53 protein-coding genes and 1 pseudogene (2 of these 54 running past the window's edge) are annotated in these 56,556 nt (G+C 71.2%); 34 read left to right on the top strand and 20 right to left on the bottom strand.

The window, feature by feature from the left end:
• From OQ02_RS17965 to OQ02_RS17950, 4 genes are all read left to right on the top strand, one after another.
• A protein-coding gene (locus tag OQ02_RS17965; RefSeq protein ID WP_033439640.1) for a hypothetical protein crosses the window boundary here: on the top strand, positions 1–877 show its 3' portion. The gene continues 506 nt to the left of window position 1, outside the view; the window shows 877 of its 1,383 coding nt (coding positions 507–1,383); its start codon lies off the left edge, out of view; it ends in the stop codon at positions 875–877.
• A gap of 67 nt (positions 878–944) precedes the next feature.
• Entirely contained in the window at positions 945–2,180 is a 1,236-nt protein-coding gene (locus OQ02_RS17960; RefSeq protein WP_033439591.1) for an AAA family ATPase, read from the top strand.
• On the top strand, positions 2,177–3,400 hold the full coding sequence (locus OQ02_RS17955) for a vWA domain-containing protein (protein WP_033439590.1): 1,224 nt from the start codon (positions 2,177–2,179) through the stop codon (positions 3,398–3,400). Before OQ02_RS17960 ends, OQ02_RS17955 begins: the two co-directional genes overlap by 4 nt.
• A gap of 44 nt (positions 3,401–3,444) precedes the next feature.
• On the top strand, positions 3,445–4,455 hold the full coding sequence (locus OQ02_RS17950) for a hypothetical protein (protein WP_033439589.1): 1,011 nt from the start codon (positions 3,445–3,447) through the stop codon (positions 4,453–4,455).
• Between the two features lie 89 nt (positions 4,456–4,544).
• Here the strand turns inward: OQ02_RS17950 and OQ02_RS43850 are convergent, their stop codons facing one another.
• The gene (locus tag OQ02_RS43850; protein ID WP_156077117.1) at positions 4,545–4,688 is read right to left on the bottom strand and encodes a hypothetical protein; all 144 of its coding nucleotides are present in this window, start codon (positions 4,686–4,688) and stop codon (positions 4,545–4,547) included.
• A gap of 207 nt (positions 4,689–4,895) precedes the next feature.
• Here OQ02_RS43850 and OQ02_RS17945 point away from each other — a divergent pair, with 207 nt between their 5' ends.
• Positions 4,896–5,567 (top strand): AIM24 family protein, encoded by a 672-nt coding sequence (locus tag OQ02_RS17945; RefSeq protein WP_033439588.1) that lies wholly within the window; start codon positions 4,896–4,898, stop codon positions 5,565–5,567.
• Between the two features lie 185 nt (positions 5,568–5,752).
• Here the strand turns inward: OQ02_RS17945 and OQ02_RS17940 are convergent, their stop codons facing one another.
• From OQ02_RS17940 to OQ02_RS17930, 3 genes are all read right to left on the bottom strand, one after another.
• Positions 5,753–6,514 (bottom strand): tRNA(His) guanylyltransferase Thg1 family protein, encoded by a 762-nt coding sequence (locus tag OQ02_RS17940; protein WP_033439587.1) that lies wholly within the window; start codon positions 6,512–6,514, stop codon positions 5,753–5,755.
• A 2-nt stretch (positions 6,515–6,516) separates the two neighbouring features.
• Positions 6,517–6,975 (bottom strand): AAA family ATPase, encoded by a 459-nt coding sequence (locus tag OQ02_RS17935; protein ID WP_051772468.1) that lies wholly within the window; start codon positions 6,973–6,975, stop codon positions 6,517–6,519.
• A 220-nt stretch (positions 6,976–7,195) separates the two neighbouring features.
• Positions 7,196–8,188: a hypothetical protein gene (locus tag OQ02_RS17930; RefSeq protein WP_033439586.1), complete on the bottom strand. Its 993-nt coding sequence runs from the start codon at positions 8,186–8,188 to the stop codon at positions 7,196–7,198.
• A gap of 241 nt (positions 8,189–8,429) precedes the next feature.
• Here OQ02_RS17930 and OQ02_RS45835 point away from each other — a divergent pair.
• Positions 8,430–8,588, top strand: a pseudogene (locus OQ02_RS45835) (helix-turn-helix domain-containing protein); the annotation flags it as partial.
• 150 nt (positions 8,589–8,738) lie between these two features.
• Positions 8,739–9,152: a winged helix-turn-helix domain-containing protein gene (locus OQ02_RS45830; RefSeq protein ID WP_269321625.1), complete on the top strand. Its 414-nt coding sequence runs from the start codon at positions 8,739–8,741 to the stop codon at positions 9,150–9,152.
• Between the two features lie 104 nt (positions 9,153–9,256).
• Here the strand turns inward: OQ02_RS45830 and OQ02_RS17920 are convergent, their stop codons facing one another.
• Genes OQ02_RS17920 through OQ02_RS17910 form a run of 3 tightly spaced genes read right to left on the bottom strand, consistent with a single transcriptional unit; the run spans position 9,257 to position 11,756 of the window.
• Positions 9,257–10,009 carry an ABC transporter permease gene (locus tag OQ02_RS17920; RefSeq protein ID WP_033439584.1) on the bottom strand — a complete coding sequence of 251 codons (753 nt, stop codon included), beginning with the start codon at positions 10,007–10,009 and terminating at the stop codon, positions 9,257–9,259.
• On the bottom strand, positions 10,006–10,752 hold the full coding sequence (locus OQ02_RS17915; RefSeq protein WP_033439583.1) for an ABC transporter ATP-binding protein: 747 nt from the start codon (positions 10,750–10,752) through the stop codon (positions 10,006–10,008). Before OQ02_RS17915 ends, OQ02_RS17920 begins: the two co-directional genes overlap by 4 nt.
• Entirely contained in the window at positions 10,749–11,756 is a 1,008-nt protein-coding gene (locus OQ02_RS17910; protein WP_033439582.1) for an ABC transporter substrate-binding protein, read from the bottom strand. The genes OQ02_RS17915 and OQ02_RS17910 overlap by 4 nt, the downstream gene beginning before the upstream one ends.
• A gap of 65 nt (positions 11,757–11,821) precedes the next feature.
• Here OQ02_RS17910 and OQ02_RS17905 point away from each other — a divergent pair, with 65 nt between their 5' ends.
• Entirely contained in the window at positions 11,822–13,393 is a 1,572-nt protein-coding gene (locus tag OQ02_RS17905; protein ID WP_033439581.1) for an FAD-dependent monooxygenase, read from the top strand.
• On the top strand, positions 13,383–13,982 hold the full coding sequence (locus tag OQ02_RS44820) for a hypothetical protein (RefSeq protein WP_063747093.1): 600 nt from the start codon (positions 13,383–13,385) through the stop codon (positions 13,980–13,982). The genes OQ02_RS17905 and OQ02_RS44820 overlap by 11 nt, the downstream gene beginning before the upstream one ends.
• A 13-nt stretch (positions 13,983–13,995) precedes the next feature.
• Here OQ02_RS44820 and OQ02_RS17895 read toward each other — a convergent pair whose 3' ends face one another.
• Positions 13,996–15,528 (bottom strand): MFS transporter, encoded by a 1,533-nt coding sequence (locus OQ02_RS17895; RefSeq protein WP_033439637.1) that lies wholly within the window; start codon positions 15,526–15,528, stop codon positions 13,996–13,998.
• Between the two features lie 311 nt (positions 15,529–15,839).
• Here OQ02_RS17895 and OQ02_RS17890 point away from each other — a divergent pair, with 311 nt between their 5' ends.
• From OQ02_RS17890 to OQ02_RS41045, 5 genes are all read left to right on the top strand, one after another.
• Positions 15,840–16,745 (top strand): glycosyltransferase, encoded by a 906-nt coding sequence (locus OQ02_RS17890; RefSeq protein ID WP_033439580.1) that lies wholly within the window; start codon positions 15,840–15,842, stop codon positions 16,743–16,745.
• A 9-nt stretch (positions 16,746–16,754) separates the two neighbouring features.
• Positions 16,755–17,879 carry a hypothetical protein gene (locus tag OQ02_RS45825; RefSeq protein WP_231500092.1) on the top strand — a complete coding sequence of 375 codons (1,125 nt, stop codon included), beginning with the start codon at positions 16,755–16,757 and terminating at the stop codon, positions 17,877–17,879.
• A gap of 6 nt (positions 17,880–17,885) precedes the next feature.
• A complete protein-coding gene (locus OQ02_RS45820) occupies positions 17,886–18,644 on the top strand; it encodes an ATP-binding cassette domain-containing protein (RefSeq protein WP_231500091.1) in 759 nt (252 codons plus the stop codon).
• Entirely contained in the window at positions 18,641–20,425 is a 1,785-nt protein-coding gene (locus tag OQ02_RS17880; RefSeq protein ID WP_033439579.1) for an ABC transporter ATP-binding protein, read from the top strand. The genes OQ02_RS45820 and OQ02_RS17880 overlap by 4 nt, the downstream gene beginning before the upstream one ends.
• 169 nt (positions 20,426–20,594) lie before the next feature.
• Positions 20,595–21,128 carry a peptidoglycan-binding domain-containing protein gene (locus tag OQ02_RS41045; RefSeq protein WP_063747092.1) on the top strand — a complete coding sequence of 178 codons (534 nt, stop codon included), beginning with the start codon at positions 20,595–20,597 and terminating at the stop codon, positions 21,126–21,128.
• 200 nt (positions 21,129–21,328) lie between these two features.
• On the opposite strand, the gene OQ02_RS17870 is transcribed toward OQ02_RS41045, so the two are convergent.
• Positions 21,329–21,799 (bottom strand): MarR family winged helix-turn-helix transcriptional regulator, encoded by a 471-nt coding sequence (locus tag OQ02_RS17870; RefSeq protein ID WP_033439578.1) that lies wholly within the window; start codon positions 21,797–21,799, stop codon positions 21,329–21,331.
• A gap of 163 nt (positions 21,800–21,962) precedes the next feature.
• Here OQ02_RS17870 and OQ02_RS17865 point away from each other — a divergent pair, with 163 nt between their 5' ends.
• On the top strand, positions 21,963–23,168 hold the full coding sequence (locus OQ02_RS17865; RefSeq protein ID WP_033439577.1) for an MFS transporter: 1,206 nt from the start codon (positions 21,963–21,965) through the stop codon (positions 23,166–23,168).
• Positions 23,169–23,225: 57 nt separating this feature from the next.
• On the opposite strand, the gene OQ02_RS46705 is transcribed toward OQ02_RS17865, so the two are convergent.
• Positions 23,226–26,651 carry a BTAD domain-containing putative transcriptional regulator gene (locus OQ02_RS46705; protein ID WP_033439576.1) on the bottom strand — a complete coding sequence of 1,142 codons (3,426 nt, stop codon included), beginning with the start codon at positions 26,649–26,651 and terminating at the stop codon, positions 23,226–23,228.
• Between the two features lie 259 nt (positions 26,652–26,910).
• Between OQ02_RS46705 and OQ02_RS17855 the strand changes: the two genes are divergently transcribed.
• Positions 26,911–28,584: a S8 family serine peptidase gene (locus OQ02_RS17855; protein WP_081915736.1), complete on the top strand. Its 1,674-nt coding sequence runs from the start codon at positions 26,911–26,913 to the stop codon at positions 28,582–28,584.
• A gap of 55 nt (positions 28,585–28,639) precedes the next feature.
• On the opposite strand, the gene OQ02_RS43845 is transcribed toward OQ02_RS17855, so the two are convergent.
• Positions 28,640–29,239, bottom strand: coding sequence for a carboxymuconolactone decarboxylase family protein (locus tag OQ02_RS43845; RefSeq protein ID WP_051772466.1), 600 nt, complete (start codon positions 29,237–29,239; stop codon positions 28,640–28,642).
• Positions 29,236–29,670, bottom strand: a complete 435-nt coding sequence (locus tag OQ02_RS43840; protein ID WP_156077116.1) for a hypothetical protein — start codon at positions 29,668–29,670, stop codon at positions 29,236–29,238. The genes OQ02_RS43845 and OQ02_RS43840 overlap by 4 nt, the downstream gene beginning before the upstream one ends.
• 616 nt (positions 29,671–30,286) lie before the next feature.
• Here OQ02_RS43840 and OQ02_RS17840 point away from each other — a divergent pair.
• The 3 genes from OQ02_RS17840 to OQ02_RS17830 all read left to right on the top strand — a co-directional run bounded on the left by OQ02_RS17840 (position 30,287) and on the right by OQ02_RS17830 (position 33,296).
• On the top strand, positions 30,287–31,480 hold the full coding sequence (locus OQ02_RS17840; protein ID WP_051772465.1) for an FAD-dependent monooxygenase: 1,194 nt from the start codon (positions 30,287–30,289) through the stop codon (positions 31,478–31,480).
• A gap of 46 nt (positions 31,481–31,526) precedes the next feature.
• Positions 31,527–32,441, top strand: coding sequence for an LLM class flavin-dependent oxidoreductase (locus OQ02_RS17835; protein WP_197043383.1), 915 nt, complete (start codon positions 31,527–31,529; stop codon positions 32,439–32,441).
• Between the two features lie 258 nt (positions 32,442–32,699).
• On the top strand, positions 32,700–33,296 hold the full coding sequence (locus tag OQ02_RS17830; protein WP_033439572.1) for a DUF2867 domain-containing protein: 597 nt from the start codon (positions 32,700–32,702) through the stop codon (positions 33,294–33,296).
• Positions 33,297–33,445: 149 nt separating this feature from the next.
• Here OQ02_RS17830 and OQ02_RS43835 read toward each other — a convergent pair whose 3' ends face one another.
• Positions 33,446–33,787: a putative quinol monooxygenase gene (locus OQ02_RS43835; protein ID WP_051772464.1), complete on the bottom strand. Its 342-nt coding sequence runs from the start codon at positions 33,785–33,787 to the stop codon at positions 33,446–33,448.
• 424 nt (positions 33,788–34,211) lie between these two features.
• Here OQ02_RS43835 and OQ02_RS17820 point away from each other — a divergent pair, with 424 nt between their 5' ends.
• From OQ02_RS17820 to OQ02_RS17790, 7 genes are all read left to right on the top strand, one after another.
• Positions 34,212–35,744 (top strand): ATP-binding protein, encoded by a 1,533-nt coding sequence (locus tag OQ02_RS17820; protein WP_033439571.1) that lies wholly within the window; start codon positions 34,212–34,214, stop codon positions 35,742–35,744.
• On the top strand, positions 35,741–36,166 hold the full coding sequence (locus OQ02_RS17815) for a roadblock/LC7 domain-containing protein (RefSeq protein WP_033439570.1): 426 nt from the start codon (positions 35,741–35,743) through the stop codon (positions 36,164–36,166). The genes OQ02_RS17820 and OQ02_RS17815 overlap by 4 nt, the downstream gene beginning before the upstream one ends.
• Before the next feature lie 17 nt (positions 36,167–36,183).
• Entirely contained in the window at positions 36,184–36,525 is a 342-nt protein-coding gene (locus OQ02_RS17810) for a DUF742 domain-containing protein (protein WP_033439569.1), read from the top strand.
• Positions 36,503–37,099: a GTP-binding protein gene (locus OQ02_RS17805; RefSeq protein ID WP_033439568.1), complete on the top strand. Its 597-nt coding sequence runs from the start codon at positions 36,503–36,505 to the stop codon at positions 37,097–37,099. Before OQ02_RS17810 ends, OQ02_RS17805 begins: the two co-directional genes overlap by 23 nt.
• Positions 37,100–37,146: 47 nt before the next feature.
• The gene (locus OQ02_RS45810; RefSeq protein ID WP_231500090.1) at positions 37,147–38,472 is read left to right on the top strand and encodes a cytochrome P450; all 1,326 of its coding nucleotides are present in this window, start codon (positions 37,147–37,149) and stop codon (positions 38,470–38,472) included.
• Positions 38,409–39,560, top strand: a complete 1,152-nt coding sequence (locus tag OQ02_RS17795) for a cytochrome P450 family protein (RefSeq protein ID WP_063747097.1) — start codon at positions 38,409–38,411, stop codon at positions 39,558–39,560. Before OQ02_RS45810 ends, OQ02_RS17795 begins: the two co-directional genes overlap by 64 nt.
• 96 nt (positions 39,561–39,656) lie before the next feature.
• A complete protein-coding gene (locus tag OQ02_RS17790; RefSeq protein ID WP_033439632.1) occupies positions 39,657–41,573 on the top strand; it encodes an FAD-dependent oxidoreductase in 1,917 nt (638 codons plus the stop codon).
• 19 nt (positions 41,574–41,592) lie between these two features.
• Here OQ02_RS17790 and OQ02_RS17785 read toward each other — a convergent pair whose 3' ends face one another.
• The 3 genes from OQ02_RS17785 to OQ02_RS17770 all read right to left on the bottom strand — a co-directional run bounded on the left by OQ02_RS17785 (position 41,593) and on the right by OQ02_RS17770 (position 44,769).
• Positions 41,593–42,459, bottom strand: a complete 867-nt coding sequence (locus OQ02_RS17785; RefSeq protein WP_033439565.1) for a hypothetical protein — start codon at positions 42,457–42,459, stop codon at positions 41,593–41,595.
• A gap of 751 nt (positions 42,460–43,210) precedes the next feature.
• Positions 43,211–44,356 (bottom strand): RNA polymerase sigma factor, encoded by a 1,146-nt coding sequence (locus OQ02_RS17775; RefSeq protein ID WP_033439563.1) that lies wholly within the window; start codon positions 44,354–44,356, stop codon positions 43,211–43,213.
• Positions 44,357–44,361: 5 nt separating this feature from the next.
• Positions 44,362–44,769, bottom strand: a complete 408-nt coding sequence (locus OQ02_RS17770; RefSeq protein ID WP_033439631.1) for a YciI family protein — start codon at positions 44,767–44,769, stop codon at positions 44,362–44,364.
• 249 nt (positions 44,770–45,018) lie between these two features.
• Between OQ02_RS17770 and OQ02_RS17765 the strand changes: the two genes are divergently transcribed.
• A complete protein-coding gene (locus tag OQ02_RS17765; protein WP_033439562.1) occupies positions 45,019–45,879 on the top strand; it encodes an SDR family NAD(P)-dependent oxidoreductase in 861 nt (286 codons plus the stop codon).
• Positions 45,876–47,087 carry a cytochrome P450 gene (locus OQ02_RS17760; protein ID WP_033439561.1) on the top strand — a complete coding sequence of 404 codons (1,212 nt, stop codon included), beginning with the start codon at positions 45,876–45,878 and terminating at the stop codon, positions 47,085–47,087. Before OQ02_RS17765 ends, OQ02_RS17760 begins: the two co-directional genes overlap by 4 nt.
• 50 nt (positions 47,088–47,137) lie before the next feature.
• On the opposite strand, the gene OQ02_RS17755 is transcribed toward OQ02_RS17760, so the two are convergent.
• A complete protein-coding gene (locus tag OQ02_RS17755) occupies positions 47,138–47,977 on the bottom strand; it encodes a spermidine synthase (protein ID WP_033439560.1) in 840 nt (279 codons plus the stop codon).
• 671 nt (positions 47,978–48,648) lie between these two features.
• Here OQ02_RS17755 and OQ02_RS17750 point away from each other — a divergent pair.
• The 4 genes from OQ02_RS17750 (at position 48,649) to OQ02_RS17735 (ending at position 52,565) form a co-directional block, all read left to right on the top strand.
• The gene (locus tag OQ02_RS17750) at positions 48,649–49,617 is read left to right on the top strand and encodes a methyltransferase (protein ID WP_051772477.1); all 969 of its coding nucleotides are present in this window, start codon (positions 48,649–48,651) and stop codon (positions 49,615–49,617) included.
• A gap of 27 nt (positions 49,618–49,644) precedes the next feature.
• Positions 49,645–50,574 carry a phosphotransferase gene (locus OQ02_RS17745; RefSeq protein ID WP_033439558.1) on the top strand — a complete coding sequence of 310 codons (930 nt, stop codon included), beginning with the start codon at positions 49,645–49,647 and terminating at the stop codon, positions 50,572–50,574.
• Between the two features lie 186 nt (positions 50,575–50,760).
• Positions 50,761–51,279: a hypothetical protein gene (locus tag OQ02_RS17740; RefSeq protein ID WP_033439557.1), complete on the top strand. Its 519-nt coding sequence runs from the start codon at positions 50,761–50,763 to the stop codon at positions 51,277–51,279.
• Between the two features lie 89 nt (positions 51,280–51,368).
• Complete coding sequence (locus tag OQ02_RS17735) at positions 51,369–52,565, top strand: S8 family peptidase (RefSeq protein ID WP_033439556.1); 1,197 nt, start codon at positions 51,369–51,371, stop codon at positions 52,563–52,565.
• Between the two features lie 75 nt (positions 52,566–52,640).
• Here the strand turns inward: OQ02_RS17735 and OQ02_RS17730 are convergent, their stop codons facing one another.
• Together OQ02_RS17730 and OQ02_RS46700 are read right to left on the bottom strand one after the other, a co-directional pair.
• Complete coding sequence (locus OQ02_RS17730) at positions 52,641–54,665, bottom strand: carboxypeptidase-like regulatory domain-containing protein (protein WP_033439555.1); 2,025 nt, start codon at positions 54,663–54,665, stop codon at positions 52,641–52,643.
• 78 nt (positions 54,666–54,743) lie between these two features.
• The gene (locus OQ02_RS46700) at positions 54,744–54,866 is read right to left on the bottom strand and encodes a hypothetical protein (protein WP_269321623.1); all 123 of its coding nucleotides are present in this window, start codon (positions 54,864–54,866) and stop codon (positions 54,744–54,746) included.
• Positions 54,867–55,125: 259 nt separating this feature from the next.
• On the opposite strand from OQ02_RS46700, the gene OQ02_RS17725 reads away from it, so the two are divergent.
• Positions 55,126–55,539, top strand: a complete 414-nt coding sequence (locus OQ02_RS17725) for a hypothetical protein (protein WP_033439554.1) — start codon at positions 55,126–55,128, stop codon at positions 55,537–55,539.
• Between the two features lie 38 nt (positions 55,540–55,577).
• Positions 55,578–56,438 (top strand): alpha/beta fold hydrolase, encoded by an 861-nt coding sequence (locus OQ02_RS17720; RefSeq protein ID WP_051772462.1) that lies wholly within the window; start codon positions 55,578–55,580, stop codon positions 56,436–56,438.
• A gap of 12 nt (positions 56,439–56,450) precedes the next feature.
• On the opposite strand, the gene OQ02_RS17715 is transcribed toward OQ02_RS17720, so the two are convergent.
• Positions 56,451–56,556: the 3' end of a tetratricopeptide repeat protein gene (locus OQ02_RS17715; protein WP_081915726.1), read on the bottom strand. It continues 1,121 nt past the right edge of the window; only the last 106 of its 1,227 coding nucleotides appear in the window; its start codon lies off the right edge, out of view; its stop codon occupies positions 56,451–56,453.

Raw genomic sequence — 56,556 nt, 5'->3', positions numbered from 1 at the left:
CGTGCGCAGGGTCGGTGAGCTGCGGGAGCGGTCCGGGTCCGGACAACCGCCCACGGTCGGTGATCCGGCGGTGGAGGACATCCGTGCCGAAGTGGCGCAGCTGAGCGGCTTCGCCGTGGACCGGTGGGCGGCGGAGGCGGCGCTGCTGCTGCGCGCGGACGGGTGTGGGGACGGCGCGGTCACCGTGCGGCTCGGCACCCGGCGGCGGGTGGTGCTGGACCTGGGCACACCGGACGCTCCCGGTCCGACGATCACGGCCGCTCCGCCGAGGGGCAGGAATCGGGTGTTGCCGGTCCTGCCTGAAGCCGCGACCCGGTCGCTCCCCGACCTGGAGCTGCTCCGCGCCGGGTTGATCGACGCTGACGGGCTGCACCCGCTGGTCGCGTCGGCGCTCGTGCCGGATCACCGACCGGTCGGTCGATCACGAAGTCCGGACAGCCCGGGGAACGCGCGCCTGGTCGAGTGCCGTGGCGACGCGCACCGGATCGGCGTGGTGGACGGGGTGCTCGTCCCACTGGACCACACCCCCGACGAGATCCGCCGCGAGGAGCTGCTGGTCGCGTTGGGCGGCACCGCGCTGCCGTGCCTGGAGATGATCGACCGGGCACACCGGCGTCCGGAGTCCTTCGTGGACGTTCGCGCCCGCCTGGACCACGGCGACTCCGCCGGTGCCCTCGCTGTCGTCGAAGGCCTGCTCGGACCGGACGTGGTGCTCCGCAACGGGCTGTTGCGCGACGAACTGGAGACGGCGATCCGTCGCCGGGTGGCGCAGGGGCTGTTCCGGGCCGGACTCGCCGGATTCGCTCCGGGACCGACCGCCTGGGACACCCGCCGCCGTGACGTCCGGACCCACCCGCGCCACGCGATCCGTCCCTGATCCCCGTACCTCGCTCCGCACCTGGCCGACGCACGGCCGCCCCTACTCGACCCACAGGTGATCGAACATGCCCACTGCCCTGCCCGCCCCTGCCGAAACGGCCTGCGTTCGACCGATGGACGCCGCCGCCGATCTGCTTGCCCTGCTCAACCTCACCACCACCGAGCCGCGTCCCGACACCCAGTTGGAAGCCTTGACGCTGGCCGTGTCCGCCGACTTGCCGGTGCTGTTGTGGGGCGAGCCGGGGATCGGCAAGACCGCGGCCCTGAACCAGCTCGCCGACGCGCTCGAACTGCCGCTGACCACGGTGATCGCCAGCGTGCACGAGCCCTCCGACTTCTCCGGCCTGCCGGTGGTCGGTGACGACCCCGCCGTGCAGGGCATTCCGATGGCCCCACCGGACTGGGCCGTGCGCCTGGTCCGGGCCGGCCAAGGGCTGCTGTTCCTCGACGAGCTGTCCACCGCGCCGCCGGCCGTCCAGGCCGCGCTGCTGCGCGTCGTGTTGGAACGCCGGATCGGCGCCCTCCGCCTGCCGCCCGGTGTCCGGATCGTGGCCGCCGCCAACCCGCGCGCTTCCGCCGCCGACGGCTGGGAGCTGAGCCCGCCGCTGGCCAACCGGTTCGTCCACCTCCAGTGGACTTATGACCACGACGTCGTGGTGCGCGGGCTGGGCGGGACGTGGCCGAGAGCGGCCCTGCCGCGGTTGGACTCGGGGCGGCTGCCCGACGCGGTGGCGTTCGCCCGCCGGGCGGTGTGCGGATTCCTGACCACCCGTTCCGCTCTCGTGCACCAACTGCCGAAGAACGAAGCGCGTCGTGGCGGCCCTTGGCCCTCACCGCGCAGTTGGGAGATGACGCTGCGCCTGGTCGCTTTCGCCACCGCGGCGGGCGGTTCCCGGGAAGTGCTGTCGATGCTGGTGCGGGGCACGGTGGGAGACGGGCCGGGCCTGGAACTGCTGGCCAGTCTGGACCGGATGGATCTGCCGGATCCGGAGACCCTGCTCGCTGATCCGGGGTCGGCCGTCCTGCCGGAGCGTGGCGACCTGCGCCAGGCCGTGCTCGACGGGGTGGTGGAGGCGGTGCGCAAGCGGCCGGAGCAGTCCCGCTGGAACGCCGCGTGGTCACTGCTGGTCCTGGCTCTGGAAACCGGTGCCCCGGACCTCGTGGTCGTGCCGGCGGCCACGCTCGCCGCGCTGCGCCGCGACGACTGGCAGGTTCCGGCGGCGATCGAGCGGCTGGCGGGTGCGGTCTCGCTGTCGCAGCGGGCGGACCGGGCGGCGGTCGGCACCGGGGCCCGCCGATGACGTCGGGGAGCTTGGACGAGGAGAAGCTCTTCGCCGCCCGGTTGCACGCGGTCCGGTGCCGGCCCTACCTGGCGACGGCGTTGTTCGCACTGCACACCGTGGCATCGCGGCGAGTGCCGACGATGGCCGTGGACCGGCACTGGCGCTGCTACGTCTCGCCGTCGTTCGTGGATCACACCCCGTTCGAGGAACTGGCCGGCGCCTGGGTGCACGAGGTGTCCCACCTGTTGCGCGACCACCACGGGCGCAGCGACCGGTTCGCGGCGAAGCACGAGCTGACCGGGCCGGGTGAGCGGTTGCGGATGAACATCGCGGCGGACTGCGAGATCAACGACGACGTGTTCGGCGAGGGGTTGACCGCGCCCGAGGACATCGTCCGACCAGCCCTGCTCACGTTGCCCGACGGGCAGTTGATGGAGGACTACCTGCGCCAGTTCCGGCTCGGGCCGCACACCGACGGAGTCACCTGGCTGGACTGCGGCAGCGGCGCGGACGGGCTGGAGCGGGACTGGGACCTGGGGCCGGACGGCGCGCACGGGCTCAGCGCGCAGGAACGGGATGCCGTCCGGTTCCGGGTGGCCCGAGGTCTCACCGCCCACCCCGGCAACGCACCGCAGGGCTGGAAGCGGTGGGCGGAGGAAGTGTTCCACCCGCCCCAGCCGTGGCGTGAACTCCTGGGAGCGGCGATCCGTTCGGCGGTGTCCGGCCCCGGCGTGGGTGAGGACTACACCTACGGTCGGCCCTCGCGCAGGTCGGCCGGTCTGCCCGGTGTCGTCCTGCCGAGCCTGCGGCGCCGCCCGCCCCGTGTCTGCGTGATCGTGGACACCTCCGGGTCGGTGAGCGACACCGAGTTGGGCAGCGCGATCCTGGAGATCGCCACGATCGTGCGCGCGGTCGGCGGTCGACGGGATCTCGTTTCGGTGCTGTCGTGCGACGCCGCCGCCCACGTGACGCAGCCGCTGTGCCGCGCCGAGGGGATCCCGCTGGTGGGCGGTGGGGGCACGGACCTGCGCGCCGGTTTCGCCAAGGCCCTGCGCCGCAGCCCCGGGCCCGACGTCATCGTCGTCCTGACGGACGGGCAGACACCCTGGCCCGACGCACGTCCGCCCTGCCGGACCGTCGTGGGCCTGTTCCCCCGCCACGGTCGGTACGACGAGGACGATCCCGACTACGTGCCGGACGCGCCACCTGACTGGGCACGGGTGGTCGCCCTCGGCTGATCTCCCGACGACGGGGTCGGTGGACGGTGTCGTAGGGTTCGGCCGTGCATTTCGTGTACCGGTCGCACTACGAGGGTCCGTTGGGCAAGTGGGTGCGCCGGTTGCCGGACGAGACGGCGTTGGCCTGGTTCCGGCGCGGATGGGCTTGTGGGGAACCAAGTCGCTGGGTCGAGGACGAGTTGGGTGTGGACGTCTACGGCCTGGACTCGATCTTCCACCGGGCGCGGGAGCTGAACCTGCCCCGGCCGGAGAACGACGCGCAGCTGCGCGAACTGCTGCACGAGCACCTGTACGTCGAAGGCGGCAGCGACTACGTCCGGCTCGACGGGCGTGGCCTTCGGGTGCGAACCGACGACGACGAAGTGGGACTGGCCTACTTCTTCCTCCACGACGACGTCGTCCAAGCCGCACCCGACCGCTTGGCGTACCTGGTGCACGACACCTGGCCGCTGCCGGACCTGGCCGGTCCGCCGCTGCCGTTCACCCCGGACGTGCCGACGACACCCACCGGTCTGTCCGGGGAGGGCCAAGCCACCACCTACGCGGTGTTCCTCACCTTCTACGACGGCGAAAGCCTGGCCTGTTCCACACCGCAGGCCTTCCCCGGCGTCGAACTGCCCGCGCTCGCCCGGCACCTGCGCACCACCAGGTGCGACCGCGACGACTGGCCACCCGAGCTCCAGGTCCTGCGAGCGCTCATCGCGCCCGAAGAGGACACCCTCGGCCCCGCCCTCGACCGCTGCAACCGGTGGCCGGGCTTCAACCTCAACGCCGACCCCTGGCCCGGTCTGCCCACCGAGCACGACGCCGAGCACGACGCCGCCCACCGCCGGGCGCTGGAGGTCGTCGACGCGGGCGAGCACACCGACAACCGCCGCCCCCAGGACTCCCTGCTCCAGGTCGGGGACCACCTCGCCCAACTCGCCATGCACTGCGGCGAGTCGTTCGGGTTCCAGCAGTGGTACCTGTTCGACACCACCTGGGCGGCGGCCCACCCCGACCTGGCCCGGTCGCTGCTGCGCTACGCCAACCACTGGGACCCGCTCGGCGACTGACCGCGATCTGGTGCAGCGGTAGGGCAACGGCGCCGGGACCGACGTCGTGCGCCGGATGTCGGGTGTGCGCGGTGATCACTCCGCGGTGATCACTCAGCGGTGAGGACCGGAGCGGGAGCGGCGGTCTGACCGGTGGCGCCCGCTTCGCGCCGGCGTGCGTCGTGCCGGGCGACCTGGGCCAGCTCCCGCAGGCTCCGGGCGATCGAGCTCAACGTGACGATGAACCAGATCACGAAGGCGAGCCCGCTGAGCGGGACGACCAGCCACGGGTGCGTTGGCCAGGAAGGACGCGACGGCCACCAACCCCGGAAATACCAACGAACACCGCCGTCGCCGTCGTGTCGGCTATCGGCAGCGATACAACCCGCACCTCTGCGCTTTCCCCACATCGGCGAGACCCCGGCGGTGCGCCATCAGGTGATCACCTGCACTATCGGTGCATGCGCAGCTCACTCTTCAACCACGCCGAGCGGGCCGTCGAGCCCGGTAGCTTCCAACTGCAGAACGACCGCATGCTCAAGGTCGACCTCACCGGCAGCGGCGGGTTCTTCTTCGCCAAGCAGGGGTCGATGGTGGCCTACCAGGGCGATGTCGACTTCGCCTACGAGGGCAGCGGTGGCCTCGGCAAGCTGTTCAAGAAGGCCCTCACCGGCGAGGGCATGTCGCTGATGAAGGTGTCGGGCAGCGGGGACGTGTTCCTCGCCCAGGACGCCGACGAGGTGTTCGTGCTGTACTTGGAGAACGAGGGCGTGACCGTCAACGGCAAGAACGTGCTCGCGTTCGAGAGCACGCTCACGTGGGACATCAACCGCGTCGAGGGTGCGTCGATGCTCAGCGGCGGCCTGTTCAACACGACGTTCACGGGCACCGGGGCGCTCGCCGTCACCGCCTTCGGGACGCCGGTCGTGCTGAACGTGGACGTGCCGACGTTCGTCGACATGCAGGCCGCCGTCCTGTGGTCCACCTCGCTCCAGTCCTCGATCCGCCGGACCGCGAAGCTCGGCGCCGCCATCGGGCGAGGGTCGGGTGAGGCGTACCAGCTCGCGCTGTCGGGTCAGGGCATCGTGGTCGTCCAGGCATCGGAAGGCCACCCCGCACCACCCAAGCAGTAACCACCAGCGACGGAAGTGCTGCCGATGCGCCCAACCCTGTACGCGGTCGACTCCGACGGCCTCGGACGGCTGAGCACATGTCCAAGCTCACCCCCGAGCGAGCTCGACGAGCTGGATCTCGCGGACGAGCCCCGGGCAGCTCGGGACGCGGGCTTGCGGTTCACGGCCGTGGCCGGCCGGACTGCTCAAGCCGTCGAGCCTGCGGTGATCAGCCGGTTGACGAGGGCGCGGTAGTCGTCCTTCATCGGCAGGTCGCGTTCGATGTGGACGCGGCGTCGCGTGGTGGAGACGGCGACGTCGCGGACGGGGTCGTGGCCGGGTCGGTTGTGGTTCTCCCACCAGAGACCGATGCCGCGGCGCTGCCAGCCGGGCAGCTCGTTGAAGTTGATGCCGTGCTCGAACAGCAGCTCGTTCTTGTCCGCCGTGGACGTCCCGCTCAGCCGCCTCGTCGCCTCCTGGCGGGACGCACCGGCCTTGCGGAGGGTCCAGTAGCACCAGCCGTTCAACGCGCACCGGGTGGCGTCGGCCTGCCGCCAGGAGACGTAGTCGAGCACGTCACCCGCGCCGGCGCCGATCCAGATCCGGCTGTCGAAGTGCGCGGGCTCACCGGCGGCGTGCGTGAACGCGGAGGACGCGATGCCCGCCGAGATCGACACGACCTTCTCCACGCTCCGCCCGAACAGGTCATGGCGGGGGTCGAGCACGACGGAGATCTCGTCGCTCTCGGTGTAGGCGTAGCGGGCGTCGAACTCGGTCAGCAGGGCCTGCGCGGTCTCCACCATGAACCCCGAGAACCGCGCGTCGAACGGCTTGTCGAAGCGCTCCTCGGTGAACCGGGAGAACCCGCGCCCGTCCACCCGCACCACCATCCACACACCGGCCGGCACCGTCAGCGTGTGGAACCACTCCCTGGCACGTTGCCCGGCCTCGAACTCGGTCGCGCGCATCGTCACTCCTCCAGGCGTTGGACGTCGAACCCGCCCCGGCCGTCGAACCGCACGGTGGCCAACTCGTCGAACCCGTCGGCGAGCCGCGGACGTCGAAGGCGCTTCACTGTGGCATACAGCCCCACGTCGGGCACCCTCGTTTTGTCGTCCCTGGCGGCGTTGCGCGCCACCGATCCGGGGAGGTCCGGCGGGAACCAGTACCCGACGATCCGCGCTCCGCGCTCCCGACCGGCCGCGATGAGCGGACCCCATTCCTCGGCCGAGGGGTTGGTGTTGTCGACCGCCACGTCGTGCCCGGCGTCCAGCGCCTCACCCACCAGCCGCAACTGCCGCGCCTGCCGCCGCCGCGCGTTCGGGAAGGCGTCCTTGCTGACCTGCACGTGCGTCACGGCCAGGACGTCGCGGTAGAAGCTCGTCTTTCCCGACGCCTGTAGCCCGATGAGGATCGCAATTTCCGCCACCGGTCGACCCTATGCCGACGCCCTGCTGCTGCGCCCCGCCCGATCCCGCTCGGGGTTCGCCCCGTGGACCCTTCTCCGTCCTCCGGTGGACGAGGACTTCACCGGCTTCTTCGAGAAGGACGTGAAGCCGGTGATGACAGCGACCGGCGCCCCACCGCTCGCGTACTTCGCCACCGAGACGGCAGCCCCCACCTACCCCGCCCTGCCCGTGCGGACGGCCCTACCGCTCGCTCCCTGCTGCGCTGACACCACCGAAGGCTCTTGCCATCGCGTGGAAGGATCGCTTCGGGGCGAGGCTGCCGTCGGGCATCACCTTGCACACCCCGTAGGAAGCCAGGTCGAGGTCCAAGCGCGGGTCCGGGTGGTGCGGGAACTCGTAGCCGGCGAAGGTGAACCAGAAGGCCGTGTCCACGCCTTCCTCGTCGAAGACCGCCAGCATCTCGCGCAGGTAGCGGGCCTGTTCCTCCTCGTCACGGACGTAGTCGCCGTCGAGGCGCGGCGGGTCGGCTTCGTAGTCGACGATGTCCCAGCCGAGGCCGCCGCGTTTTGCCGCGCCCCGGTACGTGCAGGAACCGAACTCGGTCGCCGCGAGCGGCTTGCCGTGCCGGCGGTAGTCCCGCACGCCCTGGCGGAAGGCCTCTCCCGCGTCGCCGTAGGCGTCGACGCTCACGATGTCGAAGGGCGTCCAGTCGATCTGCTCCCACGTCCCGGACGCGTAGGTGAGTTCGCCGCGGAACCGTTCACGCACCGTCGCCGCGATGTCGGCCAGCGCGGCATCGAGCCGGGCGGGGAGCTCGGCGAGCCGGGCCACCGCCTCGGGCGCGCCGTCCACCAGGGTCTTGATCCTGGTGAGGCTGTCGTCTCCGGGGAGGAAACCCGTGCAGAAGAGGCTCAGCTCGCAACCGGCGACGAAGACGTCCGCTCCCACGTCCCGAGCGCGGTCAGCGCAGTCTGCGAAGTAGGGCGACAAGTCCGTTGTGGACAGTTCACAGGGGAACGGGGAGAACCAGACCTCCAGACCGGCGGCGACGGCGTGCTCGGCGGCGACCGCCAGCCGCTCGGGGTCGCCACCGGTGATCCGCACGGCGTCGCAGTGCAGATCGTCGGCGATGACGCGGATCTCCCGACGCACCGCCTCGACGTCGAAGACGGGCCGCGAGCTCCGCCCTGCCGGGGTGAAGCCGGTGTCGTACGTGATGCCTCTGGCACGCATGTCATCGCTCCTCGTCAGGCCACCGATCCGTCCGGTCGCCGAGGCCGAACGTTAGGCAGAGCACGAAATTCCGGTCAACGGGAGCACTTCCGAACTCGCGCCGTTCTCGCAGTTCACCGCCGTGATCGGTGATTGCAATGACCATGCCGGCTAATGCACGCCGAGCACCCGACCGTTGCAACGGTTGACGACTGGCTCGCATACTGGCGTCGACACCGCCAAAGCGGAGGGAGCCGCCCGGATGCCAGGACGCAGGCTGACCGCAGCCGACCGGCGGCGGATCGCGGCGGGCCTCGCGCAGGGCTCGGACTACGCCGGGATTGCCCGGCTGCTGGGCCGTCCCACCTCGACGGTGAGCCGCGAGGTCGCGCGCAACGGCGGACCGGGCCGCTACCGCGCGGACCTGGCCCACTTCGCCACCGCCCACCGCGCCCGGCGCAATCCCCGTCCACCGGCAGCCGCGTGGCGGGCGGGCGAGCACAGCGGCCCCGACGTCGGTGCGGCAGCCGCGTTCACCACCGACCTCACCGCGGCCCTCGTCGACACCGGCATGCCGCGCACCGCCGCCGGGGTGATGGCCTGCCTATTCACCTCCGAGACCGGCCGCACCGCCGCCGAACTGGCGCGGCACCTGCAAGTCAGCGCGGCGACCATCTCCCACGCGGTCGGCCTGCTGCAACAGCACGGGCTGATCCGCCGTGGGCGCGACGGCCAGAGCCGGCGCCACCGGTACTCCCTCGACGAGAACGCCGGTGTCCGCTCCGCGGTGGTCGGCGTCCGCGCCAACCAGCGGCTCGCCACCACCGCCCTGCGCGGCGCCGACGTCTTCGGCACCGACACCGCGGTCGGAACCCGGCTCGCCGCCGCGGGCCGGTTCCTCGAGGGGTTCGGCGACGAAGTCCTCCGTGCCGCCGAGAAGCACTGGCGCAAGCACACGCAGAACACCCGATCAACCACGCGATGAACGGCCGCGCGGACATGGCCTCCCAGCGGTTTGAGCGACTGGGTGTGTGCCGTACGTCGAGTTCGAAACCTCAGCAGGGCTCGCCGAATGGGCTGGACCTCGGGTTAGGTCATACCCCTGTGCTCCTCGGCCCAAGGCAGTGCCCTCCGCTCGATGTAGGCGAGCCCGTAGAAGAGCATGATGCTCATGACCGCCAGCAGGGACATCGCCGCGAAGGCCAGCGAGGTGTCGGCGCTCGCGCCCGACTGCGAGATGACGTAGCCGAGGCCGGCGCGGGCGCCGATGAACTCCGCGATCACCGCTCCGATGACCGCCAGGGAGATCGCCACCTTCAGCCCGACGAAGACCTGCGGCAGGGCGTACAGGAAGCGCAGCTTGAAGAACTCCTGACGGCGCGTGGCGTCCAGCGAGCGGAGGAGTTCGACCAGTTCGTGCGGCGTGGACTTCATGCCGGACGCGGTCGAGATGACCACGGGGAAGACGCACACCAGCACGATCAGCAGCACCTTCGACTCGATGCCGAACCCGAACCACACCACGAAGACCGGTGCGATGGCCACCTTGGGCACGGCGTTCAGCGCGACCAGCAACGGGTAGAACATCCGCTCCAACACCTTCGAGCCGACGATCATCAATGCGAGCGGCACACCGACCACAATGGACAGGAGAAAGCCCAGAACGGTCTCCCACAGCGTCACCAGGCTCTGTTCCAGCAGGTAGCCCGGCAGCTCCACGAACGACGACACCACGTCGACCGGCGACGGCACCAGGAACGACTCGATCCCGAAGACGATCGTGGCCAGCCACCAGAGGCCGATGATCGCGAGCAACCCCACCACCGGCAGCACGACGGTCACCCCGTCACCTCGCTCAGCAGTACACGCAGATCACGGCTCACCTGGTCCAGGTCGGCACGCCCGAGCGCCCGCGGCCGGGGCGCGGTGACGTCGACGACCCGGTGGACCCGGCCGGGCCGCGGGCTGAGCACCACGATCCGGTCGGCGAGCACGACGGCCTCCTCGATCGAGTGCGTCACGAACACGACCGTCCGCGGCAGCTCCATCTGAACCCGTTGCAGCTCCTCGGAAAGCTCCGTGCGGGTCATGGCGTCCAACGCCGAGAACGGCTCGTCCATGAGCATCACCTCCGGGCTCTGGATCAACGACCGGCACAGCGACACCCGCTGCTGCATCCCCCCGGACAGCTCGTGCGGCAGCCGTTCCTCGAACCCGCCGAGCCCGACGAGGTCGAGCAGCAGGCGAGCCCGGTCCCGACCCTCCCGCCGGTCCAGGCCGAAGATCTCGACCGGCAGCAGCACGTTGGACAGCACCGACCGCCACGGCAGCAACGCCGGGCGCTGGAACATGAACGACACGTCACGGCGCGGCTTGGTCACCGGCTCCCCCGCCACGGTGATCCGCCCCTCCGTCGGAGCGAGCAGGCCCGCGATGAGTCGCAACAACGTCGACTTGCCGCAGCCGGACCGCCCGATCACGGCGACGAACTCGTGCGCCCCCACCTCCAGGTCGACACCGGCCAGCGAATGGACCGCACCGGCGCCGCCGTCGAAGACCTTGGTGACCTGACGCAGGCTGATCACGGCTTCGGCACCAACCCGAAGGAGACGATGTCACCGGGCGTCACCGCTCCACCGGGGATCGCGCCGGCGTCCACGAGGGTGCTGATGATCTTCTCGACCCGCGCCTCGGTGAGGTCGCCCAGCGGGCCGCTGAACCCGGACGGCCTGACGTAGGGCCCCATCAGCGTGACCTCGGCGCCGGCCACCCCGGCGTCCTGGGTCGGCTGGTGCTCCTTGAGGATCCGGCCGAGCTCGTCTGGGTGCTCGATCGAGTACGCGAGGCCCTTGAGCAGCGCGTCCGTGAACCGCCGCACCCGCTCGGGATCGCGGGTGGCCAGGTCCTTCGACGTGACGAGCGCGTTGCCGTACAGGTCGGGCACCAGGTCGCCGTACGGCAGAACGACCACCTTCCTGCCCTTCACCGCCGCCTCGATCAGCGGTTTGCCGACGACGAACTGCCCGATCCCGTCCACCTGACCGGCCGCCAGCAGCTGGGGCAGCGCCGGCGGTGGCGACGGCACGAACTCGACCTTCGCGGGGTCGATGCCGGCGGCTTCGGCGTACACCGGGAACATCACCTGATTGGTCGAACCGGGTTGGTCGCCGATCTTCTTCCCGACCAGGTCGGCCGGCTTCGAGATGCCGTTGCCCTCCAACGAGACGATCGCGGCGAGGGACCGTTGGTGGATCGCCGCGACCGCCGTCACCGGCAACCCCTCCTTCGCCACGGTGATCGCCGTGGCGGTGAAGTCGGCGGTGCCGAAGTCCGCACGACCACTGGAGACCAGCTTGAGCACGTCGACGCTGCCGGTGCCCGGAGTGATCGTGACGTCGAGACCCGCTTCGGCGAAATATCCCTTCTCCAAGGCTACGTAGGCGTAGGCGTCGCGGCCGAAGGTGCTGAACGACGTCAGGTAGGCGACCTTGTCCGGACTCGCCGAACCGCCGTCCGAACCGCCGTCCGATCCGGCACAGCCGGTGGCGGCCAACGCGATCACGAGCGAGACTGCTGAAAGAGACTTCATGACGCCTCCCCTGACACCACCCATGTCATCCCCGAATACCCGAACATAGAGCCTGGGAGGGGTCGATGGACACGACCGGCCTGCCGGTGGCGGTCATCGGTGGCGGCCCGATCGGGCTGATCACGGCACTCGGTCTGGTGTCTTATGGCGTGCCCGTAGTCGTTTTCGAGGCCGGCGCCGACCTGTCCGCCGACACCAAAGCCGGGACGATCCTCACCCGAACGCTTGAAGTGCTGGACCGGTACGACGCGCTGGGCCCCGTGCTCGGGGCGAGCCTGCGCATCGACGAGATCGGCGAGGTGGACCGCGCCACCGGCGTGTCCACGGGGAGCGTCCTGACCTCGGCGCTGGCCGGTGAGACGCGGTTCCCGTTCGTCGTCAACATCCCCCAGCACGAACTGGAACCGGTGCTCGCCGACGTGCTGGAACGCCGTGCGCCGGGGTCGTTGCGGATGCGGCACCGGCTGGACCACTTCGAGCAGCACGCGGACGCCGTGACGCTGCACCTGTCGACGCCGGACGGCCCTGCCACCGCGACGGCCAGTCACGTCCTCGCGTGTGACGGCGGCCGATCGACCGTGCGCGAACGGCTCGGCATCCGGGTCGGCGGGCACACGCTGGAGCAGCGCTACGCGCTGGTCGACCTCGTGTGCGACCTCGACATCGGCAATCCGCGCGACTACCCGTACCTGGCCTACTTCGGCGACCGCGAGGAGTGGATGGTCCTCGTGCGGCAGCCGCACTGCTGGCGGTTCGTCTTCCCGCTCGCGCCGGGCCGACCGGAGCCGACGTCCGACGACCTGCGGGACAAGGCGCGCCACTTCATCGGAGACGTGGACGAGATCAAGGTGCTCGGCAGCAACGTCTACACCGTCCACCACCGCGTGGCGACGTCGTGGCAACGGGGCCGCGTGTTCCTGATGGGCGACGCCGCGCACCTGATCACCCCGATGTGGGCGCTGGGCCTGAACACCGGGGTCCTCGACGCGTCCAACCTCCCGTGGCGGATCGCGTGGGTGCGCCGCGGGTGGGCGGGCGAGGCCCTGCTCCGCGGCTACGAGACCGAGCAGGCACCCGTGGCCGTCCGCGGTTCGGGCGAGATGGCGGAGGCGGCCCGCGCGGTCATGGACCGACGCCTCGACTCGACCGCGGGAATGGGCGTGGGCGGCTGGGGCGACGCGATGACCCGCACGCTGCTCGGCGTCCGGCTGAACGTCGACGGCGAGTGGTCGATGGTGCGCGACACGGCCGCCCCCACCCCGGTCCGGGTGGGCGAGCGGGTCCCGGACCTGCGGGTGTTCGGCAGGCGCGGACCGGTGCACCTCCACGAGCTGTGCCGGGACTCGTTCGTCGCCCTGCACCTCACCGACGCGCGCCGCCGGCCGCCTGTTCCCGCGCACAACCCCGCCGGCCTGCGGCAGGTGGTGGTGAGCCGCTGGGACGCCCCGCACGACTCGGGTCTGCGGGACCGCGCGTACTTCGACCCCGGCGAGACGGTGCGCACCCGTTTCGGGCTCGGCGATGTCGTGGTCCTGCTGCGTCCTGACGCGCACATCACCTACGTCGAGCCGTGGAGCGCCGAATCCTGGCTGCACATCGAGGACCGGTATCGGCAGGAGGTGTGGTGTGAGGGGTGATGTCGTGGTCTCGCCCTCCGGCGCTGAGATCGTGCTGGTCGACGTCGGGCAGGTCGTGCTGTACGACGACCCGCTGGTCCGGGTGTGGGACGTCGCGCTCGAACCGGGCGAGACTCATCCGTGGCACCTGCACCACAACCCGTACGTGGTGCTGAGCATCGCCGGTTCGGACGGCCGGATGGACTGGCTCGACGGCAGCGAACCCCGGTTCATCTCCGAGTACCGGGGAGGCGCGGTGTACCGGCCGGTGTCGCCCGTGCACCGGCTGACAAACATCGGGAAGTCCTTCTACCGCAACCGTCTTGTCGAGCTCAAGGACCTCGGTGAGCACCGCGCCGAGCCGATGGACATCGGGCCGGGCGCTCGCAGCGCCGAGGGCGAGCCGCTGCCCGACGGGCGGGTGCCGGTGCTGCTGCACGACCATGTCGGCGTGTGGACCCTCTCCGGGGACGGTCTTGAGGTGGACCTGGTGGGGCCGCACGTCCTCGCCGCGCTCGACTCGGGCGAAGTACGGCTCCACACGGGCGGGCCGAGCGTGCTCACCGGTGACTGGTTCGCCGTCGAACTCCGTTACCTGGAAGGGCATTGAGCACGTTCCGGGATCAGCGGTTCTCCAGCACGGGAACCGGCTCTTCGGCGGTGGCCGCCGGACCGGTCCTGCGCAGCGCGATCATCCCGACCACCGCGAACACCACGACGATCGCGGCGCCGATGAGGGCCACGGTGTGCAGTCCGGACGAGAACGCGTCCCGTGCGGTGGCGACCAGACCGTCCGCCAGCGGACCGGGCAGGGTGCCCGCCGCCTGAAGGGCGCCGGCCATGCTGTCCGTCGCCAGCGCGGCGGCCTCGGCCGGGACCTCGGCGGGAACGGCGACCTGCTCGCGGTAGACGGCGGTGCCGACGCTCCCGAACACCGCGATCCCCATGGCGATGCCGAATTCCGCGCTGGTCTCCGACATCGCCGACGCGGCGCCGGCCTTCTGCGGCGGGACCGAGCTGACCACCATCTCGGTGCACAGCACGCCCTGCGGCCCCATCCCGAAGCTCGCGATCGACATGCCCACCACCACGAACGCCACGCCACCGGCACCGCCGGCCTGCGTGAACAGCACGATCCCGCCGGCCGCGACCAGCATCCCGAAACCGAGCACGAACTCCGGCCGGAACCGCCGCGCCAGCCGCGGCGCGATCAGCGACCCGACCACCACCGCACCGGCCTGCGGCACCAACAACAGCCCGGCTTCCACGGCGGTCAGCCCGGCGACCATCTGGAGGTACTGGCTGACCAGCAGGAAGACGCCGCCCATGGTGAGCGCGCCGACCAGCATGATGCTCACCGCCGCGCTGAACGCCCGCACCCGGAACAGCTTCAGGTCCAGCATCGGGTCGGCCAACCCGCGCTGACGGCGGACGAACACCACGCCGATCGCCGCGCCGGCGGCGAGCACGAGCACGTTGACCAACGACACGCCGTCCTTGGCGGTCTCCTTGAGGGCGTAGACGATCGGCAGGATCGCGCCGAGCGACAGCGCCACGCTCGCCAGGTCGAGCCGCCCCGCGGCGGTGTCGCGGTACTCCGGCAGCAGCTTCGGCGCGGTGGCCAGCAGCAGCACCATGACCGGCACGGCCATCAGGAACACCGAGCCCCACCAGAAGTGCTCCAGCAGCACGCCGCCGACCACCGGTCCGATCACCATGCCGCCCATGAAGCAGCTCATCCACACCGCGATCGCGGTGCCGCGCTGCTTGGGGTCCTGGAACATGTTGCTGATCAGCGCCAGCGTGGACGGCATCAGCGTCGCGCCGGCGATCCCGAGCACGGCACGCGCCGCGATCAGCATCTCCGGGCTGGTGGTGAAGGCCGCCACGATCGACGCCAAGCCGAAGGCGGCGCCGCCGACCATCAGGAGCTTCCGCCGACCGATCCGGTCACCGAGGGTGCCCATCGTGACCAGGAAGCCGGCGATCATGAAGCCGTAGACGTCGATGATCCACAGCAGTTGGGAGCTGCTCGGCCGCAGGTCGGCGGCCAGGTGCGGGACCGCCAGGTGCAGCACGCTCATGTCCAGCGACAGCAGCAGCGTCGGTAGCGCCAGCACCGCCAGCCCCCACCACTCGCGTCGTCCTGCCCTCATCGTCGTCTCCCCGAGGTGTTGATGGTTCCCTGTCATCTTCCAGTCGAACGGCACCGGCCCGGATCGACAGGTGCGCCGGAAATAGTCCAAAGAATTTCCGTCCGTCACACACAGTCGTTAGTCAACTACAGTAAGTACCTGATTCACGGGTGCGGGTGACTCCGTTCGCGTGTTGACCAACGCTCTCGAACCTCGGCAGACTTGCGCGGTGGTCGGTGGGGACTACCCGGGCCACGACCTGACCGCGTCCTGACCGCGTCCGCGGACCGGCCGTCGACGGCCTTGGCGGGACCTCCGAAGGAGAGCCTCTCGTGGGTAGCTCTTTGCGCTGCACGGTTGTCGTTCCGACCTACAACCGGAGGCGATTACTCGAGCTGACGCTCGACTCGCTCGACCGGCAGACCCTGCCCCGCGACCGGTTCGAGGTGCTGGTCGTCGACGACGGCTCCAGTGACGACACGGCGGCCGTGGTGCGCGGGTACGAGGACCGGTTCGACCTGCGGTACTTCTACCAGCCCGACGAGGGCTACCGGGTCGCCAAGGCGCGGAACGTCGGCATCCGGCACGCGTCCGGCGAGGTCTGCGTGTTCGTCGACTCCGGCGTGCTGCTGCACTCCGCGAGCCTGAGCGCGCACGTCACCGCGCACGAGGCGACCGAGGAACCGTTGGCGCTCAACGGGTACGTGTACTGCTTCAACCTGGACAACGAGGACGCCCAGCTCATCCGCAAGGTGGTCGACGTCGACGACATCGACGCGTCCATCGCGTCCATGGCGCGGACGAAGGCGTGGCCGGACGTGCGTGAACCGTTCTACGCCCGGTACTCCGACGACTTCGGCCACCTGCCCGCACCGTGGCTGATGTACTGGACGTGCCACTCGTCGGCCCGGACGGAGCAGGTGCGCTCGATCGGCATGTACGACGAGGAGTTCCGCCAGTGGGGCGGGGAGGACCTCGACCTCGCCTACCGGCTGCACCGCGACGGCGCCCGGTTCGGCGTGAGCCGGGACGCCTGCGCCATCCACTACCCGCACGAGAAGGACCAGGACGACAACACCAGGTCCGCGCGCGAGAACTACCGCTACATCGCGGAGAAGTACGGGACGCCGATCACCCGGATGCTGGTCGAGCAGCCCGCGATCCGCTTCGCGATGTTCAACCAGGTCATCGAGGAGCGCGGTCTGCCCCGCTGCGCCGACTACCCGTCTGCCGGGTAGGTGGCGGGCGTGGGGAACCGGGTCGGCGCGGCGCGGGAGCAGTTCGCCGCACGGCGGGACATCGTCCGGCTGCTCCCCCGCGCCGGCGGCCGGCTGGTCGCCGGGATGGTCGCGGTCAACGTGGTGCTGGGCTGCCTCCCGGTCGTGTTCACCGTGGCGACCGCGATGGTGCTCGGACGGGTGCCGGCGGCCGTCGACGCGGGCTTGGACTCCGGCGCGTGGGACTCGCTGGTCACGCTGTTCGGTGTCGCGGCCGGTGCGTTCGTCGCCCGGCAGCTGCTCTCACCGGCGGAACAGGCCATGGCCGAGCTGATGACGCGCCGGATCGACGGCCGGGTGTTCGACGAGCTGATGGCCGCGTCGCTGCGGAGCCCCGGCCTCGGCCCGCTGGAGGACCAGCAGGCACTCGACGCGCTCCGGGCCGCCGCGAGGGAGGTCGAGTTCGGTGTGCGCAGCCCCGGCCGGGCGGCCACCGGCCTGCTCGCGCTGATCGCGCGGTACACCGAGCTCACCGGCAGCGCGGTCGCGATCGGGGTGGTGTTCTCGTGGCCCGCGGCGGCGGCGCTGGTCGTCACCGTGCTGCTGTTCCGCCACGGCCAGCGCGGCGGGCTGCGCCGGTACGCCGAGGCGCGGTCCCTGCTCGCCGCCGACCAGCGCGAGATCGACTACCTGCGCGAGCTGGCCGCCGGAGCCCCCGCCGGCAAGGAGATCCGGGTCTTCGGCCTGGCCGGCTGGCTGCGGCAACGCCTGCGCGTCACCCTCCTCCGCTTCCTCGAACCCCTCTGGGCCGAACGCCGCCGCATCTACCTGTGGCCGTTCGTCTGGTTCTCCGTCGCGGGTCTCGCGGTCACGGGCGTCGTCTTCGCGGTGGTCGGGGCGACGGCGCACGAGATGACGCTGACCGGGTTCGTGCTCGTCGCGACGGCGACCTTGAGCCTGCTGCGGCTGGCCGAGCACTACCCGGAGGCGGACCTGCCGACCGCGATCGGCATGAGGGCCTACGACGCGGTGCGGCGGTTCGCCGAGCACGTCGACGCCCACGACGAGCGACCCGACCCGGTGCGGCGGCGGACGGTGCCCGAGCCGGTCGGCGCCATCCGGTTCGAGCAGGTCGGCTTCCACTACCCCGGTTAGCGGCGGATGGTCTTCGACGGGCTGGACCTGACGATCCCCGTCGGGCGCTGCACCGCCATCGTCGGCGTGAACGGCGCCGGCAAGACGACGCTGGTCAAGCTCCTCGCCCGGCTCTACGAGCCGACTTCCGGCCGGATCACGCTGGACGGCGTCGACATCCGCGCCTACCCGGTCGATTTGTGGCGCACCCGGCTCAGCGTCATCTTCCAGGACTTCGTGCGGTACGAGTCGTCGGTCGCGGACAACGTCGGGCTCGGCGCGGTCGGCTCCTTGGACGACCGTGCGACGATCCGCGAGGTGGTCGACTCGGTCGGCCTCTCGGACGTCGTGGCCCGTCTCCCCCTCGGGCTGGACACGCCGCTGGCGCGGCACCTCACCGGCGGAGCGGAGCTGTCCGGCGGGCAGTGGCAGCGAGTGGCGCTGGCGAGGGCGTTGTTCGCGCTGCGCCACGGTTCACGGGTCGTGGTGCTGGACGAACCGACGGCCAGCCTGGACGTGCGTGCGGAGACCGGGTTCTTCGAGGAGTTCGCCGGCCTCGCCGACGGCGCGACCACCCTGCTGATCTCCCACCGGTTCTCGACCGTGCGGCACGCGGACCTCATCGTCGTCCTGGAACACGGCCGGGTCACCGAACAGGGCAGCCACGCGGACCTGGTGGCCCGCGACGGGCGTTACGCGGAGCTGTTCCGGCTGCAAGCGGACCGGTTCGTCGACGCAGGTGACGCGGGCGACCCGGTCGACGCCGTCGAGAGGCCGGTCGGATGAGGGTCCTCCTGACCGGCGCGTGGACCATGATCGCCACGGTGTGGCGGTTGAACCCGCGCAAGACCGCGCTGGCGGTGGTCCTGATGACGGTCGGCGCCGTCGCCGCCCCGCTGTTGGCCGCCGCGCTCGGGTGGCTGACCCGCGAGGTCGTCACCGGCGACGCGGGGCACGCCGTGCTCGCCGGTGTGACCGTCGCCGTGCTGGCGATGATGGCGCTGGCCCTCGCGCACTTCGGCCACCTGGCCTACTTCGAGCTCTCCGAGCTGGCCGAGCTGGACTTCGACGAGCGCGTGATCGAGGCGTCGAACGGTTCGGCGGGCATCGAGCACCACGAGCGGGCGGAGCACGCCGACACGTGGACCGTGCTGCGGCAGGAGGGCAGGCAGTTCCGGACCGGCCTCGAAGCGCTGCTCAACGGTTTCGGCCTCGTCCTCGCCGTGGTGCTCACGGCGGTCCTGCTCGCCGTGCAGAACCCGTTGCTGTTGCTGCTCCCCGTCGCCGCCGTGCCGCCCCTGATCGCCGGTCGCGTGGCCGAGCGGGTCCTCGACCGCGCCAGGACGGCGACCGCCGAGCCGACCAGGACCGCGCTCAACCTGTTCCACCTGGCGACCTCCGCCCGGCCGGCCGGCGAGCTCCGGGTGTCCGGGGTCCAGGACGAACTGCGCGCACGGCACAACCGGCTGTGGGAGAAGGCGACGCACGGCCTGTGGCGCGCGCACCTGACCGCGACGTGGACACGTGCCGCGGGGCAGGTCGTCTTCGCGCTCGCGTACACCGCGGGCGTGCTGCTCGTGGTGCGCGACGCTATCGCCGGGAGGCGCGGTGTCGGCGACGTCGTGCTGGTGATCGTGCTCGCCGCCCAGGTCAACCAGCAGGTCGCCACGGCCGTCACGCTCCTCCAGGACCTGCAACGGATGGCCGGCGCGTACCGGCGCCTCACCGAGGCCGCCGCGTCGGTGGCCGACGCCGATCCGGCTCCACGCCGTTCTTCGCCGCCGCAACGGCTGCACGACGGCATCTCCCTCGCCGGGGTCGCCTTCACCTACCCGGGCACCGAAGTCCCGGTGCTGCACAAGGTCGACCTCCACCTCACGGCCGGTACCACCGTTGCGATCGTGGGCGAGAACGGCGCCGGGAAGTCGACGCTGGTCAAGTTGCTGTGCGGGTTCTACCGGCCGTCCGAGGGTCGGGTCCTGGTCGACGGGGTGGATCTGCACGACATCCCGGTCGACGAGTGGCGCAGCCGGATCGCGGCCGGGTTCCAGGACTTCGTCCGGTACGAGTTCCCGGCACAGCACGTGGTCGGCATCGGTGACCTGCCCGCCCTGTCGTCGGAGCCGGCCGTCCGGGCGGCTCTGGACCGCGCCAACGCCACCACCGTGCTGGACGACCTGCCCGACGGCCTGCGCACCCACCTCGGCAAGAGCTACGCCGACGGCGTGGAGCTGTCCGGTGGCCAGTGGCAGAAGTTGGCGCTCGGCCGGGCCATGATGCGGGAGGCTCCCCTGCTCCTCGTCCTCGACGAGCCGACGTCGGCGCTGGACCCGGAGGCGGAGCACGTCCTGTTCCAGCGGTACGCCGAGCACGCGAAACGCGTGGCCCGCAAGACCGGGGGCATCACCGTCTTCGTGTCCCACCGGTTCTCCACGGTGCGCATGGCCGACCTGATCATCGTGGTCAAGGACGGCCGGGTGGTGGAGACCGGTGACCACGCGACGCTCACCGCCGCCGCCGGCCTTTACGCGGAGTTGTTCGCCTTGCAGGCGAAGGCGTACAGCTGAGCGTCCCACGACGACGTCGCGGCTGTCGGGCGTTCGCCGGACACCTGGCAGCGGTCGAGTTGCCTACCGTTCAACTCGAAGCACAGGCACGCCATCCGCATGAGGGGGGAACGTCGTGAACACCAAGAGCGCTCCCGCTGGTGGCATCAACCGGGAGAGAAGAGCGTTCATGAGATACGCGAACACAGCCAAGCGCGTCGCCGTGGGGATCGTCGCCCTGGCGGCTGCCCTGTCCCTGGGCACGGCCCCCGCGTCGGCGAACACGAACGACGGCTACGTCAGCGGAGCCGACAACCCGCACGACGACTGGAACGACGAGGGCACGGTCTCGGCCAACTCGCACGCCTCCTCCAACGCCACCTGCTTGTGGCAGAAGGTGTTGGTCGCGGAAGGGCTCATGCCGTACGCCAACGTCGACGGCATCTTCGGGGACGAAACGAAGAAGCTCACGGTAGTCCTCCAGCAGCGGTGGGGCATGCAAGACGTGGACGGCATCGTCGGTGACGCCACCTGGACGCGTGCGGGCAGGAACCTCACCAGGGGCGAGGTCGTCAACTTGGACCCGCAGCGCGTGGTCCGCATGTACTACGCGGGCCGCAACCTCGAATTCGCGGTGTACCGCGCCGGCACCAACGGCAGGCACGGCTTCTACCAGGACGGCAGCTTCCACCAGGCCAGTTACACCAACCGCACCTGTCGCTGACATGTAGCTCGCCCGGACAGGACGGCACGGCGGTGACCGGAATGGACGGTGACCGGGTCGCCCTCCGCCACCTCGGTTGACCGTGCGCCGGATACGACGCCGACCGTGCAGCGGGTGTGTCGCCGCCCCCGAGCGGCGACACACCTCGCCACCCGCCCGACGACGACGGCAGGACCGGAGAACACCTGTCGCCGCCCGGATCAGGCCGACGTGCCCAGTGCCTTGAGGGCGTCGACCAGCGGGCGCAGCCTGGGATCGCGGCTTGCCTCTTCGAGCGCTTCGCCCAACGCCGCGAGATAGGTGGGCCGTGCGTCCTCCAACAGGGCGAGCCCGGTGTCCGTGACGTCGGTGTAGATACCGCGCCGGTCGGTCGGGCACAGGTAGCGCGACAGCAGACCCCGGTCTTCGAGCCGGGTGACGAGGCGGGTGGTCGCGCTCTGGCTCAGCACGACGGCCTCCGTGACCTGCTTCATCTGGAGGTGACCGCCCTCGCCGTCGTGCTGTCGGCTCAGCACGTCGAGCAGCGAGAACTCACGAGAGCTCAACCCGTGCGCGGCCAGCGCACCCTCGACGCGCGCCTCGATCCGCCCGTGCAGCGAGGAAAGGGTGCACCAGTTGTCGGCCAGCGCCGTGGGCGTCGGTGCGGTGGGCGTCGGTGCCGTCGCGATCATCAAGAGCCTCCTTGCGAGCGGGCCGTCAGGTGCTGCCCACCGCAGATGATACTACTCACAATACCCGCCTCCAGTGATATCCCGCGCTTGTAGATACCCCGCGCGTGCAACTAACGTCGCACGCCTGTAGTGCTCATGCGCTTATCACTGGAAGGCTGCTCACATGCCTCTCGCGCTCGTGGCCCTCGCCATCGGGGCCTTCGGGATCGGCACCACCGAATTCGTGATCATGGGGGTGCTGCCCGAGGTCGCCGGCGAGTTCGGCGTCACGATCCCGACCGCCGGGTGGCTGGTGACCGGTTACGCCCTCGGCGTCGTGCTGGGCGCCCCGCTGCTGACCGTCCTCGGCACCAGGGTGTCCCGCAAGAAGATGCTCATCCTGCTGATGGTCCTGTTCATCGTGGGCAACGTGCTCTCGGCCGTGGCGCCCGTGTTCGGCCTCATGCTCGTCGGCCGCGTCGTCGCCTCGCTGGCGCACGGGGCGTTCTTCGGCATCGGCTCCGTGGTCGCAGCCGACCTCGTCGCACCGGAGAAGAAGGCGTCCGCCATCTCCCTGATGTTCACGGGACTCACCCTCGCGACCATCGTCGGCGTCCCGCTCGGCACCCACATCGGCCACACCGCGGGCTGGCGGGTCACCTTCGCCCTCGTCGCGGTGCTCGGCGTGGTCGGTCTGCTCGGCGTGGCCAAGCTGGTGCCGGCCACCGGTCGGCCCACAGGCGGCGGCGTGCGCTCGGAGTTCGCCGCGTTCCGGAACGTCCAGGTCTGGCTGGCCATGGCGATGACGGTCCTCGGCTACGGCGGCGTGTTCGCCGCGATCACCTACATCACCCCGATGATGATCGAGGTCACCGGCTACTCCGCCGGCGCGGTGACGTGGCTGCTCGTCCTGTTCGGGATCGGCATGTTCGCGGGCAACCTGATCGGCGGCCGGTTCGCCGACCGCGCTCTCATGCCGCTGCTCTTCACCACGCTCGGCGCGCTGACGCTGACGCTGCTGCTGTTCACCGTGACCGCGCACAACCAGGTCCTGGCCGCCGTGACGCTGACGCTGATCGGCGCGCTCGGCTTCGCCACCGTGCCACCGTTGCAGAAGTGGGTCCTCGACCAGGCCGCGGCGGCGCCCACCCTGGCCTCGGCCGCGAACATCGGCGCCTTCAACCTCGGCAACGCGCTCGCCGCGTGGCTCGGTGGCATCGTCATCGCCGCCGGACTCGGCTACACGTCGCCGAACTGGGTCGGCGCGCTGCTGTCCGGCACCGCCCTGCTGCTGTCGTTCCTCGCGGCCCACCTCAACCGCCGCAGCAGGGCCGCCGGTGCTGCCGCAGCGCGTGAACCGGGCGACCGCTTGCCGGCCGCCACGCACTGACGACCGTCCGCGCGGTGGTGGCAGCACCCGCCACCGCGCGGCCGGCGTCCGAAGACTTCAGGCGCTGAGCGGTTTCCCGCCCGCCCGAACCACCGCGCGCCGGACGCCCCACCGGGCGCCCATCCGGCGGTGCAGGCCGATCGCCTCGCCGAGCGCGGCGTCCGCCTCCTGGTCCCGACCCGCGCGCCTCAGCAGGACTGCGTGGTCCTCGGTGGCCTGGGCGAGTTCGAACACCCTCCCGACCGACCGGTAACGGGCGACGACTTCGGTCATGCCGTCCGGGTCCTCGTCCAGCAGGCACCGCGCCCGGCGGGCCGCGGTCGCCGCGCGCAACGGTCGCGTCTCCCGTGCCGCCTCGGCCTCGCACGCCTCGACCGCCTCCCGCGCCGTGGCCCGGTCGCCCTCGTCGAGGGCCAGCCGGACCAGATCGGGTAACCACTGGTGGCGCAGCATCATCTGCGCGTACTTCGCGTCGAGGATCGCGCCGAGCACGCTCATCGCCTCGACCGCGTCACCGCGCCGCGCGCTCGCCATCGCCTGCGCCGCAACGAGGAAGTCGCAGTTCTCCCGGTCCGCGGCGGTGGTCAGCGGCAGGTTCAGGCCCGCGTCGAGGTGCCGGGCCAACGCGTCCTCGTCGTCACGGTGTGCGGCGACGAGCGCGCCGACGCCGTGCAGCAACAACACCGGACCGCCCTCGCGCAGGCCGAACCCGGTGAACTCGGGGTCGTCCAGCACGCCGTCCAGCCGGGAAACCGCGTCGTCCCACCGGCCGAGCCAGAAGTCGTGCACCGCGCCCGCCACCTGCACACCCGCCGCGGGCGCGCCCAAACCCGCGATCTCGGCGGCCAGGGCCAGGTCCGCGGTGGCGTCGTCCAGCCGGTCCAGGCACTGCAGCGTGAACGTGCGGTTGTCCAGCAGCACCAACCTGAGGTCGGACAGCGACAGGTCGGTGCCGACGACGGCGAGCGCCCGGTCCAGGTGGCCGACCGCGCCGGAGTAGTCCCGGCGCACGGCGTCGACCTGCCACAGCACCTCCAGCGCCTGCCCGATCGAGAACCGGTCGCCGGACGCCTCGCCCAGTTCGACGGCCTCGCGGGCGCTGTCCGCCGCGCGCTCCACCTCGCCGATCCCCGCCCGCTGCACGAGCGCCACCAAGGACATGAGCCGGGCACGCCACACGGGCGACAGGTCGGGGTCGGCGAGCGCGTCGTCCAGGATCTCCAACGCCTCCTCGGCGCGCGAAGCCCGGTACGGCACGTACGCCAGCACCCACCTGGTCTGCGCCGCCAGGTCCGGGTCGTCCAGCAGCGGCAACGCCCGGCTCGCGTGCGCGGCGGCCTCGACGTCCCGGCCGATGCGGAACAGCACGTTCGCCAGGTGCGCGGTCAGCACGGCGGTCCGCGCACGGTCGCCTCCGTGCAGGTCCGGGTCCACTTCACGGCGCAGCAGCTCGACCGCGACCAGCGGCGCGCGGTTGGTCAGCACGGGTGCCGCACCGACGAGCCAGTCGGCCACCCACGGCCCGGCCGGACCGTCGGCGGCGAGCAGCTGGCCCGCGACCGGCTCGACGGACGCGCCGGACTCGGCGAGCGCCTTGGCGGCCTGCTGGTGCAGCGCGACCCGCACCGCCATCGGCGTGCCCTCGTACAGCGCCTGCCTGATCACGGGGTGCCGGAACGCCAGCCGCACGCCCGCGTCGCGCAGCACACCCGCCGTGATGGCCTCCTCGACCGGCCGGACCACCTCGGTGACGCGGCGGCCGAGCGCGGCGGCCAGGTCCCCGACGGTGAACTCGCCGCCGAGCAGGGCCGCCCAGAGCAGCACGTCGCGCGTCGTGTCGGCGAGGTAGTGCAACCGGCCGGTGACGGCGGAGACCAACGAGTCGGGCGCCTGGTCGAACGACCCGGCGGGCACGTCGGCCGTGCCCGAGTCCAGCCGCACCACGGCGTCGCGCACAAGCGCGTCCGCGATCTCCCGCACGTACAGCGGGTTGCCGGCGGCACGTTCGGCGACGCGGCGCAGGCCGGGGCCGGCCTGCGCGCCGACCAGGTGACCGATCATCGCCGCCACGGCGCCGTCGTCCAGCGGCGACAGGTCGACCACCACGCCCGAGCCCTGGTCGACGTCGCGGCGCAGCCGTTGCACGTCCGACCGGTGCGGCACCGGGCGGGCGGCGCCGACCAGCAGCAGCGGCCCGCGCGCGGTGAGCCGGCTCAACCGGTGCCACAGCACGACACTGGCCTCGTCCGCCCAGTGCAGGTCGTCGAACGCCACCACGACCGGCCCTTCGGCGCACCACGACGCGACCATCGTCACCAGGTCGTCCAACGCGACGGACACGCGGTCGCCGCCGCCCGGCACGGCCTGGCCGGACCGGTTCTCGCGCAACGTCGCCCAGATCGCCGCACGACGCCGGTCCGGTGACCCCGGCTTGATCTCCAGGCAGTCGACCGCCAGACCGAGGGGGAACCCCTGGCCCAGTTCGTCCGCGGCGGCGTGGGCGACCCGGTGGCCCGCCTGCCCTGCCCGCGCCACCACGGCGGTGACCAGCGCGGACTTCCCGATGCCCATCTCACCATCGACCCACAGCTGCCCGCCGCGCCCCTCGGCGAGGCCGTCGACCAGCCGCTCGACCGTCGCCAGTTCGGCCGCACGGCCGGCGAGCACGGGTGCGACGGCCACCGGACGAGCCGTGACCGGTGCGGCGGTCCCGTGGTCGTCGGCGATGATCCGGTCGTGCAGCCGGCGCAGCTGCGGGCTCGGCTCGATGCCCAGGTCGTCGACGAGGACCCGCCGCACGTCGCGGTAGACGTCCAGCGCCTCGGCGTTGCGCCCGCACCCGGCGAGCGCCCGCATCAGCAGCCCGCGCGGCCCTTCGCGGAGGGGGAACTCGGCCACCAGCGCGGTCAGCTCGCCGACCAGCTCGGCGGGCCGGCCCAGCAGCAGGACTGCCTCCGCGCGCAGTTCGACGGTCGCGACCCGCAGTTCGCGCCACCGCGTCCGCTGCGCCTGCGCGAACGGCCCGGTCAGCCCCGCCAACGGCTCACCGCGCCACAGCTCCAGCGCCGCGTCGGCGAAGCGCAGCGCGCCCTCCGCGTCGGACTCGGCGAACCGTTCGCGCGCCACGTCCGCGTGCCGCTTGAAGTTCACGACGTCGACGGCGGACGGGTCGACGTCGAGCCGGTAGCCCGAACCGCTCGACGTCAGCAGCCGCCAGGAAGTGCCACGGGTGTGCTGCGGCTCAAGCGCCTTGCGCAATGTCGAGACGTGGCTGTACAGGTTGCCGAAGGCGCTGCCCGGCGCGTCCTCGCCCCACACGCCGTCGACCAGCTCGTCCCGGGAGACGACGGCGCCGGGCGTCGAGGCGAGCAGCGCGAGCACCGCCCGCGGTCGTGACGACCCCAAATCCAGCTCGGCCGTCCCCGACCAGGCCCGCACGGGACCGAGCAGATCGACCCGGATTCCGTCCTCAGCACCCGACATGCACGCCCCCCGGTTTGATCACTCCCACCGTAGTGCCGGTTCCCCCGCGCACGACCGGGCGCTTGGAGCAGTGTGAATCCGTTGCCGGACAACACCCCGCAATATTGCGCCCGAAGTTCCCGGATACCGACGAAAGACTCCTGACCACCGGAGGTCCCCTGTGTCAGGGTGTCGCGATCCACCGATCCCGGTATGAGGAGAAAACGTGAGGGCTCACAGACTCACCCGCCCCGCGCTCGCGATCGCGAGTGCGGCGGCGATGCTCGTGGCAGGCGTCCAACCGGCGTCGGGTCAGCAGCAGACCACCGACTACACCGTGCTGGTCGAGGTCGGCGCGACCAGTCAGGCGGCGCGTGCCGCCGTCCGGGCCGCGGGCGGCCGGGTCACCGTCGAGAACACCGCGGTCGGCACCCTGACCGTGAAGGCGCCGGCCACCGGCTTCGTACAGCGCGTCACCGCCTCCGACGCGGTGTTCGGGGCCGCCCCGGTCACGCCGATCGGGCAGCTGCCGGCCAAGGGCAACCGCAGCGCCCCGCCCAAGCACGACGTGGAGAACGAGCACGTCGGCGCGCCGAACGCGGCGAGCCGCAAGGTCTCACCGGCCACCACCGCCGGGCTCGACCCGCTCGACGACGCCCTGTGGGGCCTGCGCATGGTCCGCTCGGACATCGCGCGGGCGAAGCAGGCCGGTGACCGGCGGGTCTACGTCGGCATCCTGGACACCGGCGTCGACGGCACGCACCCGGACATCGCGCCCAACTTCAACCGCGAGCTGTCCCGGAACTTCACCTTCGACATCCCGAACGACAGCAACGGCGGCGAGTTCGACGGGCCGTGCGAGTTCCGCGGTTGCGTCGACCCCGCCGACCACGACGACCAGGGCCACGGCACGCACGTCGCGGGCACCATCGGCGCGGCGGCCAACGGCTTCGGCGTCTCGGGTGTCGCCCCGAACGTGTCGCTGGTCAACATCCGCGGCGGCCAGGACTCCGGCTCGTTCTTCCTCCAGCCGGTGGTGGACGCGCTGACCTACGGCGCCGACATCGGCCTCGACGTGATCAACATGTCGTTCTACGTCGACCCGTGGTACATGAACTGCACCGCCAACCCGGCCGACAGCCCCGAAGCGCAGATCGCCCAGCGGACCACGATCGCCGCGATCCAGCGCGCTCTGAATTACGCGCACGGCAAGGGCGTGACCCTGATCGGCGCCGGCGGCAACAACCACGAGGACCTCGGCAACCCGCGGACCGACCCGAGCAGCCCGAACTACCCACCGGACTCGGCCTACTCGCGGCCCATCGACAATGCGACGTGCCTCAACCTCCCGACCGAGGGCGACCACGTGATCTCCGTGTCCGCGCTCGGCCCGTCGACGGCCAAGGCCGACTTCTCCAACTACGGCACCGAGCAGACCTCGCTGTCCGCGCCCGGCGGCTACTTCCGCGACGGCTTCGGCACGGACTGGTACCGGACGAACGAGAACCTGATCCGCTCCGCGTACCCGCGCAACGTCGCCCTCGCGGTCGGTGACATCGACGCCGACGGCAACATCACCCCTGATGCCGCCGCGGCCGGCGTCGCCAAGTACTGCGACGCTTCCACCTGCGGCTACTACCGCTACTCGCAGGGCACCTCGATGGCCGCACCGCACGCCGCCGGCGTGGCCGCGCTGGTCGTCAGCCAGTACGGCAAGCGGGACCGGGCGCACCCCGGCACGTTGACGCTGGCGCCCGACAAGGTCGAGCAGGTGCTGTACAAGACGGCCACGAAGCGGGCGTGCCCGGAGCCCCGGACCGTGTCCTACGAGAACGTGGGCCGGTCGGCCGAGTTCACCGCGACCTGCGTCGGGGACGAGGCGTTCAACGGCTTCTACGGCCACGGCATCGTGGACGCCTACGGCGCCGTCACCCGCGGCGGCGACTTCCTCTGACCTGGTGCGGGAACGCCCGCCGCCCCCAGTGGCGGGCGTTCCCACACCCCGGGGCTCAGCCCTCGGGGAGGTCGGCGGGGTCGGTGAACCAGTCCTCGATGGCGACATCGCAGGAGTTCAGGATGTACGCGAGCAACGTGTAGGCGCCGACCGTCGCCAGCAGCTCCACCATCTGCCGTTCGTCGTAGCGGACGGTCAGCTCGGCCCAGGTCCGGTCGGACACCCTGGCCCGCGGGCCGCGCAGCTCGTCGACCGCCCGCAGCAGCGCGGCGTCGAACTCCGACCAGCCCGGCGCGTCCGGACCGGCCGGGACGCGGGCGATCTCCTGCTCGGTGAGCCCGGCCCTGGCGCCGACGGCCGCGTGGTGGGCCCACTCGTAGGCGGAGTGCAGGCCGTACCCGACGCGGAGGACGGCCAGTTCACGGTCGCGCAGGGGCAGCACCCCGCAGCCGAGCGCGTTGAGCACCGGGTTCAGCGCGACCAGCAGGTCGGGGTGCTTGCCGATGACCGCCTGGACGTTGAGCACTGGACGGCCCGCGATGTGCGCCAGTGGCCCGTCGGGGCCGATCGGCGCGTCGGCGGGCATGCCGATCAGCGGACGAACCAGCTCCGCGGGGGCGGGGGCGATGCGTGAGTTCGCTTTGCGGGTGGTCACGATGGTTGCCTGTCTCCTGGTCTCGGTGAGGTGTTGTTCCGGTCGGGCACGGCCCGGCTTGCGCACCGTTGCCGGACATGTCGTGCGGGCGGCGGACTCCACGCCGCACAGGCGGCTTCCGGGCCGAGGATGAAGTCGCGGTCCTCCGCCTTCTTCACCGTCGGGCGTCGCTTCTCGCCCAGGGGTCCCGACATCACCCACTGCGGGGTCCGCGTGAAGTGCGTGGTGCGCGCCGCCTCCGGTTGCAGCGTCGACACCACCCGGGTTCCCGAGGACCCGGCGCCGATCACGGCGACCCCGCGGCCCGCGGTCCGCATGCCGCTGTCCCACTCCGCCTCGTGCACGACCGTGCCGGAGGAGCCGTAGCGGTTCCAGTGCCAGACGCCGCCGACGTCGGCACTGATGATCGGAATTCGGGGATTGCGGGACATCGGAACTCCTTGTGGCGCGTTGCTGTTCGGCGACGGCGATTTCGCCCACATCGCGCCCCGGCGGTCGTTTCCGCCGTTCTCCGACCGGATTCGCGCAAGGCTCCGGCACGTGCGTCATTCCTCAGCGGAAGAGCGCAGGGCAACGCGTTGCCGCCGTCCCCGATCTCGTCGGCCCCCGACCGGACGAGCCATTACCGCCGACTGGCGCGGCGGCGTGCGACACATCGTCGACATCTTCGGCGACGACCAACCGGACTTACGTCGTAAGCCGCAACTCGGGACATTACGCTTACGCCGTAAAGACTGTCAACGTGAAGTGCAAATCCGGCCCGGAACACCGACAAACTAGACAAACACCCGTAGTCGGTCGCTTTCGATCGCACCGTGCAGTTGATCGTCGTTTATGGACAGTGCGATACAGCACCCGCAGGTGTGCCGTGGTGCGAAGGTCGCCTGCGACGCACGTCACGCTTCATCAGCGAACTCTCAGCATGCCGTTGACACTACTTACGGCGTAAGTGTAACGTCCGGCGTCACGGGCTTACGACGTAAGCCTGCATATCCGCCCGTAGTGACGTATTCCAAGGCACATGGCGTGTCGATCGGAAGGTGCTTGATGTCGAAGGTGCTCATCTCCGGCTGCGGTGTGGCCGGGTTGGCTCTCGCCGGCCTGCTCAGGCGACACGGCAGCACGGTCACCGTGATCGAGCGCTCCCCCCGGCCACGCTCCACCGGCGTCGCGGTCGACATCCGCGGTGTGGCGCTGACCGTGGCCGAGCGGATGGGGCTCCTCGGCGAGCTCGAGCGACTGCGGACCAGGCTGCGCGGCATGTCCAACGTGGACAGCTCCGGAGTGGAGCAGTGGCGGTCCGAGGAGTTCGTGCTCAGCAGCGGCCAGGTGGACAGCGCGGACATCGAGATCCTCCGCGAGGACCTGACGTCGATCCTGCGCAGCGACCTCGCGCAGGTGGACGACTCCCGCGACGACACGGCGACCGAACTCGTCTTCGGCGACTGGATCACCGGGCTCGACGAGCACGCCGACGGGGTGCGGGTCACCTTCGAGCACGGGGCGCCGCGCGAGTTCGACCTGGTGATCGGCGCGGACGGGCTCTACTCCGACGTGCGCCGGCTCGCCTTCGGCCCGCACGAGAAGTACCTGCGCCACCTGAACTCCTACATCGCCACGTTCGGTGGGACCAACCGGTTCGACCTGCAGGACTGGGAGCTGTGGGTCCAGGACCCGGCCGCGACGTACGTGCTGTATCCCACCAGGGACAACAGCGAAGTGCGCGTGATCATCGGCATCGCGTCGCCCGACCTGATCGAAGACCGGGACGTGGCCCTGCACCGCAAGCTGGTCGCCGAGCGGATCGACCAGGTCTCGTGGCAGACCGCCGCGATGCACGCGACGTTGGAGGAGTCCGAGGACTTCTACTTCGGCGCGATGGCCCAGGTGCGGATGGAGCGCTGGTCGACCGGACGGGTGGTGCTGGTGGGCGACGCCGCGTCGTCGCCGTCGCCGCTGACCGGGCAGGGCACCAGCGTCGCGCTGGTGCAGGCGTTCGTGCTGGCGCAGGAGCTGTCCTCCGCCGAGGCCGCCGGAGCCGATCACCGGTCCGCGTTCACCCGGTACGAGAGCCGGCTCCGGGACTTCGTCGAGCAGAACCAGACGCTGGTCGGCGACAGCAGCAACCCGTTCGAGGAGGACTCGGACCACGTCGACCGGCTCAAGGTCGAGCTTGAGCGGATCAAGAACGCCCTCGACCTCGACGCACCCGCGCCCGAGGCCGCCGCTTCCGCCGGCTGAGCGGTTTCCCCCGTCCGACAAGTTCCCTGGAAAAGGAGTGCTGCACGTGGAGTTCCTGGCGAATCTGGTGGAGCCCGATGTCGATCCCGGCACGTGGGCCGCCACCCGCGAGGCCGAGGGGTGGGACGCGGTCGCGGTCGCCGACCACTACTTCCTCGACAACGGGGGCACCCAGCTGCGGTGGTACCCCCACCTGTGGGTCGCCGCCTCGCAGATGGCCGCCGCGACCGAGCGGGTGCAGCTGTCGTCCAGCTTCGCCAACAACCTGTTCCGGTCGCCCATCGAATTCGTGCAGGCCTCGCTGACCATGCAGCGGGTCAGCGGCGGGCGCTGGAACGCCGGTCTCGGCGCCGGTTGGGCGCGTGCGGAGATGGACTCGACGGGTCAGGTCTACCCCGAGCCCCGGCAGCGGGCCGACCGGTACATCGAGGCCATCAAGGTGGTCCGGCAGTTGTTCGACACCGGCCGGTGCGTGCTGGAGGGCGAGCACTACAACATCAACGTGCCGGAGTGCGGCGGATTCGAGGACATCACGCCGCCGCCGCTGATCGGCTCGCTCGCCGGTCCGCGCACCATTGCCGGCGGGACGCCCTACCTGGACTGGGTCGAACTCATGCCGGCCATGGCGACGGCGCGCAACGGCAACAGCGACGGCACCGACCTCGCGACCATCCCGAAGAGCCGCCTCGTCGACATGATCGACCGGGTGCGCCGGGTCAAGGAAGACGTGAAGCTGTGCTTCGGAGCCGTGTGCGGTCTCGGTGACGACCCGATGAGCCAGTTCCTCGCACCGCACTTCACCGAGGACTCCTTGTACGGCGGTCTGTTCGGCAGCCCGGAAAAGGTGGCCGAGAACCTGCGCGACCTCGAGCGCTACGGCATCAGTCGGGTGAGCCTCGTCACGGCCGATCCACACCTGTTCGAAAAGCTCGCGCCGCTCCTGTTCGAGAACCGGAACTGAGCGACGGTCCCGATCCCGGAACGGGGCGGGAACGGGGCAGGTCCACGAGCCGCACGCGGTCGCTGGAGAAGGTCGGGAGGCCGGCGCTCCTCCAGCGCGCCGTCGTTCTCCACTCACTTCGCCACCGCATTTTCCGACTTCGGTGACCGGGTGCACAAAGCGACGGCGTCGTCACAACCGGTAAGCTCGGAAACAGATGGGGAGCGCGCCCCGGCGGCCCGCTCCCGGCTGTCGCTACAGGAAAGGACGGCATCAGCCATGAAGCTCCCGGAGTCGGCCCACACCGAACAGCCGTGGCGGATCCACGAGATCGCGCCCGACTTCCGGATCGAGGACGTCTGGTCGTTCCGCACCCCCGGAGCCGGCCCGGACGACTTCCCCGTCATGATCGAGGCGTTGCGGGAGATTTCCGGGCAAGCCTCCTGGCCGACGCGGTTCCTGTTCGCCATCCGCTGGAAGCTGGGCGCCATTTTCGGCTGGGACAAGCCGGACGAGGGCTTCAACGGCCGGGTGCGGTCGTTGCGCGAGCGCCTGCCACCGGAGATGCGGGATGTCCCGCTGAGGGCGGAGTTCGACCTCATCCCGTTCAAGAACGTCTACGAGCTGGACAACGAGTTCGTCCAGGAACTCGCGAACAAGACCGTCCACGACCTCACGCACCTCGGGTGGGTGCGCACCGAGAGCGGCGAGTACGAATTGCGGATGGCGGCCCTGGTCAAGCCCAACGGCCTGTTCGGACGCCTCTACATGGCGGCCATCGCACCGTTCCGGTACCTGATCGTGTACCCGTCGCTCACCCGGCGGTGGGAACGCGCGTGGACCGAGATCGCCCTTCCGCAGATCACGAAGTCCTGACCGGGCCGGTCGACCGAAACCCGAAGTCGCCGCCGCGGCATTGCCGTGGCGGCATCGTCGCGTTCCCGCGGTGCGTGCCGTTCACACCGTTCACGCCGAAGCGGTGCGGGCGGACCGGGCGCTGATCGACATCAGCGCCCGGCTCCGGATCAGGTGAACAGTGGGGCGAAGGTGAATTTCCCCGGCTTGGATTCCAACTCCTGCCTCATGCCATCGCTCAGCGTTCCGTAGACGTCGTTCCTGGTCACCGTCGAGACCGTGGCGATCTTCTCCAGCAGCGCGCCGCAGTTGTGGTTGTGGGCCAGGGCGGCGCCTTCGTCGGTGAACTCCTCGATGAGCACGAACGTCGACGGGTCCGCGCCGCTGAACCACCCGTAGCGAATGGTGCCGGGCTCGTCCTGGATTGCCGTGGTGAGCTCGCCCGCGAGCGCGCGGAAGTCGTCGCGCTGCGAATCGGGAACATGGACTTCGACTCTGACCAGAATGCTCATGGCGAGTATTGTTCCGCATTGTCGTGAACCGGGGAAGCCTTTTGCGCGATTCCGGCGGGGAGACGATGGGCGGCGGTTTTCCCGGCGGGTGGGCCGACGCGGGAAGCGGGCCCGTCGGCGCGGGGGCCGGGCCGGCGGAGGCGTGCGCCGGGCGACCGAACCCGCACGGCGACGCGTTCGACCGTTCGACATCGGGCCGGCCGGCGCGGGCGCGCGGCACGCCGGACTATCCGCCCGGAGAAAACGCCGACTTCAGGACTCCGCTGAATGTCCACAGTGGACATATGGTATTGCTTTTCACGGACAGTTGCTCCATCGGGGGGAGACTGCGGCAACCACTTGGCGTCCGATGAAGTCCGTGATAGAGATCAGTCCTGCTGTCGCGCACCGGTATTCGGCAGGCTCGCCCGCACCAGAGGAATTGATGGACCAACAAAGACTCACGGTGGCGTTCTGGATCCTGCTCGCCATCGTGCTGATCGCCGTGTTTCTGCTGGTACGCCAACGACGCACCACCCGTGCGTTGCAGGTGAGAGCCGAGGCGGCCGAGGCGTGGGCGCGCACTCGGGCCGAGGAGGAGCGGCACCTGGTCGACGCCCGGCTGCCGGCGTTGGCCGAGTCGCTGAGCCACCGGCCGGTCGAGGTGCCCGGTCCGAGGAACCCGCAGGCGGTCGAGGGTGACGAGCGGGTGCTCGCGCTGTTCGCCGACTCCGTCCGGCAGGCGACCGCGCGGGGCGAGCAGTCGGCCCGCGCCACCCTCAAGTCGATGATGCGCGCGGTGCAGAGCCTGTCCAACGAGCAGCAGGTCGCGATCTCGGCCATGCAGAACCGGCACGACGACCCCGACGTGCTCGCCGGCCTGATGCGGATCGACCACATGAACTCCCAGCTGAACCGCCGCGCGCAGGCCACGGCCGTGCTCTGCGGGTCCTGGCCGGGGCAGCAGCGGTCGGCGTCGGCGCTGACCGACGTGGTGCGCGGTGCCACCTCGCGGATCCGGGACTACCTGCGGATCAACGTGCCGGCCGAGTCCGACGTCGCGGTGATCAGCCGCGCGGTCGAGCCGGTGGTGCTCGCCGTGGCCGAGCTGCTCGACAACGGCGCGCGGCACTCGCCGCCCACCACCAGCGTCGAGGTCAACTTCCAGCAGGCGCACAACGGCATGGTCGTGATGATCGACGACGGTGGCGTCGGCATGACGGTCGAGGAGCTGCAACGCGCGGCCCGGCTGCTGGCCGGTGACGGTGGCAGCGACATCAACCGGCTCGGCGACCCGCCGCAGGTCGGTTTCGCGGTCATCGGCGTGCTGGCGAAGCGCTACGGCTTCCGCGTCTCGGTGGACACGCGCTCGCCGTACGGAGGTGTTCGCGCAGTGGTGTTCCTGCCGACCGAACTGCTGACCCGCGTCAGCAAGCCCACCATGCCGGACAACGCCGTCGCGCTGTCCCCCGAACGCCAACCACGACCGGCGCCGGCCGTGGACGACGTCGTCCTGGGGCGCACCCCCGGTGGCCTGCCCCGACGCCGGCGCACCCAACCGGTCGACCAGGGTCCGCCGCCATCGGCACCTGCGACACAGGCTCCCGCAGCACCGGCCGCGCACCTCCCCTCGGCGGCAGCACCCGCCGCGGCGGCTCCAGCTCACAGCGCACCCGCCGCCGCTGCACACTCCCCTGCGGCATCGGCGCTCTCGGCACCGGCTCCCGCAGCACCTGCCGCCGCCGCACACTCCTCTGCGGCTCCGACTCCCGCGGCGCCGGCTCCCGCAGGACCCGCCGCCGCACACTCCCCCGTGGCACACGCCGCCGCGACACCCTCCCCCGCAGCGCCCGACCCCGTCGGGCGGTCGACGGTCGACCAGCGGATCGCGACCGGGCTGGCCGCCTGGAAGCGCGGGACCGATTCGGGCCGGGCCACCACCCCGCCGCCTGTCGCTGAAGGGAACACCCCAGCATGAACACTTTGGGATGGATGCTCGACGACGCCCTGAAGATGCCCGAGACTCGGCACGCGGTCCTGCTGTCGGCCGACGGGTTGCTGATGGCGCACTCCGCCGACATCGACCGGGACGACGCGGAGCGGCACGCCGCCGCCATGTCCGCGCTCCAGTCGCTGGCCCGCGCCACCGCCGAGTTCTGCGGCCAGACCAGCACCGAGTGGCAGCAGACGGTCAGCGAGTTCGTCGGCGGCTACGTCTTCCTGGCCGCCGCCGGTCCGGGCGCGTACCTGGCCGTGTCGGCAACCGCGCGGGTCGACATGGAAGCGGTTTCCTTCCGCATCCAGGAGCTCGTCCAGCGGCTGGGCAAGGAACTCACCAGCCCGCCCCGACAGGCCGAACCCCCGAGCCCGTCGCACCGGGTGGCAGGCAGCACCGCGTGAGCGACGAGAGCCGCGCCATGCGCTTGCGGGGGCTGGTGCGGCCGTACGTGGTGACCGGCGGCCGTGCCCACGCGAGCCGCAACACCCTCGACGCCGTCACGGTCGTGATCGCCACCCGCGAGCAGGTCGCCGGGCTGTCGCCGGAGAAGAAGCGGCTGATGGAGCTCTGCCGCGGCGGCGCGCTGTCGGTGGCCGAGATCGCCGCGCACCTCTCGCTGCCGATCAGCGTGACCAAGGTGCTGCTGTCCGACCTGGTCGACAGCGGTCACATCGCCACGCACGCCGCGGTCTCGCACGCCGCCCGCCCCGACATGAAGCTGCTGAAGGACGTGCTCGATGGCCTCCGTGCTCGCCTCTGACGGCGTCTACCTGCGCGACACCGTGCGGACGGCGGTGAAACTGCTGGTCGTGGGTCCCTTCGCGATCGGCAAGACCACCTTCGTCGGCACCCTCTCGGAGATCCGCCCGCTGCGCACCGAGGAGACGATGACGGAGGCCGGCGCCCTCGTCGACGACCTCGCCGGCGTGAACGGCAAGAGCACCACCACCGTCGCGCTGGACTTCGGCAGGCTGACCCTCACCGACGAGCTGGTGCTCTACCTGTTCGGCGCGCCCGGCCAGAAGCGGTTCACCCAGATCTGGAAGGACATCGCCTTCGGCGCGCTCGGTGCGCTCGTCCTCGCCGACACCCGCCGGCTGGAGCAGTCCTTCGAGGTGATGGGCCTGCTGGAGGAGCTGGGCATCCCGTACGCGGTGGCGGTGAACGCCTTCGACGGCGCGCCGGCCTTCCCGGGCGCGGAGGTGCGGGACGCGCTGGACCTGCTGCCCGAGACGCCGCTGGTGTTCTGCGACGCCCGCGACGTGACCTCGTCCACGCAGGCGCTCATCACCCTCGTCGAGTACCTGTCGACCCGCAACCAGGAGAACGCGTGACCTCGCAAGCCGCCCCCGGGCAGGCATGTCCCGCACACCACGGCCGGATGCCCTTGTACGGCCCCGAGTTCGCCGCCGACCCGGCCGCGACGTACCGGGCCCTGCGCGAGCACGGGCCGGTCGCACCGGTCGAGCTGGCACCCGGCGTGCCCGCCAACCTCGTCGTCGGCTACGCCGCCGCGCTGGACGTCCTGCGCAACCCCAGCGCGTTCCCGCGCGACCCGCGGCGGTGGCAGGCGAAGATGCCGCCGGACTGCCCGGTGCTGCCGATGATGATGTACCGGCCGAACTGCCTGTTCACCGACGGCGCCCACCACGCGCGGCTGCGCGCCGTGGTCACCGACAGCCTGGCCCGGGTCGACCCGAACGCGCTGCGCGCGCAGGTCGAGGAGACCGCGGACCGGCTGATCGCGCGGTTCGCCGCCAACGGCGAGGCCGACCTGCTCAACGAGTACGCGAAGCTGCTGCCGTTGATGATGTTCAACCACCTCTACGGCTGCCCGCCGCAGCTGGGTGACCGGCTGCTCGCCGCCATGAGCGCCATCTTCGACATGGTCGACCCCGAGCAGGCCAACGCCGACCTGACGCACTGCATGCTGGAGCTGATCGCGCTCAAGCGGCAGCAGCCCGACCACGACATGCCCTCGTGGATGATGGCCCACCCGGCCCGGCTGAACGACGAGGAACTGATCCACCAGCTCATCCTGCTGATGGGCGCGGGAACCGAGCCGGAGCAGAACCTCATCGCCAACGGCATCCGGCTGCTGCTGGCCGACGACCGGTTCGCCGGCGACCTCTCCGGTGGCAACCTGCCGGTCGAGGAGGCGCTGGACGAGGTGCTGTGGACCGACCCGCCGATGGCGAACTACTCGGCGAGCTACCCGGTCGAGGACACGGACTTCGCCGGTGTCCGGCTGCCCTCCGCCGAGCCCGTGGTGATCAGCTTCTCGGCGGCCAACAACGACCCGGCGCTGGCCACCCAGCAGCGCTCGGGCAACCGGGCCCACCTCGCGTGGAGCGCGGGGGTGCACGCCTGCCCGGCCCAGCAGCAGGCGAGGCTGATCGCGTCGGTGGCCATCGAGAAGATCCTCGACGCGCTCCCGGACATGCGGCTGGCCGTCCCCGTCGACCAGCTGGTCTGGCGTCCCGGTCCGTTCCACCGCGCGCTCACCGCGCTCCCGGTGCGTTTCACGCCGGTGGCCGTGCCCGTCCAACCCGACGAGTCACCTGGAGAAACCCGTTGGAACGTCCAGCCGAACCCATCGTCCTCGACCCCACCGGCCGTGACATCCACGCCGAGTCCGCAGCCATCTCCGCCCGAGGCCCGGCGACCCTGGTGGCGCTCCCTGGTCGGGTTCTTGCGTGGTCGGTGACCAGGCAGGAGACGTTACGCGACCTGCTCGGCGACCCCCGGGTCTCGAAGGACCCGCGGCAGCACTGGCCGGCGTACACCAGCGGCGAGATCTCCGAGGACTGGCCGCTGCACCTGTGGGTGTCGGTGCAGAACATGTTCACCGCGTACGGGACCGACCACCGTCGCCTCCGCTCGCTGGTGTCCAAGGCGTTCACGCCACGGCGCGTCGAGGCGATGCGGCCGTGGATCGAGCAGCTCACCGAACGGCTGCTGGACGCGCTCGACGCGGCGGAGCAGCCGGTCGACCTGCGGGACGGGTACGCCTACCCGGTGCCGATCGAGGTCATCTGCCAGCTGTTCGGGGTGGAGGACGAGGCGCGCCCGAGGCTGCGGAAGGTGGTCGACGGCGTCTTCAACACCGCGATCACGCCCGAAGCGGCCCAGGAGAACGCCGTGCAGCTGTACGGGGTCATGCACGAGCTGGTCGCCGCCAAGCGGGAGAACCCCGGTGACGACCTGACCAGCAGCCTGATCGCGGTGCGGGAGGACGACGGCTCCAGGCTGGAGGAGGCCGAACTCGTCGACACCCTGATCCTGGTGATCTCGGCGGGCTACGAGACCACGGTGAACCTGCTGGACCAGGCGATCACGGCCCTGCTGACCCACCCGGAGCAGCTGGCCGCGGTCCGCGCGGGGACGAGCAGCTGGGGTGACGTGATCGAGGAGGCCCTGCGCTGGCAGGCGCCGGTCGCGAACCTGCCCCTGCGGTACGCCGTGGAGGACATCGAGATCGGCGGCGGTGTCGTCATCCGCAAGGGCGAGGCGATCCTGGCGGCCTACGCGGCGGCGGGCCGGGACAAGTCCGTCCACGGTGACACCGCCGACGAGTTCGACATCACCAGGGCCGACAAGACCCACCTGGCCTTCGGTCACGGCGTCCACTACTGCCTGGGCTCCCCGCTGGCCCGGATGGAAGCGGAGATCGCCCTGCCGGCCCTGTTCGCCCGGTTCCCGGAGATGGAACTGGCGGTGGCCCCGGACGAGCTGAGGCCGAGCCAGTCGTTCATCTCCAACGGCCACGAATCCCTGCCGGTGCGCTTGAAGTAGCGGTGGTGCGGTCGCGGCCGGCGCGGCGGACGCGTCGGCCGCAACCACACGATCCGGTACTGTCCGGGCCCGTACCGGGTGCCCGACAATCAGGTCATGGCCGGAAGAGGTCACGCGGACGGGTTAGCGACCGTCCTGGTCGTGGGTGCCGGGATGGCGGGGCTGGCGGCGGCGCGGGCACTGCGGGAACTCGGCCACCCCGTGACCGTCCTGGAGGCGCGCGACCGCGTCGGCGGCCGGATCTGGACCGACGAGCACGGGGTCGACCTCGGCGCGCACTGGATCCACGGCACGGACGGCAACCCGATCACCGAGCTGGTCGAGGACCTGGGCATCCCCTACAGCTACGTCGGCGGCGACAGCGCCTACACGGGCGGCTTCGACAGCCTGGACATGTTCGGCGCGGACAACCGCCTGGCGAACCACCGCCGCAAGAGCCGCACCCTGGAACTCGCCGACGACGTGCTGCACGAGCTGGAGCACCGGGCCGAGACCGCGCGCAAGGGGCAGCACCCGGACATCCCGCTCGGTGAGGCCATCCGCCAGGTCCTCGCCGAGCGCCGGCTGCCGCCCGACGACGAGCAGGCGGTCCGCTACCACCTCAACGTGATCCTGCGGGAGGACGTCGCCGAGGACGCGGACAACCTGTCCCTGAAGTTCTGGGAGGACGGCTACCTGGTCTACGGCTACGGCGACAGCATCCTGCACCAGGGCTACCAGTCGGTCGTCGACGCCCTCGCCGAAGGGCTGGACGTCAGGTTGCGCCACGTGGTCACGCGGATCGACAGCGGCGCCGTGCCGGTTCGGGTCACGACCGACCAGGGTCTCTTCGAGGCCGACAAGGTGCTGGTGACCCTGCCGCTGGGCGTGCTCAAGGCGGACGCGGTGCGCTTCGAGCCGCCGCTGCCCGAGGCCAAGCGGTCGGCGATCGCCCGGCTGGGCTTCGGCACCCTCAACAAGATCGCCCTGCACTACGACGAGCCGTTCTGGCCGACGGACCAGTACGTCTTCGGCTACCTGTGCCGCGACACCGACCGCTACCCCACGGTCGTCATCAGCATGTGGAAGTCGCACGGCAAGCCCGTCCTGGTGATGCTGCTGGGCGCCTCGCTCGGCCGCGGGATGGAGACCTGGTCGGACGAGGACGTCGCCGGCTACGCCACCACCGTCGTCAAGGACATGTTCGGCGCCGACTCACCCGAGCCCGAGCACGTCACCCGCACCGCGTGGTCCAGCGACCCGTTCGCCCGCGGCTCGTACACCTGCATCGGCGTCGACGCCTCGTCGAAGGACATCGGCACGCTCGCCGAACCGGTCGACGACCGGCTGTTCTTCGCCGGTGAGGGCACCAACCCCTACCACTGGGGCTGCGTGCACAGCGCCTACGAGTCGGGCCGCCGCGAAGCCGCGCGGATCAGCGGTGACTCGGCCGTCTACACGCCGCCGAGCGCCGGGACGTCCCGCCGCCAGTCGCGCAACACCGACCGCATGCTGCGCTTCGTGCGGCTGCGGATGACGCACATCACCGAGCGCGAGTTGACCGAGCGGGTGGCGTGCCTGAAGGAGGGCGTCGACCCGCACGGGGTGCGGCTGTTCGGCGCGCTGGCCGACTCGGAGCTGGAGACGCTCGCCTCGATGTTCGACGAGATCCCGTTCACCGCGGGCGACTCCATCTGCCGCGAGGACGACGTCGCGCACGGCGTGTTCCTTGTCGCCCGCGGCGAGGTCGAGGTCGACTTCGGCGGCATCTACGAACGCGCGGTCCTGGGACGCGGCACCGTGCTCGGCCACCACGACCTGTTCTTCAACGCCCGCACCGCGTCGGTCACGGCGCTCGACGACGACGTGGTGGTGTACTACCTGGACCACTACCGGTACCAGAGCTTCCTCTACGCCTTCCCCGACGTCATGATGCTCATGATGTCGGACCTGGTCACGCGGTGGGAGCAGCTGGAGGGCGCGCTCGGCTCCGCGATCCTGTCCGCCGCGAAGCGGAACACGGGAGTGGCCTAGGCGGTGCCGGTCCGGGCGCTCACGGCGTCCCGCGGTCGGCCAGCTCCTCCAGGCCGGGGCGGTCGAGGATGTCGAGTCGCTGCGCATCCTGCGTGCCGGAGCGCTTGACCAGACCCTTCCGCTCCAGGTGGCCCATGGTCTTGCGGAGCTTCTCGGTTACCAGCGAGCCCTTGCCCTTGGACGCGAACTCGTTCTTCTCCTCCGGGGGCAGGGTCGGCGCGACCGCCTTCTTCCACTCGGTCAGCAGCTCGGCGCGCGGGACCGAGGGCGCGTCGCCCGCGACGTCCAGGATGATCCCGGCCAGCACGTGCCCGAGGTCGTCCTGCCGGGCCGCGTGCCGCTTGACCAGTTCCTCCACCGACGTGCGCCCCTCGCCGTCGGACGTGCCCGGCATGTCGAGCGTGGCCAGCCGCGCCCACAACGCCTGGTCGGTCGCGGTGGGTTCGAAGCCTTCGGCGAGCACGGCGGTCCGGTGGGCGTCGACGGCGGACGCCAGGGCGAGCACCAGGTCCGTCAGCTCGTCGCGGACGTCGTCACCGCGCAGCCGGCGGGCCGCGGACGCGATCAGGCGGTGGTGCTCGCGCACCAACGTCTCGAAGTGGGCGGCCTTGGTGGCCTTGGTGGCGTCCTCGGCCGCGTCGCGCTGGTACTCGGCCTGGGTGATCTCCCCGTCCAGCGCCCGCGCCCGCGCGGTGGCGCGCTCGGCCGTGCGGTGCACCCGCGTCGCCGCGATCCGGTCCAGCATCGCGCGCAGCACCCGGTCGGTCTGCTCGACGTAGGCGTCGGAGGCCAGCAGCCGCCAGGTCTCGGGGTCGCGGCTGCGCAGGGCGATGTTGACGAAGCGGTCGGCGGCGTGGTCGTCGTCGGGCGCGTAGGGAAGGGTCACGTGTCGATCCTCGGTGCTGGGCGTGTCGAACCCCCGCGCGGATACGACAGGGCCGGTGGCAAGCGTGCCGGGCGTGGTCGAACGGCCCGGTCGCGGGGTGGGGTGCACGGCGCGGCGCGGCTGGTGGTACAGCGCCTGGGCATGCCCGGGATCAGGCTGCTCAACGCCGCGCTCGCCGGTCCAGGCGGCTGGCCGGGCCCTTCGCGCTCGCCGCCGCCACGCTGGCGCACGGGCTGGTGGTGCGGCACCAGTCCGGGCCGCAGACCGGGCCGTCTGGGCAGCGGCAGTCCGAGCCGCAGACCGAGTGGCAAGCCGGACGGCAGGCCAGGCCGCAGTCCAAACGCCAGGCCAAGCGACAGGCCGAACCGCCGGCCAGGCGCCAGTCCGAACGGCAGTCCAAACGGCACGCCAGGCCGCAGTCCAAACGCCAGTCCAGGCAACAGGCCGGACCACCGGCCAGGCGCCAGTCCGGACGGCAGTCCAAACGGCACGCCAGGCCGCAGTCCAAACGCCAGTCCAGGCAACAGGCCGAACCGCCGGCCAGGCGCCAGTCCAGGCGACAGGCCGGACCGCCGGCCGGGCCGCAGGGCGGGCCGCAGGGCGGGCCGCAGTCCAAACGGCATGCCAGGCGGCAGAGCCAGCCGCCGGCCAGGCGCTAGTCCGGGCCGCAGTCCGGACGGCAGTCCTTGCGGCGGCGGTCCGGTGGTCAACCACGTGTCCGGCGGCCGAGGGCGGTCGGTTGCCGTGTCGTTCACCTGCGCATCTCCGCGTTGAGCCGCGCGGCCTGTCGGGTGAGGTGGGCGCACTCGGGGAGGTTGGACGCCGCTCGGGCGGCTTCGGCGTACAGCCGTGCCGCGGTGACCGGGTTGCCGTCACGCTCGTGCAAATACGCCGCGACGGCCGTGTAGCGGGGCAGGGCTGGGTCGAGTTCGGCCAAGGCTGCCAGGCCGGCTCGCGGACCGTCGGCCTCCCCCACCGCGACGGCCCGGTTGAGGCGGGCGACCGGGCTGTCGGAGAGTCTCACCAGCTCGTCGTACCACTCGACGACCTGCACCCAGTCGGTCTCCTCGGCCGTCCGGGCATCCGCGTGGAGCGCGGCGATGGCGGCCTGCGCCTGGAACTCCCCCAGGCGGTCACGGCCGAGGGCCGACTGGAGCACGTCGACGCCCTCGGCGATCATGCCGACGTCCCACAGGCCGCGGTCCTGGTCGGCGAGGGGCACGAGCCTGCCGTCGGGAGTGGTCCGCGCCGGACGTCGGGCGTGGTGGAGCAGCATGAGCGCGAGCAGACCCGCGACCTCCTCGTCGTCGGTCGTGGCCGCCAGCCGGCGGGTGAGCCGGATCGCCTCGGCGGCGAGGTCGACGTCACCGGAGTAGCCCTCGTTGAAGACCAGGTAGAGGACTCTCAGCACCGTCGCGACGTCACCGTGCCGGGTGAACCGGACACCCGAGACGGTCCGCTTGGCCCGGCTGATCCGCTGCGCCATGGTCGCCTCCGGCACCAGGTACGCCTGCGCGATCTGCCGCGTGGTCAGGCCGCCGACCGCGCGCAACGTGAGCGCGACGGCCGACGTCGGTGTCAGGGACGGGTGCGCGCACAGGAAGTACAGCTGGAGCGTGTCGTCCACCGCCTCGCTCTCACCCGGCACGGGCTCGCTCTCGACGAGCACCTCGCGGTTCCGCCGGGTGGTGTCGGCCCGGACGGCGTCGAGGTACTTGCGCCAGGCCACCGTGACCAACCAGCCCTTGGGGTCGCGCGGCGAGTCGTCGGGCCACACACGCACCGCCTCGACCAGGGCGTCCTGCACGGCGTCCTCGGCCGCCGCGAAGTCTGCTCCGCGGCGGACGAGGACGCCGATCACGGCCGGGGTGAGGGTCCTCAGCAGGGCCTCGTCCACAGGTGTCACTCCGTGATGGTCGGGGGCGACGAGAGGAACGGGCGCAGCTCCAGCCACTCGTGGATCGGCTTCCCGCCCGCGCCCGGAGCCGCGGACAGCTCACCGGCCAGCTCGACCGCCCGCTCGTAGCTGTCGACGTCGATCACCATCCAGCCGGCGATCAGGTCCTTGGTCTCCGCGAACGGACCGTCGGTGACCGGCGGGCGACCCTCGCCGTCGTAGCGGACGAACGTGCCCTGCGGGGCGAGCGCCTGCCCGTCGACGAACTCGCCGGTGGTCTCCAGCCGGTCGGCGAAGTCCTGCATGTACTGCACGTGGGCCGTGACCTCCTCCGGCGTCCACTGGTCCATCGGCACGTCGTTGACCGCCGCCGGCGCGCCGCGGTAGTGCTTGAGCAGCAGGTACTTGGCCATCATGGTCTCCTCGATGCGTACGGCCCGCTGTGGCCGTGTTCGCTTCAGGGACGGAGCCGTCCGCGGGTTCTCGACATCCCCGACGAAGTTTTTTCCAGCGCACTTCTCAGAGCTTGATTATCGCGGACTCCTCCCCTGCGGCCACCGGTCACAGCGCGTGTGTCGGCCGTCACGCCGATGTGCTGTCACAGGAACGAGGTCACCGGTGCCTCATGACCGACAACCCACAACGGCAGAACGGAAGTCATCGTGAGCAAGACCTGGTTCGTCACCGGTTCCTCGCGCGGTCTGGGACGCGAGTTCGTCGAGGCCGCCCTGTCCCGCGGCGACGGGGTGGCCGCGACCGCCCGGAACACCCGAAGTCTCGATGACCTGGTCGCCACCTACGGAGACGCGGTGCTACCGCTCGAAGTGGACGTGACCGACAGGGCCGCAGTCTTCGAGGGCGTCGAGCGCGCGCATGAGCACTTCGGCCGGCTCGACGTCATCGTGAACAACGCGGGCTACGCGCAGATCGGCGCGATCGAGGAGCTGAGCGAGCGGCAACTGCGCGACCAGCTGGAGACCAACCTGTTCGGCGCGTTCTGGGTCATCCAGGCCGTGCTGCCCCATTTGCGCGCGCAGGGATCGGGGCACGTCATCCAGCTGTCCTCGATCGCGGGGCTGCTCTCCATGCCGCTCGGCGGCGCGTACCACGTCTCCAAGTGGGCCGTCGAAGCCCTCAACGACACCCTCTCCCAGGAGGTCGCCGCCTTCGGCGTCAAGGTGACCGTGGTCGAGCCCGCGGGCTTCGCCACCAGGGACGGCAACAACCCCGATCCACTCGCCAACGGTCACATGGCCGAGCCCAACCCCGTCTACGACCCCCTGCGCCGACGCCTCGCCGGGCTTGGCGCGAAGATGCCCGCCGGCGACCCGACCACGGCGGCGCAGGCACTCCTGAAGATCGTCGACTCCGACGACCCGCCCCTGCGCGTGCTCTTCGGCCAGGGATTCCACGAACAGCTCCGGCACGTCTACGCCGACCGGCTCAAGACGTGGGACGACTGGGAGCACCTGTCGATGGAGGCGCACGGCGCACTCGGCCAGAAGAGCGGGAGCCACGCATGACGACGAGCGCTTCCGACCCGCAGTTCCCGGTCGACCGCGACTGCCCGTTCGCCCCTCCCGCCGCCTACGAACGGCTTCGCGAACGGGGACCGATCACCAAGGTCCGCCTCGCGAGCGGTGACGCGTGGCTGGTATCCGGCCACGAGGAAGGCCGTGACGTCCTCGCCGACCGCCGCTTCTCCTCCGACCGGCGCAACGAGGGCTTCCCGATCGTCAACGCCGACGCGGCGACCCTGCGGCAGCTCCGCAGCCGGCCGCCGCTGATGGTCGGCATGGACGGCGCCGAGCACTCCGCCGCCCGGCGTCCGCTGATCAGCGAGTTCACCGTGAAGCGGCTGGCCGAGCTGCGGTCGGGCATCCAGGAGATCGTGGACCGGTTCATCGACGAGGTGCTCGCCACCGACGAGCGCCCGGTCGACCTGGTGCGGGCGCTGTCCCTGCCGGTGCCGTCACTGGTGATCTGCGAGCTGCTCGGCGTGCCCTACGCCGACCACGACTTCTTCCAGAGCCGCACGGCCGTGGCCGTCCGCCGCACCTCCGCGCCGGAGGAGCGCGGGCGCGCCTTCGCCGAACTCCACGAGTACCTGGACGACCTGGTCACCCGCAAGGAGTCCGCACCCGGCGACGACCTGTTGAGCCGGCAGATCACCCGGCGGCGCGAAGACGGCACGTTCGACCACTCGGAACTCGTGAGCACGGCGTTCCTGCTGCTGACCGCCGGTCACGAGACCACCGCGAACATGATCTCGCTCGGCGTGGTCGCCCTCCTCTCGGACCCGGGACAACTGGCCCTGATCAAGGCCGACCCGGGTCGGACGCCCATGGCGGTCGAGGAACTGCTGCGGTACTTCACCATCGCCGACCTGGTGACCACTCGGGTGGCCGTGGAGGACGTGGAGATCGGCGGCGCGACCATCCGCGCCGGCGACGGTGTCATCGTGTCGATGCTGTCGGCCAACTGGGACCCCGCGGTGTTCGAGAACCCCGGCGAACTGGACGTCGGCCGCGGCACCCGCCACCACCTGGCCTTCGGCTTCGGCCCGCACCAGTGCCTCGGCCAGAACCTGGCGCGGATGGAACTCCAGGTCGTCTTCGACACGCTGTTCCGCCGCATCCCCACCCTGCGGCTCGCCACACCGGTCGACGAGCTGTCCTTCAAGGCGGACGCGGTGATCTACGGCGTCGACGAGCTCCCGGTCACCTGGTGATACCCGGTCTCCCCGTGACCCCGCTAAGGGCACCGGCGATCCACAGGTTCCTACCGGTTCCAGCGGGGCACGGGGGTGACCGCATCCGCCGGGTGGTCCACCGTCAGCGGAGGCGCGACACCGCGGAAAGCCGCCAACTGGTCGGCCGTCAGGCAGAACACGCGGTTGCCGGCGGCCTCCGCCCACGCGCTGACGGCCCGGTGGGGCAACTCGCGGTCGGAGGCCGCCAGGACCACGTTGCCCGCGGACTTGCCCAGGAGCATGCCCGGTGAGGCGAGGAGCACGACGTGCGGGAACACCTCGGTGAGGGACGCGACGGCGCGCAGGGCCAGGGTCATGTCCGCCTCGCACCACATGTTGCCCAGGTAGAGGCCGCCGGGGCGGAGGACCCGGGCGATCTCGCGCAGGAACTCGACGGCGGCCAAGTGGACCGCCACCGAGCCCGCACGGGCGACGTCCATGACCACCACGTCGGCGGCGGCGTCGGGGGTGCCTTCGATTCCCGACTCGCCGTCCTCGACGCGCACCCGGAGGTCCGCGATCGCGTCCAGGTCCAAGTGCGAGCGCACGAGGTCGACCAGCGGGCCGTCCAGTTCGTAGACCGTCTGCGGTGAACCCGGTCGGGTCGCGGCCAGGTACCTCGGGATCGTGAAACCACCTCCGCCGACCTGGAGCGCCGACACCTGCTCACCGGCGGGCCAGTGCAGGTCGAGCACCCGGGCGCACCACTCGGAGTAGGACAGGTGCAGGTACGTCGGATCGGCCAGATCCACAAAGGACTGGAGGGTGCCGTCGACCGTGAGCAGCCAACCGGCCGGGCGGTACGGGGCCGGAGCCAGTCGGGCCGTGCCGAAGGCCACCTGCCGGTCGACGGACTCGCGGTGTTCCACCCGGCCACCCTAGACCTCCGGGACGGGTCCGCGCGCACGTCAGTCCTCTTTCGGCTCCACCTTGCCGATCGCCGCGGTGGCCGGCGCCGTCGCGCCGTAGCGGACGACGACCTCCGCGCTCACTTGATCTTCTTCTGCTCGATGAGCAGTGCGTCGTCGGCGCTTTGCTGCGGGTGCTGCTGCGGAAACGGCGAACCCGGACGCGAGTGCTGCCCTGGATGTGGGTGCCGGCCCGGTTGCGAGGGCTGCCCGTACTGCTGTTGCCCTTGCGGAGGAAACCGCGGGTCGTGCGGCGGGAACTGCTGTGGCGCACCGGGGTGCGTCATCGAACCTCCTCACGAAGGCCTTCGCGTAACACTTGTGGATGGACACCCACGCATCGTGGCGACAGCACCGGACAGGCACCGGACAGGCTCTGGGCGGGCTCCGGGCGGGCTCTGGGCAAGCCCGCCCCGACCGCATACCGCGCCCACCCCACGAAGACGCGGTGCGCAGGCGGAAATGCACCGGCGGCTCCCGGGTGCCGAGCGTACGCGGGCGTCGGCCGTCCCGGTGTCCGGTGAACACCCGACAACGAGGTCCCGGCCCGGTCACGAGGCCGATCCCGATTGACAGGCGTGCCACAGTGGATTTCCGTGGACCACGAACGAGGTGTGGACGAAATCCGGCGCATGGCCGGGCTGGCTACTCCGATGGCGTTGCGGGTCGCGGTGACGCTGGGCCTGCCGGACCGCCTGCTCGGTGACGGCGCCGCCGCCGACCGGGTCGCGGCCGAGCTGGACGTCTCACCGGTCGCGCTCACCCTGTTGCTGGGCCACCTCACGACCCTCGGCATCGTCGAACGGACGCCCGCCGGCTACCGGACCACCGAGTTCGGGGCGAACCTCCGCGCCGACGCCGACAACGGCCTGGCCAACCTCCTGCACCTGGAGTCCGCCGCCGGCCGCGCCGAGCTGTCCTTCGTCGAACTCGCCCACAGCATCGCCACCGGCGAAGCGGCCTACCCGCTCCGCTACGGCCAGGACTTCTGGGCCGACCTCACCGAACACCCCCACCTCCGCGAGACGTTCGACCGGCAGATGACCCAGCGGATCCGCGCGCAGCTGCCGCAGGTCGTCGCCGGCTTCGACTGGTCCCGGTTCCGCACCCTCGTCGACGTCGGCGGCGGCCACGGCACCCCGCTCGCCGCGATCCTGACCGCCCACCCCTCGCTGCGCGGCCACCTGGTCGACCTCGAAGCGACCGCCGTCGAAGCCGGGAAGACCTTCAGCGCCAACGGACTGGACGGCCGAGCCGAGGTGACCGCGGGCAGCTTCTTCGACCCGCTCCCGGCAGGGGCGGACGCCTACCTGCTGTTCGACGTCCTCCACGACTGGGACGACGAGCACGCCCACCGCATCCTGGCCCGCTGCGTCGAGGCCGCCGGACCGGCAGGCCGCGTCCTCGTCGTCGAAGCGGTCGGAGGGCTTCACGCCGCCAGCGAGATGGACCTGGTCATGCTCGTGCACTACGGCGGCCGAGAGCGCCGGCTCGAGGAGTTCCGCGCGCTCGCCGCACCGCACGGGTTGGTCCTCGACACCGTGACCACGCTGACCGCCGAGCGCTGCCTCCTCGAATTCCGGTCCGCCACCGAACGCTGAGCCGCCCGCCCGTGGCACAGTCGCCCCATGCCGTTGGACGACCTGCCGGACTGGCTGCCGGGCTGGTGCGCGGACCACCTGGGTGCCGAGCCGGTCGCCGTGCTGTTCGCACTGCGGCAGATGTCGACGGTGTTCGGGCTGCGGTTGGCCGACGCGCGGGACGTCGTGGTGAAGGCGCGGGAGGACGACGGGCGGGCCGCGTCGTGCGTCGCCGCGCAGGCCGAGTTGGCGGAGCGGGGCTTCCCGTGCGCCCGACCGCTCACGCCCGCGGTCCGGGTCGGCGCGTTGGCGGTGCACGCCGAGGAGTCGCGAGCCGGCGGTGATCTGCTGCGCGGCGACTCGCCGGACGTCGCCGTGCGCTACGCGGCGGTGTTCGCCCGGTTGATGGCCGGACTGGCCGACGTGACCGTCCCGCCGCCGCTGCCGAACCCGCGCTGGGCGCGTTGGGACCACACGGGTTCAGGGCTGTGGCCGCCGGTCAGCGTGCTCGACGACCGGGACCAGGACGCCGTGCCCGCGCACGTCGTCGACACGGCCGCACTGGCCCGCAAGCGGCTGCTGGCCGCCGACCTGCCGCGCGTGCTGGGCCACGCCGACTTCGAAGCCCAGAACCTCCGCTGGCACGGCGGGGAGGTGTGGGCCGTGCACGACTGGGACAGCCTGGCGTGGCTGCCGGAGGCCGCGCTGGCGGGTGCGGCGTGCGGGTCGTTCCCCAGCACCACGCCGCCGACCCTCGCCCCGATCGACAGCTCCGCCGCGTTCCTCGCGGCCTACCAGGACTTCCGGGGCCGCCGGTTCACCGCGGAGGAGCGGGAGATCGCGTGGGCCGCCAGCCTGTGGCCGGCGGCGCACAACGCCCGCTGGGAAGCCGTCCACGGCACCACCCCGCTGTGCTGCGACGCCCTCCGCGTCCAGGCCGTCGAACGCCTCCGCCGGGCCAACGCCCGAACCGGCTAGATTCAGTCAACACTGAAGCTATAGTGAGTGACACCTGAAGGTCGACCCATCGCAGTCGGGGCAGGGAAATTCCGCCACTACCGGGTGACAACAGTGGAGGGATATTGCTTCCGGGCCGGATTCGCGAGCACTCTGCTGTGACCATCACCCCCTGACTCAGCAACCAATCCCGAAAGGGTGAGATCAATGGCGGACCCCTCCAGATCACCGTCCGAGAACGACCAGCCGTTCACCCCCGATGGCCCTCCCCTCCCCCTGCCCGACGGCGTGGTGGCGGCGGCAGACCCCAACACCTGGTACCGCCTCAAGGCCAACTACCTCGGTGAGTCCGGAGAGGACCTGGTCGGGTACCTGAGCCCCCTCGGACCCAATGCGAGCCAGTCGTTCTGGGACTACATCGTCATGATCGGCTACGCGGAGGCCGCGTGCCAGTTCCAGTTGCAGGACGTGGACAGCCGGGGCTGGGCGAAGTGGTTGATCAAAGAGGACGGGAACCACCTGTGCCTCAAGGCAACGGGCTGGTACTACCGGGCGTCGGCGTACACGGCGCGGTTCGCCGTCGTGGACGGCAAGTTGTACAACGACTACTGGAGCGGCCCCGCCGGAGCGGTCTACCGCAGTGCGCTGGTCTCCGCCGGCTACTACGTCGGCCAGGGCCTGGGTGACCGGGTGACGTTGACGAACTGCGAGCTCGTCGCCGTCTGAGACGGCGGATATCGCCTGAACGGCGCAACGGATCGGGCGCCGGGCAATGAGAACATCGTTGCCCCTGCACCTGCCCCTTCAGGAGTGCCATGCGCCGCCTACTCGGCAAGTCGCTGATCGCAGCCACCCTGTTCGCCGCCGTCCTCCCTGCCGCCGCCAACGCCGACACCCGGACCAGCGGGTACATCGTCCTGCTGGACGGCGGTGTCGAAGCCGCCTCCGTGTCGGCCGACCACGGCACCGCCGTGAACCACGTCTACTCCAGCGCCCTGCGCGGCTACTCGGCGAAGATGACCGCCACCGCCGCGGCCCGCCTTGCCCGGGACCCGCGGGTGGTGCTGGTCCAGCCTGACGGCGTCGCGAGCACCACCGCGCAGACCACGCCGACCGGCGTCAACCGGGTCGACGCCGAACTGAGCGCGACCGCCGCCATCGACGGCACCGACCAGCGGGTGGCCGTGGACGTCGCGGTGATCGACACCGGCGTCGACCTCGACCACCCCGACCTCAACGTGCACACCGCCGGCGCGAAGAACTGCTCCAGCGGTCGCAGCGCCGACGACGGCAACGGCCACGGCACCCACGTCGCCGGCACGATCGGCGCGCTGGACAACGGTGACGGCGTCGTCGGTGTCGCGCCCGGCGCCCGGATCTGGCCGGTCCGGGTGCTCAACAACCAGGGCAGCGGCACCTGGTCCGACATCATCTGCGGCATCGACTACGTGACGGCGCACGCCGACGAGATCGAGGTCGCCAACATGAGCCTCGGCGGGTCCGGCAGCGACAGCGCCTGCGGCAGCAACAAGGACGCGCTGCACGAGGCGATCTGCCGCTCGGTCGCGGCGGGCGTCACCTACGTCGTGGCCGCCGGCAACAGCGCGGCGGACTCGGCGACCTTCGTGCCCGCCGCGTACGACGAGGTGATCACGGTCAGCGCGCTGGCCGACTTCAACGGCCTGGCGGGCGGCGGTGCGGCGGCCACCTGCCGGACCGACGTCGACGACACGTTCGCGGACTTCTCCAACTACGGCGCGGACGTCGACCTCATCGCGCCCGGTGTCTGCGTCCTGTCCACCTGGAAGGGCGGCGGCTACAACACGATCTCGGGCACGTCGATGGCCAGCCCGCACGTCGCCGGTGGCGCGGCGCTCTACGTGGCCACGCACGCGACCGCGTCGCCCGACACGGTGAAGTCCGCCCTCCGAGCGGCCGGCACCGGCACCTGGAGCACGGCCACCGACCCGGACGCCACGCACGAACCGCTGCTCAACGTCGCTTCTTTCTGACCACGGCGTCCTGACGACGACAGCGTTCCGACAACCACGGAGGGGGACGGCCACCCGGCCGTCCCCCTCCGGCCGTCAGGGGTTGACCTCCCAGTGGAAGTGGGTGGTGTGGCCGCCGATGTTGCGGATCACCGCGGTGGCCGCGCGACCGTCGGCGAGCGTGACGTTCGCGATGGCCTGGGCGAACGCGCTCCCGGCCGCGAAGGTCACGTACACCGAGCGGATGTCGGTGCCGTGCGCGTTGAGCTGGTCGATGATCGTCGCGGCGGTCGTGGCGTCACGGTTGTTGTAGCCGGTGAACCAGCCGTCGGCGCTGGTGCCGACGCGGTGCGAGGCGTGCGGCGCGAACGGTCCGCCGTTCATGTTCGAGAAGTCGCCCCACGTCTGGCCCGCGCCGTCGATGAACGCGCGCACCGTGGGCAGCGCCCAGTCGTCGCCGCCGACCGCACCGTCCCGACCGCCGTAGCGGTTGGCGCCGGTGAACCGCACGAGCTTGGTCGCGGTGCCGGCGTCCTTCTCGGCCGTCTCCCCGCTGGACGACGTGGCCCGCACGCGGAGCGTCAACTGGCCGTTGGCGGCCTGGTCGACCGCGTCGAGCAGGCCGGCAGGCACCTCGAACAGCAACTGGTTGGTCGTGATCTTGTTCTCCTCGTCGTCGCCGAACGCGGTCACCAGCGCGGGCCGGACGGCGGCGGCGAGGGTGCCGCGCACGGTCGTGCCGCCCTCCACCACCTCCAGGACCAGCTCGGTCAGCGACTCGTCCTTGGGCCCCTGCACGGTGATCGTGCCGTGCACGCGGGTCTGACCACCGAAGTACGCGTGGTCGGACGCGCTGAGGAACTGGAGGGCCTGGTTGTCGATGTCCCGCAGCTGGACCTGGCTGATGGTCAGCTTCTTCTCCTCGACCACGTCCACCACGACCCGCGAGCCGAACAGCCCGTCGGCGACGTTCGCGACGGCGAGGTCCACCCGCACGGTGTCGCCCTGCGGGTCCACCGGCAGCTCGGACTCGCTCCAGCCGGTCGCGCCGCCGCCGTCGAACGCGGCCAGGCCGAGGCCGTTCATGCTGTTGCCGTTGGAGACCGCGCCGGAGGCCTGGGACGACCGCACGGCCACGTTGTAGAAGTCGTTGAACTCGCTGCCGAACCACCCTCCGGGCACCTCACTGGTGATGAACCGGTACCGCACGGTCACGCTCTTGACCCCGGCCTCGACGTCGAAGGTCCGCGAGATCGACTGCTGCCCCTCGCCCGCGGTGTCCAGGGCGAGGTCGAAGTCGGCGGCCTCGGCCGACAGCCCGGCGGGAGCCGATCCGGTGATGGCGGCGGTGGCCTGCGCCGACGCCTCCTCGGTGCGCGCCCCGTTCGGCTGGGTGGCGGCGGTGAACCCGGACGGCGAGCCCTCGACGTGCGGGATCACCGAGACCGGCGCGGTGCCGGTCTCCCACCCCGCCGTGCCCTGCGAGAAGTCGTTGTTGTCCACCGCGCTCGGCGCCCCGATGCCGAGCAGCCGCAGCACGACGGTGCCGTCGAACACGCTCGTCGGCTGGGTGGCGAACCGGTTGCCGGCGGCGTTCGCGATCACGTTGTACGAGCGGTTGGGCAGGTTCGGGAACGCACCGCGGCCCGCCGCGTCGGTCACGAGGGTCGCCGACACGTCCGGGTCGTCGGACAGCTTGGCCACCACGGACGCGCCCTCCACGGGCGCGCCGTTCGCGTCGAGCACGAGGACCGGCACCATGTGGTTGCCGACCCAGAGCACGAAGTCCGCCTCGATCGCGTAGCCGTGCACGTCCAGCGCGGACAGCGCGAGCTCGTGGCGGCCGGCACCGAGACCGCCTGTGACGGTGATGGTGTCGGCGGTCAGGGCGAGTGACGAGAAGGGCAACGGGAGGCCGTTGTCGTACACGACGACGGATTCGGTCGTCTGGTCGAGCGTGGGGCAGCTCAGGCGGAGCGTGATCGGCGCGCCGGCGGCGGTGAAGCCGTTCTCACTCGCGCCTTCCAGCACCGCGACGGCCTCGGAGACGTACTCGGGCTCCTCCGCCGGCTCGGTGCCCGGCGGGATCTCCTGGACCGGCGGCGGCGCGGCGCACGGCACGCCGTCCTCGCACGACCCGAGCCGGTCGCCGTGTCGCAGGTGCGCCTCGACGGCGGGCGCCGGCAGGGTGAGCGTCTTCTAGGCCGGGGTGCCCGGCGAGTGGCACAGGGTGACCCGGTCGAGTGGGCCGGCATCCGCCGGTGGGACGCCGCCGACGGCGGCGGCCAGTAACAGCACGACGAAGGTGGTGAACCGTCTCATGGGCTCTCCTGACGAAGGCGGACAGCGCCCGATTGGGGTGCAGACCCTGTTTCGCTCACCCCCGCCGGTTTCGTTACCCACCGCACAAATAGGTAATCAGCCCGGCGGAAAGCGTTGCTTTTCAACGCTTTCGCGGCCGTGCGGACGAGTTCGGGGCTGGGCCGACCGGACGCCCGCAGCCGGGACGACGGTCACAGCGCGGTAACGGTTGGGTGACCCGGGGCGCGGGTACTTCGGCCGCCCATGTTTGCTGTGCGCCATGAACACGAAGGTCACGTCCGTGCTGCTGGCACTGGGCTGCGCCGCGTCCCTGGTGGCGTGCTCCAGCAACGACGACAAGTTCGTCGAGGAGTTGAAGGCGGCGGGCTTCGGCACCATCGGCGAGCCGCGCAGCGAGTCCGAGAAGAAGAGCAAGAAGATCGGCAAGCGGACGGTCAAGTCGTCGCAGAAGGTGCTGGAGGTGACGGTCCGGGTCAAGGGTTGCGACCTCGAGTTCGAGAAGGTGTCCGGCCAGTCCGGCTACTGGCTCGACGAGCTGCACGTCAACGGCCAGGAGCCGGACTGGCCCGGTTACCCGGAGAACCTGAAGCAGCAGGACGTGGTGGCCTTGCTCGCGGGCAACCAGCCCAAGCCCGCCGGCTTCGACACCTGCTACAAGCCCGACCAGGCCTAGCCCGACCGGGCTCCTGGACTCGACCGGGTTGGAGACCCATGCGAGACGTCACGACCACCGCGTCGGAACACTTCGTGACGGCCAACGGCATCGAGCTCTGCCATGAGACCTTCGGCGACCCGCGGCACCCCGTGCTGCTGCTGGTCATGGGCATGGGGTTCCAGCTCGTGCACTGGCCCGACGAGTTCTGCGTGCGGCTCGCCGAGCGCGGTTTCCACGTCGTCCGGTTCGACAACCGCGACGCCGGGCGCTCGACCCACCTGCCAGGAGCCGCCTACTCGTTGGCCGACATGGCGGCCGACGCCATCGGGCTCCTCGACGCGCTCGGCGTCGCCCGCGCCCACGTGGTCGGAGCGTCGATGGGCGGGATGATCGCCCAGGTCATGGCCGCGCTCCACCCGGCACGGGTCCGGAGCCTGGCGTCGCTGATGTCCACCACCGGCCGCCGCGGCAAGGGCCGCACCTCGCTGCGGTTGATCCGGCACGTGCTGGCCCGGGGCGCCCGCACCGAGCAGGAGGCCGTCGAGCGGCGGGTGCGGGTGTTCGAGGCCATCGGCTCGCCCGGCTTCGAGCAGGACCTTGAGGAGATCAGGCGGGCCACCGCGCTCTCGTTCCGCCGCGACCCCGACCACCGCGGCGGACGGCGGCGGCAGCACAAGGCCGTGCGGGCGGCGGGAGACCGCACCGCTCAACTCGCGTTGATCACGGCTCCGACGGTGGTGATCCACGGGACCGCGGACCGCATGTGCCACCACTCCGGCGGCGAGGCGACCGCAGCCGCGATCAGCGGCGCGCGACTCCTGCTCGTCCCGGGCATGGGACACGACCTCCCGCCCGGCGCGTGGGCGACAATCCTCGACGCGATCGTCGAGAACACCCGCCGCGCCGACCGGGGGTGACCGGCCGGCGGATCAGGAGAAGACGGTGAACCAGGTGGCCGCGATGCCGCTCAGGAACACGGCCGTCACGGCGACGGTCAAGCCACCGATGCCGCCCACCGCCCCGGCGAACGCGATC

The organism is Saccharothrix sp. NRRL B-16314 (genome assembly GCF_000716595.1).
Lineage (GTDB): Bacteria > Actinomycetota > Actinomycetes > Mycobacteriales > Pseudonocardiaceae > Actinosynnema.
Note: the sequence above shows the minus strand (reverse complement) of the source record. Positions and strands in the feature narration are given on the sequence as shown.

What these genes read in the sequence shown, in the direction of transcription:
- OQ02_RS17960 (WP_033439591.1), top strand. Translation starts at nt 945, where the DNA reads ATGCCCACTGCCCTGCCCGCCCCTGCCGAAACGGCCTGCGTTCGACCG.
- OQ02_RS17955 (WP_033439590.1), top strand. Translation starts at nt 2,177, where the DNA reads ATGACGTCGGGGAGCTTGGACGAGGAGAAGCTCTTCGCCGCCCGGTTG.
- OQ02_RS17945 (WP_033439588.1), top strand. Translation starts at nt 4,896, where the DNA reads ATGCGCAGCTCACTCTTCAACCACGCCGAGCGGGCCGTCGAGCCCGGT.
- OQ02_RS17940 (WP_033439587.1), bottom strand. Translation starts at nt 6,514, where the DNA reads ATGCGCGCGACCGAGTTCGAGGCCGGGCAACGTGCCAGGGAGTGGTTC.
- OQ02_RS17930 (WP_033439586.1), bottom strand. Translation starts at nt 8,188, where the DNA reads ATGCGTGCCAGAGGCATCACGTACGACACCGGCTTCACCCCGGCAGGG.
- OQ02_RS45830 (WP_269321625.1), top strand. Translation starts at nt 8,739, where the DNA reads ATGCCGCGCACCGCCGCCGGGGTGATGGCCTGCCTATTCACCTCCGAG.
- OQ02_RS17910 (WP_033439582.1), bottom strand. Translation starts at nt 11,756, where the DNA reads ATGAAGTCTCTTTCAGCAGTCTCGCTCGTGATCGCGTTGGCCGCCACC.
- OQ02_RS17905 (WP_033439581.1), top strand. Translation starts at nt 11,822, where the DNA reads ATGGACACGACCGGCCTGCCGGTGGCGGTCATCGGTGGCGGCCCGATC.
- OQ02_RS17895 (WP_033439637.1), bottom strand. Translation starts at nt 15,528, where the DNA reads ATGAGGGCAGGACGACGCGAGTGGTGGGGGCTGGCGGTGCTGGCGCTA.
- OQ02_RS45820 (WP_231500091.1), top strand. Translation starts at nt 17,886, where the DNA reads ATGGTCTTCGACGGGCTGGACCTGACGATCCCCGTCGGGCGCTGCACC.
- OQ02_RS17880 (WP_033439579.1), top strand. Translation starts at nt 18,641, where the DNA reads ATGAGGGTCCTCCTGACCGGCGCGTGGACCATGATCGCCACGGTGTGG.
- OQ02_RS41045 (WP_063747092.1), top strand. Translation starts at nt 20,595, where the DNA reads ATGAGATACGCGAACACAGCCAAGCGCGTCGCCGTGGGGATCGTCGCC.
- OQ02_RS17870 (WP_033439578.1), bottom strand. Translation starts at nt 21,799, where the DNA reads ATGATCGCGACGGCACCGACGCCCACCGCACCGACGCCCACGGCGCTG.
- OQ02_RS17865 (WP_033439577.1), top strand. Translation starts at nt 21,963, where the DNA reads ATGCCTCTCGCGCTCGTGGCCCTCGCCATCGGGGCCTTCGGGATCGGC.
- OQ02_RS46705 (WP_033439576.1), bottom strand. Translation starts at nt 26,651, where the DNA reads ATGTCGGGTGCTGAGGACGGAATCCGGGTCGATCTGCTCGGTCCCGTG.
- OQ02_RS17855 (WP_081915736.1), top strand. Translation starts at nt 26,911, where the DNA reads ATGCTCGTGGCAGGCGTCCAACCGGCGTCGGGTCAGCAGCAGACCACC.
- OQ02_RS43840 (WP_156077116.1), bottom strand. Translation starts at nt 29,670, where the DNA reads ATGTCCCGCAATCCCCGAATTCCGATCATCAGTGCCGACGTCGGCGGC.
- OQ02_RS17840 (WP_051772465.1), top strand. Translation starts at nt 30,287, where the DNA reads ATGTCGAAGGTGCTCATCTCCGGCTGCGGTGTGGCCGGGTTGGCTCTC.
- OQ02_RS17830 (WP_033439572.1), top strand. Translation starts at nt 32,700, where the DNA reads ATGAAGCTCCCGGAGTCGGCCCACACCGAACAGCCGTGGCGGATCCAC.
- OQ02_RS43835 (WP_051772464.1), bottom strand. Translation starts at nt 33,787, where the DNA reads ATGAGCATTCTGGTCAGAGTCGAAGTCCATGTTCCCGATTCGCAGCGC.
- OQ02_RS17820 (WP_033439571.1), top strand. Translation starts at nt 34,212, where the DNA reads ATGGACCAACAAAGACTCACGGTGGCGTTCTGGATCCTGCTCGCCATC.
- OQ02_RS17815 (WP_033439570.1), top strand. Translation starts at nt 35,741, where the DNA reads ATGAACACTTTGGGATGGATGCTCGACGACGCCCTGAAGATGCCCGAG.
- OQ02_RS17810 (WP_033439569.1), top strand. Translation starts at nt 36,184, where the DNA reads ATGCGCTTGCGGGGGCTGGTGCGGCCGTACGTGGTGACCGGCGGCCGT.
- OQ02_RS17805 (WP_033439568.1), top strand. Translation starts at nt 36,503, where the DNA reads ATGGCCTCCGTGCTCGCCTCTGACGGCGTCTACCTGCGCGACACCGTG.
- OQ02_RS45810 (WP_231500090.1), top strand. Translation starts at nt 37,147, where the DNA reads ATGCCCTTGTACGGCCCCGAGTTCGCCGCCGACCCGGCCGCGACGTAC.
- OQ02_RS17790 (WP_033439632.1), top strand. Translation starts at nt 39,657, where the DNA reads ATGGCCGGAAGAGGTCACGCGGACGGGTTAGCGACCGTCCTGGTCGTG.
- OQ02_RS17770 (WP_033439631.1), bottom strand. Translation starts at nt 44,769, where the DNA reads ATGGCCAAGTACCTGCTGCTCAAGCACTACCGCGGCGCGCCGGCGGCG.
- OQ02_RS17760 (WP_033439561.1), top strand. Translation starts at nt 45,876, where the DNA reads ATGACGACGAGCGCTTCCGACCCGCAGTTCCCGGTCGACCGCGACTGC.
- OQ02_RS17750 (WP_051772477.1), top strand. Translation starts at nt 48,649, where the DNA reads ATGGCCGGGCTGGCTACTCCGATGGCGTTGCGGGTCGCGGTGACGCTG.
- OQ02_RS17745 (WP_033439558.1), top strand. Translation starts at nt 49,645, where the DNA reads ATGCCGTTGGACGACCTGCCGGACTGGCTGCCGGGCTGGTGCGCGGAC.
- OQ02_RS17740 (WP_033439557.1), top strand. Translation starts at nt 50,761, where the DNA reads ATGGCGGACCCCTCCAGATCACCGTCCGAGAACGACCAGCCGTTCACC.
- OQ02_RS17735 (WP_033439556.1), top strand. Translation starts at nt 51,369, where the DNA reads ATGCGCCGCCTACTCGGCAAGTCGCTGATCGCAGCCACCCTGTTCGCC.
- OQ02_RS46700 (WP_269321623.1), bottom strand. Translation starts at nt 54,866, where the DNA reads ATGAGACGGTTCACCACCTTCGTCGTGCTGTTACTGGCCGCCGCCGTC.
- OQ02_RS17725 (WP_033439554.1), top strand. Translation starts at nt 55,126, where the DNA reads ATGAACACGAAGGTCACGTCCGTGCTGCTGGCACTGGGCTGCGCCGCG.
- OQ02_RS17720 (WP_051772462.1), top strand. Translation starts at nt 55,578, where the DNA reads ATGCGAGACGTCACGACCACCGCGTCGGAACACTTCGTGACGGCCAAC.